We start from the raw sequence: 57,671 nt of genomic DNA on the forward strand, positions 1-57,671 counted from the left end.
AAATAATGCAGTTTGCATTCAACGCCGCCGATCACGCCAAGTGTCTCGCCAAAGTCCACCTGGGCATGGCCCGGCGCATGTGACAGCGGCACAAACACCTCTCGGGTCCGACGCTTCTTCTCCCGCACATAATCCGTGACAATGGTGATCCCGCCCGTGAAACCATGTTCATCCCGCAGGCGCTCATGGATACGCTTCGCCGTGTGACGCTGCTTCTTGATCCGGCTCATATCGTCCGCGAGGATCTGGTCGATGATTGCGATGAACGGATCAAGCTTGGGGCGAACTGGCGGCCCTTCACGCCGGTAACCCGGCGGAACCGAGTGCTTCAGAATCTTCGCAACGGTCTTGCGATCAATGCCAAATAGCCGCGCAGCAGCGCTATTACTCATCCCGTCAACATGGCACGCACGCCGCACCCGGTTATAAAGTTCCACTGAATACATCTCCTCACCCTCAGCTCGTTCGCCTCAGGTGTCAGACTGCGGAATTTTGCTCCGCGACGGTCAGATCATCCAACCGATTCAGTGGCCATTTTGTCTCCGGGATTCACACAAAGCCGGGATCTTGGCTACCTTCGCCGTAGACGGATAGGCGCCGGATCCTATGAGCTTCCACAAAAAGGCCGCCGATCCGATATACGCAGGCAGAATAACCACACCTGTAATGGATAGCATCAGATTCCAGGCGTTGTCAGAGAAATACACCAGGATGATTGCAGCCTGCATGATTGCGGTGGAAATAATCAGCGAAATCGACGCAATCCCAGCCGCGTTGGTCTTAGCGAACATCTTTGGAAACGTTCCGTCCTTGGCGCACGCCCAAGGCAGTTCTGCCACCAGCAAAGTCCAGACCAGCCAGGAACTGAGCAATGCGATGATGACACCGATGTTTATCAACACCTCTCCCCACAAACCCACAAGAGACCCAAGGATCGCTGACGTCGATGGGGGCGCGAGGGTCGACAATTCACCTTGCGACATAACCCCAAATGGCAGAACCGAAACCATTACAAACAGCACTGTCACAACAAAGTAGCCCAGCAGGGTTGCGCGGCTCACCGTTCTGGCATCCGAACGATTGGACATGACGACCGCGCTTTCGATTCCGATATACATCCACAGCGTGACCAGCATTGTCCCTTTGATCTGTTCAACCACACCTCCTAGTGGCTTGTCCTGCCGCGCCTGATCAGTGACGTTGCCCCAGAAATCCGAGGTGAAAAGATCCCTGCTGAACGAGAAATAGAGCACCACCAGCAGGAACAGGGTCACAGGAACGAACTTGGCCACCGTGCCGATGTTGTTCAACACCGAGGCCCCCTTGACGCCGCGCATCACGAGAAAGCACAGCCCCCAGATAATCGCCGAGGACCCCAGTGTCGCTTGCCAGGTATTGCCCCCCGCGAAATAGGGCGGAAAGAAATAGTTCAGCGCATCCATCATCAGCACGGCATAGCCCACATTGCCGAACGCCACTGACAACCAGTACCCCCAGGCGATCAGAAACCCTGCCAGTTTTCCAAACCCAGCGCGTGCGTACATGTAGATGCCGGACGTCATTTCGGGGCGAATATCGGCAAGGACCTGAAAACTGCGCGCAAGAAAGAATATACCCAGGCCCGAAATCACCCACGCAATCAAAATTGCCCCAAGTGCCGCCGACTGGGCCATATTCTGAGGGATGTTGAATACCCCGCCGCCGAACATGGCGCTGACCACCAGCAGCGTCATCGCAAAAAGCCCAAGTTTCTTGGGGTTTGCGTCCGCTGCACTGTCGCCCGCAGAGGGTGGAGGGCTGGATGGCGTCTCAGCTGGCATCAACTTATCCTAAAGGTTCTGAGGTGAGGGCGATTGGACTGGCCCATGTACTTTCAGGCATCATCAGGGTCTTCATCCTTATCGTAAGGATTTCGGGCTGTTGTGGAAAGCAATCTTCGCGCGGGCCGCAATCAGCGTAATCAGAAGTGATTCAGGTTAAGTCGTAAATTGTAGGAATCCGTTGGTGCCTGGCATCATCGAAATACCGTACCTGCGCCGGCAATGAGCGGCAATTTCTATGGAGTGAAACGGACTAACCCAATTGCGGGGTGCTAGCCAGTTCAATGCCCACGTCAAAAGATGCAACCGAACAAAAGCGCTGCTTTCGTTAGAAATTTCATAGGCATTGCTAAGATGGCAACGCCGTTCACCGTTGCATCAAATTTTTCGCAAATATGCCCAGGAAACATACCCCTTGAGCCCTCGCGCTCGCTCCAAAGATACGCGGCACCACCGGGTGCCACCGGTCTGCTCGCAACTATGCACGCGTAAGGCGGTTCCATTGGGAAGGCCAACGATCACAATGTACCCTGTTCCAGGCCCGCCACGCATTTTCAGCATGTCACCGTCATCGACGCCAAAAACCTCATATCGTCCGAGTGAGGCCGCTGCCGCAGGTTCAGCGCCCATGACGGTTCCCAGAAGTAATGCCACTAGGGGTAAGAAGATTGTACTGCGCATCGCTGTGTCCTGTTTTTTGCCTCAATTACAATCGTAGCGTTTCAGATCACCAAATGAAACAATGCCAAAACAGATATGCACGAGGTCGCCATTCTCTTGTTGCAACGCGGCGCGATCAAACAAGCTCCTGTTTGACGGGTTGCATCGACGCATTGCGACTGCCGAGTGGATGGCACAATCGGGCCGTGTTCATTTCCAATCGAAGGCCATGCTGAGTGCCGAAGACCTCAACACCGCTGTGCGCACGCTGTTTCTGCCACTTCCTCTTTCCGCGCCATCAACACTGTCATAGCTGGTCCGTGATGACCCAGTTCAAAGCATGGATGACATTCGCATTGCTCAGTATGCGGCTCTCCTTAGGATGTTGATCTGGCAAAAGGAACGACAGATAATTATTGCCCTTCACGAGATACCACTGTTTGATCACTTGGCTCTTAAACTTAGCCCTGCCTCTGAACACGATAGCTTGATTGTTGCTGAGCTTGCCCGAGGTACCACAGGTCAAACCATTTATTGCACCAACCTAGTGACTTGGGATCCAAAGCGACTTTTTCGAACCACCGGTCGCAACTAGGTTTGTCTGGCTCGGACTGGGTCTGCCGCGTCTGGAAGGTTTAGCCAGTAGCGCGTGTAACGGCGCTCTCCGGTGCGGACCACAGCGCCCATCTCAACTAGGTCCTGCAGATCTCGGGTCGCCGTCGCCCGCGACGTCCCGGTGATCGAAAGGTAGTTTTCCGCGCTAAGACCACCTGCGAACCCATCGGGTCCCTCCCTAAACATGCGTTCAACCAACTTGGCCTGGCGATCGTTCAGCCGCGCGCGATGCCGGTCATAGAAACGCGCCTTTGCGATGAAGAATGCAACCCGGCCCAAGGTGACCTGCTGTGCTGTCAGGACGGTCTCTGCGAACCATTCAAGCCAATTCGTCACGTCCAACGTTTTCTGATGTCGTTCAAGCTGACCATAATAGGCTTTCCGCTCCCGCTCGATCGAAAAGGCCAACGCGATCAGGCTCGGTTGGCCGCTGTTTTGCCCCAGCGATTTCTCGGCGAGGGCCCGACCCAATCGACCGTTGCCGTCTTCGAATGGGTGGATACTCTCGAAGTAGAGATGACAGAGGCCAGCCCGCGTCAGGGCAGACATCGGCTTTTCGGCATCTGGAGCCGTGCTGTTAAACCACGCAAGATACCGCTCCATCTCTCCCATCACCTGATCCGACGGCGGCGCCTCGAAATGCACTGTCGGCCGATCCAGGCGACCCGATACAATCTGCATCGCATCCTCGTGTTGACGATAGGCACCGATCGTCTCCAACCGCCGATCATGGGACATCAGCATGCTATGCCATCGGAACAACGTCTTGTGGGTCAACGGCTCAGCATAGGTCGAATAAACATCGACCATCATCTCGGCTACGCCCTGCTCTCGCGGCTTGGCCGGATAACTGCCTGGGGACAATCCAAACTGACGGCGCAAAGAAGATTGCACGCTCTGTCGATCCAGCATCTCGCCTTCGATGGCGCTGGTTTTCATGGCCTCATCGCTCAGCAGGTCGATGCGCAGTTGATCCCGCTCGGGCGGGCTGACATGGTAGAACGCCCCCAGTATTTCGCCGGACGACAACAAGAAGCGCTGCTCATAGGGAGCAATTGCTGCCGCATCGTACCGAAAATCCGGCCAATTCTTTATCTGCCAATTCCACGGCATGAGTTATAGAATCCTCATCTATACCTCAGATATGAGGTATTTTTGAGTTATAGAAGTCAACCCTATAACTCACCTCAAATGCCCGAGATGAGTATGAGACCTTCACCGCTCGTTGATGAGCTTGTTCACCATTTGCTCAACAGACCACCTATGGCCTGCTTTTGGGAGCCGATCATTTACCCTTTTGGCAAGACCCGTACCTTCTAGCACCTCCCGAACCGGCAGATCCGCGAGCGGCCGGTCGAAGGCATACTCGCGTCCCGATACCCCTTCCCTTTCGCGGGTTCCCTCTTAACCTCAAGAATAATCAGGCCTCTCCCGACTGGCCGGTACCGTCTCAACGGAACCGCTGCTACCGCACCTAGCGTCAAGACAGAGCTAGGAATGCCTATTACGGGACTCTTTGTGAAACCCTCCTTTAAGTTACCACAATCTCTCAATAAGCATTATTTGCATGTTTTGCGCATAACTATGAAATCCACTAATCCATGCCATCCGTTCGGGCTCAGGCAGCGTGTCAAACCTTTAGCCCAACGGATATCAATGCACCTCGGGCAGCCCGTCAACCGCTGCAGGTTTCGCGACGAAACTAAGCCAGATAGTCCGAGATTATCGCCGTCAGTTGCTCTGCGTCTTTGATGTCCAGTTCTCGGCCTTTAATACGAATCCGCATTTCGCCAGATGAAACCTCCGCGAATATTTCTCCTCCACCAGGTAAGGTTTGCGGAGACAATCGATGGATTTCCTGCGGGCGCCCACCGCGAGCTTTGGTTTCGGATGGTTCCGGCACATCTTTCAAAGCCGCTTCCAACAAGGACCACTCTGCCTTCGGATCAGATGCGTCTGCCGATGCAAGCGCCTGGCGCAACTTGGACTGAGCTCCATCTCGGAGAGCTGATGCAAGCTTGAGGCCAGCCTTTTCTGTCAAAGCAATCGGATGCTGCAAAAGGTCCCCCAACGCTTCATGGACAACCGCAAAACTACGCACCTTGGATCGTTTGGCTTTGGACGCGGCAGCAAACAAAACATCCACCGCAGCCTCAGTCGTCTCAAAGACTCCCTGCCCTGCGGCAAGAACTGCGATGCGACCGCGTTCATAAGGACTAAGATTTGATCGAAGCTCATTCTCTTCGACCATCGAGACATAGGCCCCCTGCCCTGTCCCAGCCTGTCGAACAAAAGCCGGTATCTGAGAAAATCTTGGATCTGTTTCTGCCAGCCGTCGGAATGCATCCAATCGCCTATAACCAGAAATAAGACCAAACCCGTCTCCGTTGGGCGTGACTTCGATGGGCGTTCGCAAACCATGAACACGCAGGGATTCAAGAAGTTCGGCCATCGCCTCTTCGTCTTCGACCATGCGATCGCGCCGGATGAAGTCGGCATCAATTTGGTCCAACGTCAGGTTCTGGGCGACAAGACCTGCGCTTTCGGCGTCGCGCCAACGGGCGGCATCCCCTTGATCCTGGGCCAAAGCCACCCGATCTGTGACTGCCGCCATCCCGTTCAGCGACGCGGCTTCGGCAGCGACTTGCGCAATGGGCGGCGCTGCGGTCTTGGCATCAAACGGGCTGATCGATGGTTTCGCTGCGAAACCCGCCTCGAGCTCTTCCAACTCCGCCGTATCCGGGGCGGTTAGTCTTCTGCGTTTAGCCATCTGCTTCTCCTCCCATCTGAGCGTCGCGCCACCAACATCCGATCAACACTTCTTTGAACTCGGCATAGGTTCGGTCAAATGTTTCTCGGCCCCGTACATAAGTTTCCCGGTTGAAATCGCGATAGTCGGCCTCGTAGATACCGTTCACTTGCTCACCCGCCTGCCCGACCAATGCCGTATAGTCTTGTCGGTAAGCGTTCATGAAATCGCCAAAATACGCTTGAATGACATTGGCCATATCTGTTTGTTGGCTGGCGTCGAACCGCGTGATGATGGCCCGTACTACATCCCACTCGAACTTGAGTTCCGGTAAACCTGCCGCACGTTGCGCCGAATTCTCACCATCTTCGATACTGGCGAACGTGGTGTAGAGCATGTCAAAGAAGCGACCGGTCGAGTCAAATTCCAAGAACGAAGCACCCAAGGGAACCAGTAAAATGTCCGCTGCAGCAAGCGCATTGATCGTTAGGTACCCAAGTGCAGGAGGCGTATCGAGGAACACGATGTCGTAATCGTTGAGAATACCTTCGTCCTGAAGAAAGTTTGTCAGCCCATCCCATAGCAGCCAGCTGCGTAATCCCATGCGCCAAACTGGAATTTGAAACTCGGCCCAGTACAGATTCAGTTGCGCACCGATCAGATCGATATTGGGCCAGTGGGTTTTTTGAATGACGTCGCGGGGCAGGGTGGTCAATGCCTCTTGCAGGGTTTCATCCAGCTGGATTTCCGGTTGGCCCGCGGCAGCACGCACCCGATTTTCTTCCTGAACGGCCTTGGCATAATCCTTCGCGACCAGCGGGAACACCGTCTGCCATTCGTCGGCGACCTGTCCACCCATAATCGATGTCATCGATCCCTGGCTATCCAGATCGATGACCAAAACCTTGTAGCCATCCAACGCTGCGGACATCGCCAAATGGGCTGCTGTGGATGTCTTTCCCACACCGCCTTTGAAGTTTGCTACCGCTACGACTTTTGCCGGTAAGCCTTCCGGTCGATAAGGCAGATACTCCTTCGTACTGACACCTTCAGCCGCAAAGTGTTGGCGTAGGGTTAGCACCTCTTCCAACGTGAACCATTTGGAGCCTGCCTCTCCCTCCCCTTGCGGAAGATCGGGGTTCCCCTTGAGGACGCGGCGAAGGTGAGCAGGTGCGACCGGGATGAGGTACTTGGTGATCTCCCATATTGAAAATCGACGAAGCCGCTTTTCACCGTCCGGAGCGTACCCCCTTCGCGCCAGGTCTTCTCGGCCTTTTGCGCAAAAGGTAGCTGCTTTTGCGAATCGTGAAGTGCCTATAGGATCGGGTAACTTCGTTGCCGCAGTCTTTGGATCCAAATTCAGATAGGGCGGTAACGGAGGTTGGTTGGATTTGTTCACTGTCGATGCCTCAGATAATGTTCGCCTTGTCGGCGTATATTGCGGAATGTAGCGAACATTTGTTCTGTCGGCTATCCTTGTTCTCAAGTTTTTCCACAGAATGTAGAGGGCTGAGCGGGTTTCGCCGCGAAACTCCTCTAATACGAAGGAATAGACGCAACAAATAGTTTATTTATTTTAGATAGTTTAGATTCTTTAGGTGAATATTATCTATTATTATCAAGGGATGACAGCAAGTATGGGACCTGTTTGCAGGCGATTAGGTGCCCACCCTCAGGACAAAAGGTGCCCGTTTACAGGAGTGCAGATGCCTGAATCCGGGAAGAAGGGCCCCGATTCTCAGGTCATTGAAAATCAGTTCAAAACAGACCCTAATCTTGTCCGTTTCCTGCGCTGCCGTCATTCTTGAGACGCCTTCTGTGAGTGCTCGGGAGCTGTTGCCTGGGGATAAGTCGTGGACCTTTCACCTAAGGTACCTGTCTACAGGATTCCAGTGATCCTGTATTTGGGCACCCAAATAAGATTGATCAACGGGTACCTTTCGTGGCAGAAATATAAAAACGAGCAGCCAGGCAGAATCATGCCGGATATACAAATAGACATGGATCAGCTTTCTGGCGCATTGCGTCGGGAAACAGTCAAGAAGAACGTCGCCGCAATTCACATTAGCGGTAAGCTGACGCTTTTGCAGCGCAAGCTGTCCAATGTTCTTTTGTTAAATGCTTATGACGCCCTGACGTCGGCGCAGACTCATACTATTGATGCCCGGACTTTGGCGATGATGGTCGGATATAATTCCAACGATTTTGATACATTGCGGGCCAGTCTCCGAGCCCTTGCTGAAACCGTTGCAGAATGGGATATGCTGGACGAACAGGGGCGCCAGGAATGGGGTGTCTCGTCGCTGCTTAGTTTTGCAAAGCTCAAGGCCGGTATATGTGAATACGCGTATTCTCCGGCGCTGGCGCAAAAACTGTATGATCCCAAGATCTACGCGCTGATCAATGTACAGATACAGCGCAACTTTAGCTCCGGGCACGGGTTGGCGTTGTATGAAAACTGTTATCGTTTCGTGCGTACGGGGTCGACAGGATGGTGGGCGCTGGATGTTTTTCGCAAGCTGATGGGTGTTGATGGCAGCGACTATTACGGCAGCTTCAAACATCTCAACGCCAAGATCATCAAGCCCGCAGTCGCTGAGGTGAACAAGAGTTCGGACATTTTGATTGAACCGGAGTTCAAGAAAAAGGGACGCACTGTCACGGACATTCGGTTTCTGATCAAAGGCAATCCGCAAAAGGCGATGTTTGAAATTGACGATGGTGATGGTGTTCGGAGCTTGAAGATATACAAGACCCTGCGCGAGCAGGGGGTCTCGGACAGGCTGGCACGGCAGTGGATCGCTGAGCATGGCGAAGACTACGTTCAGCAAAAGCTCGACTATGTCAGCGGGCAAGGGGGCATTAAATCAACACTCGGATATCTTTCGGCCGCTTTGCGCGATGACTATAAAGCGCCGGAGAAGGAAGCCGCACCCGAGCCGAGCCCCGAGGCTGTTGAAGCCGCACGAGAGCGGGAGGCTGAAAAGGCTCAGGAAGATCAGGCCTACGCGGCGCGAGCATCAGAGCGCGCAGAGCGTTCGCGAAAACTGGCGATCGTCGAAGATCTGGTTTCGCGGCGAAACCCCACACAGCGCGATGCAGACAAGCGGCTGTTCCTTGCCGGATTGAACAACGATCTGGACCGAGAACATTTCCGAACGCATGGCTGGCGGTCGGGCTTGAATGCTGCGGCCATCTTCGCCTTTTGGCTGGATATGGAGCCTGACTCTTTCGATTGATCCACTTGGGGCCTGAAATTCTCTGCTTGGCTGCAGCCCATGTCGTTGGCGTCAAGTAGACAGAATTCCGGGCCTTTGGCGGTTGTGTGCATTTTGTGTTATTTATGCGCATTGTGGGTTGCGTTGCTTTGATCCAAAGTGATCCGCAGCATCACGTCAGCGCGCCACCGCGATCCGGATGTTTGCGACTTTGAAGCGCCCATCCGATCCAATCCGCACCCATTTGTCTGAACCGACACGGCGACGTCCGTTCCATGTTCCGTTGGAAGATCCCATATCCCGGATGTAGAGGTCACCAGATTTCTCCACCCGCAACACACAGTGCCGACCCGAGGTCTTGTCACTGTGGCCAAGCACCAGATCGGCCCAGCCTTTTTCCCGCCCAATCTTTATCTGCTGTGAAGATTTGAGGCCCACAACATTCCGGAACTCGACCGACTTTCCGCGGTCAGGGCCATCCAGCACCACCAGCCGCCAAAGCCCGATGGAGCGGGGCGCCATCGGACTGAACCATGTTACCCCCGCTGCGGTATCGTACCAAGTCGCGGTATTGGGGTTCAGTCCGGTCAAGCCAAGGGACATGATCTTCTTCATTGCGCGCGTGGATCGCCGTATCCGGGAGACGGGGTTGCCCCTCTTGTCTCGCATATTCAGCCGCAGCGCATACCGTCCAAGACTATGTCCACCGAGAAGACCTTCGCAGATCAGCCAGTAGATAAGGATCAGGGCAAAATACAAAACAAGTGGCAAAAGCAGGTTAGGAGCTCTTAAGCCGAGCTCTTGCCGGAGAACCGGTTCCAAAGTAGCAAACACGAATCCCAGAAACATGAAATCGACAAGGGCAGCGGCACTTAGCAATCTTGCCGCGTTTTTGCTGTCCAATGGTCCACCAAGCTTCATGGTCTTGACCCCAACAATGTCAGCACCATGACCAAGGCGGATCCGATTGTGAAAAAGAGCAATGCGTCGCATCGAATGCGCATCGCGCGTTTTCCTCCCTGGCTTGTGCTGCGAAAATGAAAACCTGAGATCCACAATGCCAGACCGGTCCCCGTAACGGTGAACAACATGGTTTCCGAAAGAACCTGTTGTCTTGGGGCAATGGCCAGCCATTCCGCCGCACCCACCATCATGCCGCCCCACAAAAGCGCGATGACGTATGCTGCAATGCTCAGGGACTCGTTTCTGGACTGGCTTAATCTGGTAACAAGGGCCCCCATTCCCCAACCCAGCGCAGCGGCGATCATAACCAATAGCGTCAGGCGAACCGGAAGAGACAGTGAGGCGACTTCAACATTGAAGACGACACTGGAGGTACTGTTTGCCAAATTGGATGTAATACCAAAAAACGCCAGCAACGCGCCGAGTCCGGCGCCGATATGTCCGACGAAGGCCAATATATCGTTGGCGAAAGAGAGTTTGGATCTGAAATCAAAGGGTAGTTTCATGTAAATACACAACCTGAAATTGAAATCAGTTAAAGATGGTTCTTCTTTTAATCTATAGAACTCATCCAGAAATCGTGGTTTTCGTGCGAATCGTTGATTGAAAATAGAAAATATGTGAATCCATAATCAATTGCGAAGATCATAATTTATTGTGGAGTAACTAGATGCGTTCGGTGACGATTTCCATTTTTGCAGCATTTTCGTTGTTTTTGTCAGCCTGTGTAGATGAGACAATTCAGTCTGCTTCCTCTTCAACAGTGGCGGGAAAAACCCAGCAGGAAAAGCAGCTTGAAAAGCAGGCTCGCAGCCTGGATCAGGTGTCTAAAGACATTATCGTAAACAACACAATTCAGGGGGCACTGGCCGGTGCGGTTGTCGGATGTGGTCTTGGTTTGCTTCTGGGTGGTGACGGTGGTGACTGCGCTGCCGGTGCGGCTGCAGGTGGCTTGATCGGCGGGGTCGGAGGAAACCAGGTTGGCCGAAAAGCGGCCGCCAAAAATGTCGAGATCGTAAACAGTAAGGTTGTTTTGGCAAATTTGTCGAACGTCAGCAAACAATTGAACTCGGTAGAAGCAAACTTACGGTCAGTCCTTGCCTCGCAAAACGCCGAGCTCAAATCGTTGCGCCGTCAGTTGGACGGCGGTCAGCTATCGCAATCCGCCTATAACAAGCGGGTCAACGCGATAAAGTCCAACCGCCAGGTTGTTTCAACTGAATTGAAGCGCAGCGAAAAGAACATGGACGGAACAATTTCTGAATTGAAAACGGCGTCAAGCAAGGGGCAGCCCGGATTACGCGGCGCGACAAACGCTGCGGTCAGCAACAAAAACAGGCTGGCCCGGACAAGGGCATCTATTAATCTGTTGTGATTTTTCTTTGACCCGCGCCTGACGTTCAGGTGCGGGTTTTCTAATAGTAAGTGGGTAAAAATGACTTCTGATATTATTCGTTTCTCAAAACCAATGGTACTTACGTCTTTGCTTTTCGTAGCGGGTTGCACCGGTTCCACTGATCCAACAACGGCTACAGTCTTCGACAATATTGCCAACCTGAACTCTGGCGAATACGACCGCCAGATTGCTCAGAACAAGTCTCAGGCAGATGCAATAATTGCGCAGAACAAAGCGGCAGAACAGCGTAACGCGCAATTGGCGGCGCAACGCAATGCCAACCAAAGCGAGATCAATTCGTTGCGTCAACAGATTGCGGACGTCAAGGCGCAGGGCGCAAAGGCCCGTGCAGCCTCGGCTTCGGACCCGGTAAAGCTGCAACAGGTTCAAGCATTGGATCGTCAGTTGGTCGCGGTTGAACGCGATGTATCAAGCGGTGCCAGCCCGTCGGTTGTACGACCCGAGCTGAGCCGGATCAAAGCGGCCTATCGCGCGCTGTCGATCTAATTCTAACAACGTCAGCTCGGCGCTGTTAGACGTATGCGGCGGCCGGGACGTCTTGCCTGAGGGGGGAACTTGGGATTGTGACCTACGGAATTTCACGCACACTTTTGGCGGTCGCGGCCGCTTTGGCCCTATCGGCCACCGCCCATGCACAAGAAGGTAAGACACGGGCCCCGGCAACCGGGTTGGCCATCCTGGACTGTGCGCCATCAGCGCCGGCGCCTGATGATAGCTGTCTGGTGCGTGTGCCGTCGGGTAATGAACGCGGCGGGATGAGCTTTCGATCGCTTGGCGATGAACAGGCCGATTTCGAGTTTGTCAAATCGGTAGCTGAGCTGCCCGGTAACCTGACTCTGTCGGCGACTATGGTTCTGATTGACTTATCCGTCGGCGAAGGCAGCGGACGGGTTCGCAGCTGGAGCAGGGAACGCGATCTTATCGAGCGGGTGGTGTCCAACCTGCCGCCAGATGAAAAGGTCGCGATCTACGGGTTCGGCAATGACATCGTCGAATTGTCGCCCTTTTCCACCAGCCGGTTCCGGGCCGAGGACGTGGTCAAGTCGCTTGAAATCAAGGAACAGAACACACGGCTTGTTGCCAACGCGACCCGTGCCGTCGAATTGCTGAGCCAACAGGACGACGTCCTGCTGAAGAACCTGATCCTGATAACCGACGGGGATGAAGAGGGTCTTGCCACAGTCGCAGAAATTTCGGAAGCGGCCGAAAACGCTGGTGTTTCAGTATCCGCCCTTGGGATGTTCTGGCGCGCGCAAGGCAATGCGCGTACGACGCGCGGGATTGACGTTCTCAAAAGACTGACCGATCCACAGAAAGGACTGATGGAAGAGGCTTTCCTGCAGAACCCATCAGACGCAGGATCGGTTGTATCAAGTTTCATTCGATCCTATGGCAACGCGGTCAAAGGGTCCGGCCTGATTGTTCCGGTCGGTGATCCTGCCCCGGCACGCATTACGATTGATATGATCGAGCCGGTCGTGGGTCAGCCCGGCCAAACCCAGACACAAAGCTACGCGGCAGAGTTTCAGCCGGTCACTGTGGCAGCCGAACAACCAGAAGAGCCGACCGAACCTGAGCCCGAAGAACGACTGATCTTTGGTCTGCCCGAACTCTACGTCTATATCGGCGCGGGCGTGTTGGCGGTTCTCGCACTGTTGATTGCGGTCCTGTTGATGCGGGGCGGTGGCAACAGTGATACCGATGAGCTTGATGGGGATGAGTTTGACGATGAACTTGGTCAAACCGAAATGCCGCCAGACCAGGACGGGTCGCCAACGGTTGCCCATGCGGTGCCTCCTGTTGCGTTCTTGGTGCGCGTAGACAACGGACATCGCTTTCCGATCCCTGCGGGGCGTTCGACTTTGGGACGCAGCAGCACGAATGCAGTTGTCGTACCGGATGGCGGGGTATCGCGTGTTCACGCCGAACTTAGCGGTTCGATGGATGGTCGGTTCACGCTGAGTGATCTGGACAGCTTGAACGGTACGCTCATCAACGATCGCAAGATCAAAGGGGCGCAGCGCCTCAATGTGGGTGACACAGTGGGCCTTGGGTCCGTACGCCTGAAACTGGTCCGGGCGTAAACGCCAGTGACCAACCAAAACGGGAAAGGTGAAGACATGGGCAACGAAAACAAGACAAGCTGGCTTTTTGACAAGGACGACGAAGATCCAAATGAAGATCTGGATTTCGCAGCGGATGAGGGTTTCACCGAAAGCATTTCGCCATCGGACAATGAGCCAACACATGCCGTCGGCGGATCGTCGTTCAGCGAAGCACCAACTGAATATGTCGAGTCCGACAAAACTCAGATCTACCACGGCGGCATGTCCAAAGATTTTGCGAACAAGGCCGAGTTTGATCCAATGGTCGATCCAATCACCGGTTGGCTGGTTGTGGTCAAGGGACCGGGTCTGGGCCAGTCGGTCAACTTGGGATCGGGTATGAACACGTTGGGTCGCGATGGCGATGAGCGTGTTTCAATGGACTTTGGCGACAAGTTGATTTCCGGCAAAGACCACTTGCGCATCATCTTCGATGACGCAAATCGGGTTTTCTTTACGGCCCCTGGTACCGGACGCAATATCAGCCGCGTTAATGGCCAGATCGTGGCGGCCACGATGCCGCTTGAAAATTATGCTCTGATTGAGCTGTCGAAACAGACTCATGTGCGCTTTGTCGCCTTCTGCAACGAAGATTTTGATTGGTCTGAGCTGGCCGAAAGCACTGACGACTGATCCAGATGACAATCATCAGTGGCAAACAGAGCCTGGGCCAGCGCGAGAACCAGGAAGACGCGTTCGAGATCGTCTACCAGAATGAACGCGATCCGAAATCGGATATCTTGATGCTGGTCGCCGACGGGATGGGCGGCCATGCGGGCGGTGAAGTCGCCTCGAACCTGGCGCTTACCGCGTTCAAGACCCATTTTGTTGAGGGCTCGGTCGCCCCGCGCCCACGGGATCGCTTGCAAGACGCGCTGACGACGGCGAATGATGCTTTGCGCCAACGGATTGCGACGCAATCTGATCTCAAGGGCATGGGATGCACCCTGGTAGCGGCGCTAAAGCTTGGTGACAGGCTGGTTTGGGTGTCGGTAGGTGACAGCAGCCTGTTTCTTTTGCGCGATGGGCGTTTGAAAAGGTTGAACGCCGACCATTCGCTTTATGGCGAACTTCTTCAAATGGTGGCGGCGGGCCAGATTACCCAGGAAGAAGCAGACGGCAACCCGCGCCGGAACGCGCTGCGTTCAGCCTTGATGGGGGACCAAATCTCATTGACCGACGTCAATGCCATCGGTCTGAAGCCGGGGGATGTTGTGCTGGCCTGTTCCGACGGTTTGGACACGCTGACGCAATCGGAAATCACTGCGATTCTGCAACGCGGTAAAACCCGCGATATGCGCGGAGTGGCCTCGGATCTTCTGAACGCCGTTGAAGCCAAAGGAAAGCCGAAACAGGATAACACAACGGTTGTTGTTTATGCCCATGTTCAGGACGGCATGAGCAGTATGTTGCGCGGCAGTCAATGGGCTTTTCACCATGGGGATGGCAACCGTAAGACGCTGAAATATATGGCAATCGGGTTGGGTGCCTTGGCTATCGGCGCCACGGTTGGCGCACTGTCGTGGACGAGAACGGATACTCCTGAAACAACGGTTGAACAGGAGCCAGAGCGTTCGGGGACGGTGCCACAGGAAGAGCGCAGTATCGGCGATCGGTCATTGGCCGAAGAGCCAGATGAGACCAGGCCAGATCCGACGGATGGACAGGTTACCGAACCTGAAATTCAGGAAGAGCAGGCGCAGCCTACTGAACCTGAAGCGCCAGCGGAAGAGACGCCGCCTTCTCAAGAGTCAGAGCAACAAGGTCCTGAACTGCCTGAACCTGTGACCAATGAAACCGAAGAACCACCCGAAGCCCCCCTCGAAGAGGAAAGGTAACGCCAATCGTGTCCGCGCATTTGCCAAAGGGAGAAACCTTTGCCGGTTACGTTTTGGGTGACGTGCTGGGGCAGGGGGGGTTTGGCATAACTTACCAGTCGCGCAACCGCGAGACTGGTGAAAAATTTGCGATCAAAGAGTATTTCCCAGCAGACTACGCGGATCGTGGACCGAACAACGCGGTACGGCCGACCTCCGAAGGGCAACACCTGTTTCACATGGGTCTTGAGGCCTTTTTGCAAGAAGCCAATTTGCTGCGCGATCTACCACAGCAGCGCGGTTTGATGCGTGTCCGGGCGGCATTTCAAAAACACGGCACTGCCTATTGCGTTATGGAATACATTCAGGGCGACCCGCTCGACCGTATGATGTCACGTATGATCGACGCCCGCGGATCCGTTCCACAAGATCTGGTCACAACATTTCTTCAATCCATGTTGGGCGCCCTGGATGCCGTTCACAAGGTGGGTGTCGTCCATCGCGATATGAAGCCTGCAAATGTGATGATCCGCAAAGATGGCCAACCGATTCTGATCGATTTCGGAGCCGCCCGTCTGATGGGGAAATCCAGTGGCTTGGCCTCAATGTTCACTCGGAAATATGCGGCTATCGAACAGTTCCCACCCGAGAAGACCGGCCTGGCCGGAGGTGTCCACGAGGGCCCTTGGAGCGACCTTTTTGCCTTGTCTGTCATCCTGTACGAAATGGTATCGCAAAGCCTGCCGCCCAACGCTGAAGAACGTTGGAAGGAAAAACGCGCCAGAGGTCGGGACCCCTATGTTCCTGTGCGACAGAATCTGGCTCGAAACCGTGTTCAGGCCGGGTATGAAGACGTGCTGCTTAACGCCATTGATATGGGGTGCAAGCTGTTGCCAAAGGACCGGATCCGCACTGCTCGGGACTATGCCCGAATAGCAGGTATCGATTTGAATGCCTCCGAAGACGCGCAGGATACGTCCGGCCAACGCCCCGCCCGCAAATCTCCTCAATCTGGCAGATCCGGTAAGTCGTCTCGCAAGCGGGGGGGACCCAAAGCCTGGGTTTTTGTGTTGTTGTTCATCCTGGTCATCGCCCTGGCCGTAATTGCGTATGGAACTTTGATGTGAGTGTCGTGACTGCAATCTTGAAAATGGTGTTTTCGGTCTTTGTCCTTTTGGCCGTCGGAACGTCCGTGGCGCGTGCCCAGATACAATCCGAGGTCGTCTCTTTGGCGGATGGTGCGGTGGGCAGAGTCGTGGTCGAATACGACGAGGGGTGGGGCACCGGATCGGGTTTTGTTCTTGCACCGAATCCACGCGGAGACGGGTATTACTTTCTGACCAATCACCATGTGATTGACGGCGGTGTCAGTGCGTTTGTCGGGTTCAAGTCCAATGACCAGATCTTCAAATATGACGCCAAGGTCGCCTATGCATCTTACGAAAAAGACATGGCGATACTCGAGATCGTGCCGCAGGAATCCTTTGGGCACACCCCACGTGTTTTGTCTGTCCGAGTTGGCACCATCAACAAGGGCGAACAGGTCGCGGCCGTTGGATTTCCCGGCACGTCGGACATATCCAATGACAGTGGCAATGAGCTGGCATTTTTTGAAACAACCCTGACGCAAGGCGCGGTCAGCAAAGTGTCACCCGGAAAGACACAAAGAAACCGTGGCACACAAGAGATCGTGCAACATACAGCCTCGATCAACCCCGGCAACTCGGGCGGACCGATGATTGACTTCTGCGGTACGGTTCTTGGGATAAACACGGCTGGTGTCGTGTTGAATTCGGATGGTGAGACGCCGGCGAACGGAACATTTTTTGCACCCTCGTCAAACTCGATTGCCGGGTTTCTGCGCGACAGCAACGTGCCGTTTACGTCACACAAGGCTGGCTGTGATTCCGACAATCCCAGCGTCGTCAGCGGTGATGGCCCGGACAACAATCTTCTTATCATTCTGGCAGTTTTGTGCGGCGGTGGGGCCGCTGTGATCGGCGGCATTTACTACGCGTCTACACGGGGCAAGGAAGGTGCTGCTATTGGCTCGGACCGCAAAGTAGCGGTCGCCAAACCAAGTGGACAATCCATTCTGGCGGTGTCCATGGCGGGGCAATCTGCGCAGTTCAGCTCGACGCAGCTGCAATCCGGTGTCACCATCGGACGCGCCAGTGAAAACACTTTGACTGTCACCGACCGGAACCTCAGCCGTCGTCACGCCAGCCTTTCGCTGCAGGGGCGGAAGATGATGTTGACGGATTTAGGCTCTTCAAACGGGACCAAAATCGATGGCCGTCGTGTGAAACCGAATGAGCCGGTGCAGATCAACACAAGGTCCAGGGTAGAATTGGGAGGGATCGCGCTTGTCCTCAAACGTCCCTGATACCGTTCTGTCGATCCGGAACATCGGTATTGAACGTGCTCCTGGGTTCTTCGTCGTAATCGAAGAACTGGATCTGCGCGCCGGAGAGACGATTGTTCTGGATGCGGTTAGCGGGGCCGGTAAAAGCACCGCGCTTGGTTTGATCGCCGGGGCCCTGCCGATGGCGGAATTGCCTGACACCCGCCATTTGATTGATGGTGTTCCCGTCACGCCGGAAACACCGCGTTCTGAATTTGCGGGGCCGGATAAGCTGGGCTTTGTTCTGCAGACCAACACATTGGTTTCATATCTCACTTTATTGGAAAACATCGAATTGCCGGTCCGTGTCGCCGGTCAACAACCGGATCTGGAATGGCAGGAGCACCTGATCCGTGCCATGGGACTGCGTGATCTGACAGCGCGCAAACCGAGTCAATTGTCGGTTGGTCAGCGCCAGCGTGCATCGGTCGCGCGGGCGCTGCTTGGACAACCGGCATTGTTGTTGCTTGACGAGCCGGTTTCGGCGCTTGATCCGGCCAACGTCGCCGAAGTCGAAGGGTTGATCGTGCATCTGGCGGCAGAAGCGGGATCTGCGGTGGTTCTGGCCAGTCATCAGGCCCAAACAGGTGAGTTTGCAAAAACACCTCGGGCAGATCATCGGATTCTGGATCATCAGGGTCTGTCCTATTCCATCTTCTCAACAGCAGGCCGCTCTGCGGCAAAGGTGGCGTGATGATGAAGATACCCGTCAATCTGGCCCTGCGGGAATTGCGGCATGACTGGCAATCTGCCTTGTGCTTCGTCGCCGCGCTGGCCGGGGTTCTGGGGCCGCTTTTGATCATCCTTGCGCTCAAGAACGGGGTCATCGGAACCATGGTGGGTCGGCTGATTGACGACCCCTCAAACCGTGAGATTTTAGCCATCGGCGCGGGTCAGCACGATGCGGCCTTCTTTGCGGGGTTGAATGCCCGGCAGGATGTAGGATTTGTTGTGCCGGCAACAAGGTCGATCAACACTTCTGCCAATGCTGTTCGACATGAAGCACAGCGCAAGCTGGAGCGGGCAGTGCCGTTAATCCCATCAGCTGCTGGCGATCCGCTGGTCGAAGGTGAGGCTGTGATGCCGGGTCGTATCTGGATTTCTGACGCGTTGGCACAGGATCTGTCCGCCGGGGCAGGCGATACAGTGGACATGATCATTGGGCGCGAAGTGGACGGCCAGCGCGAGAACGCGCGGCGCGACCTGCATGTCATCGGGGTTCTTCCTCCGGAGATCTGGCCACGCCCTGCCATTTTCCTATCGGTTCCGGACCTTTTGGCAGCTGAACGCTTTCGGGACGATCTGTCCGCGACACCAGCCAACTGGACAGACCCGGTTGCAGAGCCAGACAGCTACGCAAGCTTCCGGCTTTATGCACGATCTCTGGATGACATTGGCGTGTTGTCCAGCCATCTTACAGAACTGAGATTGCAGTCACGGCCGCGGGCGGAAAATGCAGCGCTATTGCTGTCTTTCCGTCGAAACCTGAATATCCTTTTTACTGCGATCGCGGCGCTGGCAATGTTTGGGTTCTGGGCTGCGATGTCAGCCAATCTGCGCGGTATGGTCGAGAGGCAGCGCGTGACATTCAGCCTGTTTTCCATGCTGACTATGCCGGATCGGCAGCGCTGCATCATACCTGTTGCTCAAAGCCTTGCCTTGGTGCTGAGTGGTGTCGTTGCAACGCTGATCATCATCCTTCCGCTTTTGCTGGCAATCAATGCCGCGTTCGAAACCGCGCCCGGAGAATCTGTCGCGCGGCTGTATCCCGGGGACATTATGGCGACGATGGCTCTTGGAGCATTGACCGCCGTCACAGCAGCGGTTTGGGCAGTGATTGCCGTGCGCAATGTTGAACCTCAGGAGGTGTTGACCCATGCTTAGATCGATCCGTTTTGCGCTGGTTCCACTTCTTGGCTTGCTGACGCTCTCTGCCACGGCGCAAGCACAGGATATCACCTGGCGCGAGAAATACTACAATCCGCAACCCGCCGATGGTGATCTGACACTTCCGATGCCTTGCGGTGGTGCCATGACCTTTCGCAAGGTCGCTACGCCGAATACCGACGGAGTTATCGGGGATGTTTCGGTTGTTTTGGGACAAGAGGGGAGTGCTCAGCCGTATCTGAATGGTTTGAGGCGTGCGTTTGTTTCGGGCGCTTTCGCCGATGAACAAGGTGCCGCCAAGGGCTATTTCTATATGGCCAAATATGAACTGGCGCAGGCGCAATGGGATGTGGTCATGTCGGAGGTCTGTCCAGAAAAAGAGCCACGCCGTCGTGCCTTTGTTCCCGCTGTCAGTCAGACACGGCTGGACTATCAGCGCTTTGCCGAAATCTACACGCTTTGGCTGATGCAGAATGCCCCCGATACGTTGCCCCGGGTTGATGACACGCGCGCTTATCTGCGCCTGCCGACTGAAGAAGAGTGGGAGTATTCAACGCGGGGTGGTTTGGCGGTGGATCAGGCCTTGTTCCGCGCGCCCTTACCGCCGGTGCCCGAGGGAACGCCACAGGATGAGTTCATTGCCCACGGGGGTACGGCCTCGGCTGGCGGTAAGCTTCAGGTCATTGGTTCGCTCCGACCCAACCTGCTTGGTCTTCACGACATGTTGGGCAATGCGGCCGAGATCGTGGGCGATCCGTTTTCGCTTGTTCGTCATGGCCGCCTTCATGGGCAAGCTGGTGGATTCATCAAACGCGGTGGCGATGCGCGCACGCCTTTATCGGACATAACCTCATCTACCCGGTTCGAGGTACCGCCTTTTGATGTCCTGTCCAACTCTGCCTCGGCGGACCGCTTTACCGGCACGCGGCTGGTGTTGCAGGGGCTGGCCATCACATCGGCCGATCAGGATCAGGCCCTGAAGGACGGATTGGATCAACTGGCGCGCCCGGACGAAGGACTTGCGGTGGCAGCCAGCGAGCAAGAGGCGATGGACCTTTTGGATGAAATTTCCGCCGAGACGCTTTCCGACCGGACCAAAACCCAACTGGCTGTGATTAAGGATACGCTGAACCGGGGTCGGGTTGAACGCAACGCACGGCGTGATCAGTCAATCCGGCTGATCCTGACCTCGGGCGTGTTGGTCTGCGGGCAAGGCATCCGACGCTATCTGAATGCCCTGATTTCGGCGCTCACGATTCAACCTGAGCTGGACGCGCTTGAGGAGGAAGCCCGTCAAAGCGGGGATCAGGATTTTCTGGATCAGGTGCTGGCCGCCAAAGACGATGCGGCCGTTAAGCTGGCCGAGCTTGAAGCCAAGGCAAAGGCAGACATTGTTGAATACGCCAATCTGATCGAGGGGCTGGTGGATCAATACTCTCCGGTCCTGCTGCGCAAGCAAATCGACTTTATCTACCCGACCGAGGCGGATCGCGGCCGTGAACGCGCGACCTGTTTGGCGATGGTGCAGGATCACATCGGTGCGCGCAGCGTCGCGGGGTATTCGGATTTGGATCAAATTGCAGATGATTTTCAGGCCACAGCCCTGTCGTTCGTCGAAGAGTGAATTGGAAAGGTTGAGCAATGCGGGATGTATTGAACAAATCGCTAGAGGTTCTGGTCTGGATTACGACCGGGCTGTCGATTGTGTTCTTCTGTTTTACGGCCATTACGATGTTGCGATTGTCGCCGTTGGGGCCAGATACCACGACAATAATAGCAGCCTTTCTGACCGTGATCTTCGGGATCACTTCGTCCTTGGTGTTTGCCGGGATCTGTTTCCAGATCATGGATATTCGCACCTTTAGCAAACACACCGCGATCAGCCTGAAAAACCGGAGGTGACAGGAGCTATGGAACACTCGGTACTGGGGCTGCGGCCCGGCAGCGTCCTGCAAGACACTTACGAAATCAAGACTCTTTTGGGTGAAGGCGGCATGGGGGCCACCTTTCTCGGCCTGAATCGGGCCAGTGGCCACGATGTGGCGATCAAGGTCATGACGCCCAGCTTTGCCAAGAACCAAAAGGCCGTAGAACTGTTCCGGCGTGAAGCAAACCTGTTGCGGACCGTGCGCAGCGAGGCTGTGGTCCGGTTCGAAACCTCGATGTTGGACAAAGACGGGCGGCTGTTTCTGGTGATGGAGTTCGTCCCGGGCCATCCGCTGGCGCACTATCTGAAAAAAGGCGCGCGCCTGTCTTCGGATGATGTTCTGAAGCTGGGTCTGCGCCTTGCCCAAGGGCTTGAAGCGATTCACAAGCTGGGCATTGTTCATCGCGATGTTGCCCCGGACAATGTGATGATCTCGCATGAGGACATCAATCAGGCAAAGTTCATCGACTTCGGCCTGGCCTCGGACAGTGTCGGCACGGACAAATCGATCATTGGCGACAGTTTCGCAGGCAAGTTGCGATATTGCGCACCGGAGCAATTGGGGCTGTTCGGAAACGAAGTGTCCGCCGCGACAGATGCCTATGCGTTGGGGCTGGTGCTGATGCGCACTGCAGGTCTGGAATTGCCGGGCGAGGGCAAAGGATTTGCCGCTGTTGAAGACCGCAAGGCAGATGTCAAAATTACTGACCCAAAGGTCGAACCACGGTTGAAATGGGCGCTGGAACAGTTGTTGAAGGCCAATCCAAAAGATCGACCAAGCAATTTGCCAGACCTGTTTCGCGAGGCAATGAAACGCGCCGAAAAGAAATCTCCCTCATCCGGGGCAACCCCTGCCAAAAAGGCTGAAGCGTCGGGGTCCGGCAAGATGCCTATGATCGCGGCGGGCATCGCCGTCCTGGCCATTGTTGCAGGTGGTGCGTGGTATTTTCTGTCTGGGCCAGGGGGGTCATCTGCCAAAGTGAACGAATCCGTAGGGATCGCACAAGGCGCAGTTGCCGCAGATAATCCTCTGTCGGCGGCGCAGGCGCTGCTGACCGCAGGTGGCGCGCAGAATTTGGATGCGGCGCTGGGGGCCTTGATTGCGATCAGCAATGATCAGGACCTGTCACAACAGGACAGGGCCGAAGCCAACGTTCTAATTGCCGAAATGTACGACCCCAAAACCCACAGCACGATAACGTCGCCATTTCCACGCCCGGATCCATCGGCTGCGCGGCGTTACTATGAGCGGGCCGCCGATCTGGGGTCGGATCCGGCGCGTGACGCCCTGAATCGATTGGGCGAGTAAGGAGACGGATATGATGTTGAGACGCATACTTCTTCTGATCGTCGGCTTGGCGGTTTTGGCTGTACCAGCATTGGCGCAATCCAAATCCCCCTTGCCGATTGAAGGCAAAACCAGCTTGTTCCAACGCGTGCTGATCCGTGAACGGATTGAAGCGCGCGCCGAGCCTGAAAGTGAAACGCCCGGGCAAGCGCTGTCCCCGCTTCAGGTTTTTTTCGTCTATGACCGGAACGGTGAGTGGATGCAGATCGGCGCTGACGATCAGGGCGAAGATCTGTTGTGGATCCCTGAGACCGCCGCAGTAGCATGGAACCAGAACATAGTGGCCACATTGGAAGGCAGCGACAACGTCGGGCGCGTATTGTTCTTCAACGATATTGATCCGATTTACGACATTATCGAAAGCGAAAACCCCGCCAGCCTTGCCAAAGATGCACGGGACGAGGCGCTGGCAGCCGAGCAGGGTGGAGAACCATCCGAGACCGTGATCGCGCTTGGCCCGCGAGAAACAATTGATCAGCGGCAAAATCTGTATGTGATGCCGATTCTGTCGACGGAAGAGGCCGTGTTTGACATTGGGCCCTTTGTGAATTTGCTGCACGTGGCAGTGGCCAGTGCCAACGCACCCAATTTGCCAGCTCCGTCTGTCTCACAGGCCCCGGGTGATTTGAAAACCGCCGTTGTGTTCGTGGTCGATACGACCATTTCGATGGAGCCCTATATCCGAGCCACGCGGGACGCGTTGCAAGAGGTTTACCGCGAGATTGACGGATCGGACGCGACCGGGGCCGTTAGTTTTGGGCTGGTTGGATATCGCGACAACCTGCAGGCGGCACCAGAACTCGGCTATGATGTTCAAACATTTGTTGATCTGAATAAGGGGTTGGACGTTCAGAACTTCCTTGGTGGAATCGACGCAATGGAAGAGGCGGAGTCCAGCAGCAAAAACTTCCGGGAGGACAGCTACCGCGGCATCGAACACGCCTTGGAGGACATGGATTGGAGCGAATTTGGTGGCCGTTTCATCGTGCTGGTTACCGATGCCGGTCCGCGGGAATTCGATGACGAGTATTCTTCTACGGGATTGAGTGCGGAAAGCCTGAACCGGATCGTTCGTGAGCGCATCGGTGGTGCCATGGCCGTTATGCATCTGCGCACCCAGCGTGGCGCCAAGGATCATCCGTCGGCTGAAGCTGCGTATAAACAGCTTACGGCCTTTCCGAATTCTGCGCCGCTGTATTTCCCGATCCAGAATGGCGATCCGGGTGTTTATACCGAGACGGCCCGAAAGCTTGGACAGATTGTTGCCCAGCAAACTTCGGCGTACCGCCGCAGTGGCGGGGATGATGTGCTGAATGAAGACGCCATCGTTGAAGAAGGCGATGGGCAGTTCGCGGGTTTGAACACGGCCAGCCGAACCATGCAGCTGGCTTATCTTGGCAGAACCGAAGGTGCCCGCGCCCCTGATCTGTTCGAAGCATATGTGGCCGATCGTGACTACGATCGTACGGGCCTGAAACCTCTGTCGATCCGCCTGTTGATTTCGAAGGCTGATCTTAGCAACCTCGAAGAGGCGCTGCGCATCATTGTGGATCAGGCGGAACGCAATGTGGTGAATCCTGATCAGTTTTTTGCCCAGGTTCTGGGTGTGGCGGCTGACATGAGCCGGAGGCCGGATCAGGTCTCGCGCCAATCCGACCCAAGCTTGGCCGAAGCTGTTGCGCTGGACGAATACTTGTCAGACTTGCCCTACAAGTCCCAGATCATGGCGATCACCGAGGATGACTGGGTGCGATTGCCGATTTCGGAACAGCAGACCATCGTCAACGGGCTTTATGACAAGATCGAGCGATATCGCCGCTACAATGAATCCACGGATCAATGGGTGGATTATCTGGGGGCGGGTCCGCAAGCTGGGAACTTGCTGTATCCAATGTTGTTGGACGACTTGCCATAGGTTTTTGGCTTCCTTTCATACCTCGCTGTGAAAGGAAGCTGATGTCATCAGGCCCTGAATTGGTGCCGTGTACCGGATGGCGCGTTGAAAATGCGTCCCCTGTGGCGAACTCATTCGGCGACTTCTGACTTGGTTTCGTGCTTCTTGAACTGTTGATCGAACAGATTGCGGAAGCTGCCGTTCTTCTCCATCAACTCGTCCAGGTTACCCTGTTCAATGACCGCGCCGTCCTGCACGACCATGATGTTGTCTGCCTCCAGGATCGTTGACAGACGGTGCGCAATCACGATCACCGTTACATCCTGAGTCAGCGCATCCAGGGCTTCTTTGACAAGGGTTTCCGATTCAGCATCCAGCGCACTGGTTGCTTCGTCCAGCAGCAGAATCTCGGCTTTGCGCAGAATGGCGCGGGCAATTGCGACCCTCTGTTTTTGACCGCCGGACAGGAACGTCCCGTTCTCGCCAACTTGAGTGTCATACCCTTCAGTCAACTCGGTAATGAAGTCATGTGCATGGGCCGCCTTGGCTGCCGCCACAACCTCTTCATCTGTTGCATCCGGAGCCGAGCAGCGCAGGTTCTCCATCACCGAGGTTGAGAACAAAAAAGTGTCCTGACCCACGTATGAGATCTTCCGGCGCAATGAAGAGAAACTGACATCTCGCAAGTCCTGACCGTCAATTTCGACGCTGCCTGCGTCAGGATCGTAAAACCGCATCAACAATCCGAAAACGGTCGACTTGCCACCACCAGACTGACCGACCAGAGCAGTGGTTTTCCGTGCCTGAAAGGTCAAATTCATGTTTTCGATCACCGGAATGGCACCATGATAGCCAAAGGTGACATCGCGCAATTTGATCTCACCCGGCCCATTCAAAAGCTCGTGCGCATCGGGCTTCTCGAGCATTGTATCTTCCTGATCCAGCAACCCGAACAACATGCCCACGCCGACCATGCAGGTTTCTATCTGGACACGCATCTTGGACAGGCGCTTGGCGGGTTCGTACGCCATCAACAATGCGGTGATGAAAGACATCAGCTGACCCGCAGATGGCGGTTCGCTTCCCGCAAGACCCAAGGTACTGACGACCAGAACACCCGCGACGGCCAATCCGGCCAGAAACTCCATGAGCGGGCTGGCGATCGACTGCAACTTGGCGATGTCGTTCGAACGCTCTTCAACCTTGCGAATGGCGGTGTCCATGCGTGTGATCATCCGGTCTTCAAGTGAAAACACCTTGATTACTTTGATACCGCTGGACGTTTCCTGAAGCACCCGGATGATTTCGGCCAGGGATTTGAACTCGGCCTGCATGATCGTGCGCACGCTTTTCAGCAGATACCGCACACCCAACAGGGCTATAGGTCCGACTACGAAAAACATTACCGAAAGAACTGGCTGTTGATACACCATGACAACGATCAGACCCACAAGTGTCAGTGCGTCGCGGACAAAGCCGGTCACCAGAACATCGATCAGTTGTCGTGCTGCTTGTGCCCCGTGAGTGGTCCTCATCAGCAGATCAGAGGATTCGTTCGTTGCAAAGAAGGAGACGCCGTGCCGAAGCAGCTTGCGGTAGACCCGGTCCTGCTGTGCGGCGACAATACGATTGCCGGCCCTCGCGAGATACATGGCCTGAATATAAGAAGCGATTGCTTTGGCCAGAAACAGGCCAATCACACCCAGTGCAATCATATGCGCCCAGCCGCGCATATCGGGACTGGTCATGGCGTCGACAATGTACTCCATCATATAGGCTGAGCCTGCAGTCGTCACCGCGACGACAATCATCGCTACGATCGCAACGCCATAGAGACGACCTTGTGCGTAGAAGCTCTCGCCGATGAGACGGCCCATATAGCCTGATCGCCAGTTTTTCCAGGCGCGCTTTATCATTGCGTTCTCCAGATCATGAAACCATGCGCTCGCTCAGATAACCTATATTCTTTCCGGTCTAAAGGGCAGATGGTGGTGGGCGACAAGCTTGTCCGACCCCGCCTGTCGGCGATTGAATGTGCTAGATAGTAATCGGATCAACAAAGAGCAAGCGCGCTGACCTGATACAACACTCTGTATTGCCGCCCGGGAGAGTGCAGTGATGCCGCGTTTGCGCTATTAATGTGCCCTGTTTGCCCTCAGGGTCGGGCCCTTATGAGACACGCCAAATGCCGAGATTTTCTCTGTGACAACGCAAAAAAGCGCTTAGAACGTGGGTAGTGAGCCATGCCTGCAGACAACGCACCCTGCGTGAATTGATTCCATAAACTCACTGTGGTATTTTCGGATAAGCTCTTTGCAATGTTCCGTTTTTTAGGATGGCAGGTGCAAGAATACTCGACTATGGCGCAAGCGGAATCTTGCTGATGAGCCCTGCATGCAAGGAATAAAGCTTAAGGACCTGTTTTATCAGTTGTATTTTTAGATCTTGGTCCATAGTTACGCCGCGAAGTTTTTATTGGTGATGCAAGTGTCGATCAAGGCCGTCATTCTCAGTCTACCAAAAGATATCGAGCGGCGACGTTCTTGCGAACGCGAACTTGATCGCTTTGGTCTTGCGCATGAGTTTTCGGATGCGATTTCCGGTGATCAACTGGAAGAATTGCACCTACTGCAAAACTATGATGCCGACGTGAACCGCAGCAAGTTCAAGCGACCACTCAGCCGGAATGAAGTCGCCTGCACCTTGGGCCATCGTCAGATCTGGCAGAAGATTGCCAATTCAGAAGATCATATATGCCTGGTGTTGGAAGACGATGCCACCTTTGTTCAGAACCCTACGCCGTTTCTCGATGCGGTATCTCGGTTTCCTGAGAGCTTCGAAGATGTGATGGTCAAGCTGGACGGTCCGCCGGGCAAGAATGCGCAGGTTGTCAGATCTGTAGCGGATCAGAGCCTTGTGCTGTCTGATCGCCTTCCACCCAGAACCACAGGGTACATAATTGGGCGACGGGCTGCGACGCGATTGGCCGAATTGGATGCGCCAATTGCCAGGCCAATTGACATCGACCTAAAGTTTTACTGGGAACACAAGGTGCCTATTCTGACGCTTCAGAAACAGATGATCGCAGAGCGCGCGGCAACTGACAGCAACATTGAATCCACGCGGGAAGAGACCAAACCCGGCTCATCATTCAGCAGGTTTGTTCGCAATATTCTGTATCAGACAAACTACACTTACGGGCGGCTAAGCCATCCTTTGAACCCGCAAAAGATTGAAGGCTTGGGCCCGTTGTTGCGGACCGAAAACCGAGTTCGGACCTGCGCATGAAAAAGAACCTTGTGGTTGTCCGCGCAGGCGGCAAATCCTTGCACCATCGTTGGCAGGAAATTGCATATGAGGATCGGAACTATGATCTTCTGATCAGCTATTTCTCAGATGTTGCATTTTCAGAGTTTGTGGCGGAACCCGGCGTTCAGGCTGTTTTGATCAAAGGCGGCAAATGGGATGGGCTGTACGAGACACTCCAGAACCGGGATCTCGCCCAGTATGACTATTTCTGGCTTCCCGATGATGATCTCGACATAAGCGCGACGGATGTGAATTATCTGTTCGACGCCATGCGGTTGTACGGGCTGAAGATTGCACAACCATCGCTGACACCAGACAGTTATTTTTCGCATTTCGTGTTCAGCCAATGCCCGGGCTTTGCGCTGCGATATACAAACTACATCGAGATTATGGCGCCATGCCTGCATCGCGATATTCTGGTGAAGGCCCTGCCTTTGTTCCAGGGAACGATGAGCGGATATGGCCTGGATTACATCTGGTGTCGTTGGGCAGAAGCGGGGGCTTTTCGCGCCGCAATCCTAGATGAAATTGCAATGCATCATACCAGGCCAGTTGGAAAGAACCTGAAAGCCGTCATGGCCGAAACCGGCAACCTCAGTTCAGAGGATGAAGAGGCTGTGCTGAAAGAGATGTTTGATCTGTCTCGCCGAACTGTACCAATGGTTTTTGCGGCGATCTTGCAGGGGGGGCAGCCGATCTCGGGCCGGATATCAGTCGGGTGGCGCATGTGCCGCAGTTGGATGTCGATGCTGTCCAGCTTTCGCAGTGCTGGCGAGGCGCGAGCCGGGATATTCAAGATCGCCCGGCGGCAGCTGAGCAAACCGCTGGATATGACAACAATTTCGATGAACTCCGCAAAGGTCTTTGAATGAACAAAGGTCGCTTCTTAATGGTTGGTGCCGGGCTATCCGGTGCAGTGATCGGTCGTGAACTTGCCGAGCAGGGGCACGAAATCACCATCGTGGACAGCCGCGATCATATCGGGGGCAATTGCCACACTGAACGCGATGCCGATACTGATGTTATGGTGCATGTCTACGGGCCGCATATCTTCCATACGGATGACGAGGAAGTTTGGCAGTACGTCAACCGCTACGCCAATTTCCTTCCCTATAAAAACCGGGTCAAAACCACCTCTAAGGGGCAGGTGTTCTCGCTGCCGGTGAATTTGCACACCATCAATCAGTTTTTCGGCAAGACCATGCGCCCCGACGAAGCGCATGAGTTTATCACGCAAGAACAAGCCGATACGTCAATCAGTGATCCGCAGAGTTTTGAAGAGCAGGCGATGCGTTTCGTCGGTCGCGATTTGTATGAGGCTTTTTTCAAAGGTTACACTATCAAGCAATGGGGATGTCATCCTTCTGAACTGCCGGCATCGATCCTAAAGCGGCTGCCTGTGCGGTTTAACTACGACGACAACTATTTCTTTCACAAGTTTCAGGGCATGCCTGAAAACGGCTATACCGATATGATCGCCGGTATCCTGGATCATCCTTTGATTACCGTGAAACTGAACAGCACATTCGAGCGGGGGATGAGCGATGATTTCGACCATGTTTTCTACTCTGGCCCGCTGGATGGCTACTTTGACTACGAACTTGGTCGTCTTGGTTATCGCACCCTGGATTTTGAGCGTTTCACCTATGACGGAGACTATCAGGGTTGCGCAGTGATGAATTACGGCGAAGAAAGCGTGCCATACACCCGTATCACGGAACATAAACACTTTGCGCCTTGGGAAACGCATGACGGTTCGGTGTGTTACCGTGAGTTTTCCCGAGCGGCTGATCCAGACGATATTCCTTATTATCCCATCCGTCAGGTGAAGGAAAAAACGCTGCTTGGTGAATATGTTGAGCTGGCCAACAAAACGCAAAAAGTGACCTTTGTCGGCCGCCTTGGTACTTACCGCTACCTGGATATGGACGTCACGATCCGAGAATCTTTTGAGACTGCCAATTCTGCGCTAATGGCAATATCCCAGGGAGAACGGCTACAGCCATTTTACGTGTCTGTTCTTTGAACAGTTTGGGTTGGTTGCCATGTGGTCATGTCAAACAAAGGAATTGACAACGGCCGCCGCACTCGCGGACTCTGGGTGGAAACGTAACCAGCCGAACAAGTAAGTTCTTTCACGGTTGCGGGCTGCGAAGGACGGCCCGGTCAGGCCTTTACAAACAACTTACGCTCGACGTTGCAAACAGGTTCTGCTGGCCCGTCTTCAGTGATCAATATGGTTTCCGTTGTTTCCAAACCCCAGTCGTCCATCCAAAGCGCAGGCATGAAGTGGAACGTCATGCCCGGTTGTAAAACGGTTTCATCTTCGCTGCGAATTGAAGCCGTTCGCTCACCCCAATCCGGCGGGTAGCTCAGGCCAATGGGGTATCCCATACGCCCCGACCGCTCGATCCCATGGTTTGCCAGAACCTGCATGAATGTATTGGCGATGTCGCAGGTGCGATTACCAGCGCGCGCAACCTCCAAACCTGCGGCGATCCCTTCCAATTGTGCTTCTTCGGCCCGCAGCACGTCGTCAGAGGGCGTTCCGAGGAACACGGTCCGGCACAGCGGGGCGTGGTAGCGGCGATAGCACCCGGACAGTTCAAAGAATGTGGCTTCGTTCGGACGCATTGGGGATCCATCCCAAGTTAAATGCGCAGCGGTCGCGTCCAGCCCAGACGGGGTTAGCGGCAGAATTGCGGGGTAGTCGCCCCAATCGTCCCCAACCCCGGTTATGCCCGCGTGCAAGATATCCGCGACAAGGTCGTTTTTTCGCACTCCGGGTGCGGCGCGTTCAATAGCGGTCTGCATGACTTTTTCTGAGATGCGCGCCGCCTTGCGGATAAAGGCGATCTCGTCGCGTGATTTGATCAACCGCTGCCAGTTTACCAAAGCCGTTGCATCAGACAGCGCAGCGTCTGGCAATTCGTTGCGCAAAACCTCGTGCGCCTTGGCAGAGTAATAGTAGTTTTCCATCTCAACGCCAATGCGCCCTCGGTCCAACCCGTGCGCCCGCAGCTGTTCCGCCAAATGCTCCATCGGATGACAAACGGTCGATTGTACGTAGTGATCGCCATAGCCAATAATATTGTCATGGTGCATCCAACAGGTACGGCGCCCACCCAACATATCCATGTGGCGGCCCCACCAGATCGGCTCGCCTTCTTTGGGAACAATCACGCCTTGATGGACATAAAACGACCAACCATCATAACCGGTCAGCCACGCCTGATTTGACGGGTCAGTCACGAAAAGCGCGTCAAGACCAGCTGCATCCATCGCAGCACGGGTTTTGGACAGGCGTCGTTCGTATTCTGGAATGCTGAAGGGCGCTTTTGTTGGTTGCATCACGTCTTTCCTTTCCATGTCTCAGTCCAAAACGGCCTTAATTGCACCCACAGTCGCTGCGACCACTTGATCGGCTTCGTTCCGGCTCAGACAAAACGGAGGGGCAAAGCCCAGAATATCTCCCTGGGGCATTGCGCGCGCGATCACACTGTCTTGGTCCAAAAGCTTTCCAGAAATCTGAGGTCCGATTTTGTCGGCGGCATCAAAGAAGCGGCGCGTGTCTTTGCCCTTAACAAACTCCACTGCACACAGCATGCCTTCGCCACGTACCTCTCCGACATTGGGATGGTCTGCCAGCGCGTCGCGCATCGCTGTGTTAAGATAAGCCCCGATATTGCCTGCGTTCTCGACCAGCCCAAGCGCGTCGATCAGCTGTAGATTGGCAACGCCCGCCGCAGCGCCAACGGGATGCGCGGAGTAGGTCCAACCGTGGCCTATTGGGCCATTTTCGTCGGTACCCTGTTCCAGCACGGCCCAGATTTTGTCCGAGACGATGGACCCCGATAGCGGGGCATAGGCAGACGTTAACCCTTTGGCGATGGTGATTAAATCTGGACGCATCCCATAGTGATCCGAGCCAAACATCGTACCAAATCGACCGAACCCTGTCACAACTTCATCCGCGATCAAAAGAATATCGTGCTTGTCCAAAACCGCCTGAATCGCGGGCCAATACCCGTTGGGTGGCGGCACAATGCCGCCAGTGCCAAGCGCAGGCTCTCCGATGAAGGCCGCAATAGTGTCCGCCCCTTCTTGCGCAATCAATTCTTCAAGTTTGGTAACGCAATGGGCAACAAATTCGCCTTCACTCTGATCCGTATCATCCCGCCGGAAGTAATAGGGCGCTTCGGTGTGAAGAACCTGGGCTAACGGCAAATCGAATTTTTTATGAAACAGTTCCAAGCCGGTCAGTGAACCGGTCATCAACCCGGATCCATGATATCCGCGCCATCGAGAGATGATCTTTTTCTTTTCCGGGCGCCCAAGGATGTTGTTGTAGTACCAGATCAGTTTGATGTTGGTTTCATTGGCATCAGAACCGGATAGCCCAAAATAAACCTTGGACATATGATCTGGTGCGCGATCCAACACCATCTTAGCCAGCGTGACCGAAGCCTCGGTGCCGTGCCCGACATAGGAGTGATAATAGGCCAGCTCCTTGGCCTGATCCGCAATCGCTTCGGCAATTTCTGTACGCCCGTAACCGACGTTGACACAGTAAAGCCCTGCAAATGCGTCCAACAGACGATTCCCGTCGCGATCCTGAATGTGGCAACCGGAACCGCCAGCGATCAAGCGTTGCGGAAGATTGCCCCGTGCGAAGTCGGCAAGATGGGTCGAAGGGTGGAAGAAGTTATCCCGGTCCCATTGCTCAAGTTGGTCATTGTGAAGCATAGCACTTCCTACTGGCTACGACGGCGCGCCGTCAGGTCAAAATGAAAGGAGCCGATTGCACGCCAATGGCAGTCGGTTGCCATCGTTTTGAGCAGAAAGGCTCCGCTCACCCAAGCAGCAGCGCGCAATGCCTTTATTGCCAAGGTCGTAATGTGAATGAACCATGATTGGCCTGCGTCAATCAATTGAAATCACAATTGCTCCGCCATTTAGTCGATCCGTCGTTGGGGGTGCAGCCGTCAGTTGCGTCTCGGAGTTTGGCGATCATGGTATTCAGAGTTGACGTGACCAAAGTTAGCAAAGCACCATTCGGACTACCTTCGCACCGGCTTTTCCTGATAGTAAAATATTCATGCTGAGAGAAAAAAGAACAGAGATTGGATTTCTACTCTTTGACGGGTTCCCGATGGCCTGTCTGACCTCGGTGATCGAGCCGCTGCGTGCCGCGAACGAGATCGTAGGGGAGGCAGTGTTTTACTGGTCGTTGGTTACCGAGCATGCACAGAAAGTCAGGTCCAGCGCCAATGTCCGGTTCGAGGCTGAGTGCGATCTGACCACCTGCCAATCGATCGACATTTTGTTTCTCCTCAGCAGTCCAACCTCGGGGTTTTCTGATCCGAGCCAAGGCAACGGGGCGCTGCGCGCGCTGGCGCGTCACGGCACCATTTTGGGCGGCATCAGTGGAGGTGTGTTTCCACTGGTGCGGTCCGGTATCATGACCGGCCATCCAGTTTCGGTACATTGGTGTTACGAAGCCGCGTTCGAGGCCGAGTTTCCGGAAATGGACGCCCGGCGGGACGTGATTGTATCAGATGCCACGCGCTATACTGCCGCTGGTGCCGCTGCTGCTTTTGATCTGGCGCTGCACCTGATCGAAGACCGTCTGGGCAGCGAAGTCGCCCATGAGGTTGCCTGCTGGTTTCAGCACCCTTTGATGCGCGGTGAAGGCGTGCGGCAACAGGTGCCTAGCACCAGCAAGCCGGACACCGGAGAAAAGCTGCCGCAGCTTGTGGCACACTGCGTCGAGTTGTTTGCAGCACATATCAGCGCTCCGATTTCGATTGCCGAGGCCGCAAGTCTTACGGGCGTCACACCTCGGCAGATCGAACGGGCGTTTAAACAGGCCACTGGACAAAGCCCCAGTCACTATTTCCGCGCAATGCGTATGAAGGCTGCGCGTCAGATGGTGGTCTATACCAAAGATCCGATTGCCGACATTGCTGCTGCCATCGGCTATAGCTCGGTCGCGCCATTGGTGACACATTACCGTTCTGCGTTCGGGCTAAGCCCCAGCGAGGACCGGCGGCGGATCAACCGGTTCCGTGTTGAAGACAACGCCCCGCTGCCCTCAAGCTGATCTGCCTTTAAAGGGTAGATTTCATGGCTGTTACAATGGCGTGATGCAGTGATCCGGCAGAAGATCTTGGTCCATACACGCTGAACGAACCAGGCGAACGGCAGAGGACAAAACACCCGAGGTGATGGATCGCTGCACGGGCAGCGTCACCTTCAGCCATCTTGCGAACGTCAAGAGGGCAGAGCAACTCCAGCACTGCCAGAACACGCCCACCGTTCAGATCAAACCGGGTCCAGGCATCTGTTTGCTCCGTCACCGATGCCGCATCTCCGATAGCATCCTTGACCTGTTGAGCCAGGCCTTCATGGCTGTCGAACGGGGCTTCGACCATCCATTGGTCAGGCCCGGTCCAGAAGGCCGAAACCGGATCGCCTGCAAACCGTCCGATGTCCGGGGTTTTAACACCGATCAGCTTGGCCAGCGCCTTCTGAGCTTTGGCTTCTTGTCCTGATCGCGCTGCGACCGAGGCGAGCGCGACGCCCGGAACTTCTGCGCAGGTGACGTCTGCTACAGTGTCGACACGAGGCTCTGATCCGCCCAGGGCGGTTATTGCCGCAAGATCATGCACGAAGACGTTCTCCCTCGGGGTCTACAAAATGGGCCGAGACGATTTCGACCTCAACATTCACATCAGTCAGTGGCGAGACAAGGCGCATCCGTTCCCCTTGACGCGCACCGCCGTTCTTCAAAAAGGCCAGACCAATGTGGCAATCCAATGAGGGCGAGAACGCAGCCGATGTAACATAGCCCTGATCATGTTTGGCATCGACAGGGCCACTGGCATCCATCAAATGCGCGCCGGCTGTGATTTTGTCATCCGCATTCACAGGTTTGATCCCAACCATCATCAACGCGTCCGGTTCGTTCAGCCCTTCGCGCTCGGACAGTGTAGAACCGATGCTGTCCTTTTTCTTGGACACCATCCGGCCCATTCCAAGGTTCAGCGCTGATGTGGTTCCGTTCAGCTCGTTACCCGCCGCATGACCTTTTTCGATCCGCATCACCCCAAGCGCCTCGGTGCCATAGGGGACAACATCGAACTCTTCCCCGTCCTGCATCAGTCGCCGCATCAGCGCATCGCCATAGCGGGACGGGACGGCGATTTCAAAGGCCAGCTCGCCCGAGAAGGAAATCCGGAACAACCGCGCCCTTAATCCACCGCAAACGGTGATACTGCCGCACCCCATGAACGGGAAGGCATCGTTTGAGATGTCGAACTCCGGGTCCACGATCTTTTGCAACAACTTGCGGGAATTCGGACCGGCAACCGCATATTGTGCCCAGGCTTCGGTGGTCGAGATCAGCTGCACATCCATGTCCGGGAACAGACATTGGCGCACGAATTCCATGTGACGATAGACATTGACGGCGTTGGCTGTTGTGGTTGTGACCACAAAGTGATCCTCGGCCAACCGAGCCGCCGTACCGTCATCCATGGCCATGCCGTCTTCGCGTAGCATCAGGCCATAGCGGGTTTTGCCGATTGCGAGTTTGGCGAAGCCGTTGCAGTACACTTTGTTCAGGAAAGCTGCGGCATCTGTCCCCTGAACATCGATCTTGCCCAGGGTGGTGCAATCGCAGACGCCGACCGAAGCCCGGGTCTGGCGCACCTCGCGGTCGACGGACTCACGCCAATGGGTTTCGCCGGGCAACGGGAACCATTGTGCTCGTAGCCAGTTGCCCACTTCCACAAACACCGCGCCGCGCTCTTTCGCCCAATAGTGCGAGGGCGTCAGGCGGGTCGGGTGGAAGTCCTGACCCTTCATCCGCCCAGCGAAAGTGCCGATCGGAACAGGGGTATAGGGCGGACGGAAAATTGTGGTTCCAGTTTCCGGGATCGACTTGCCCGCCAGTTCGGCCATGATGGCCAACCCAGCCATGTTCGAAGTCTTGCCCTGATCGGTCGCCATACCCAGCGTTGTGTACCGTTTCAGGTGCTCGACCGAGCGGAAGCCCTCCTGATGGCTGAGCTTCACGTCCTTGACAGTCACGTCGTTCTGTTGATCCAGCCAGGCCCGCGCGCAGCCCTTCAAATACCAGAACGGCGTCTGATTGATCGGGGCATCTTCGGCCTTGGGCAAGTCGGGTAGGGCGCCTTTCAAATCCAATGCAATTGCCGCACTTTCGGCCCCTGACTGCAGGGCGCCATGGGTGGACAGGGTTCCGTTTGCGGCACCGGCCACTGTCATGCCGGGTGGCAGGTCGTCACCGGGGGCAAATGCCGCCAGGTCGTCATTCCAAACGGGACGCCCGCGGTGATGACAAGTCAGATGCACATTCGGGTTCCAACCCCCCGAGACACCCAATGCCCCGCATTCCAGTATCCGTCGCGACCCATCTGCCAGCGCGACCTCAACAAAAGTCAGGCCAAGGCGGCCTTTGGTATCAACGACCTGCGCCCCTTTCAGAACTTCGAATTCGTAGTTGATTGGTGCATCGTCGCGTACGTCTATCACGGCGGCAATCTTCACGCCCTTTGCGCGCAAATCCGAGGCTGTGCGGTGACCGTCATCATTGTTGGTAAAGATCGCAACCCGCTGCGCGGCTGTGGTGGCAAACCGATTGGCATAGGTGCGCATCGCGCTGGCCAACATGATGCCGGGTCGATCGTTGTTTTCAAAAGCAATCGGGCGCTCGGTCGCGCCAGCACACAGCAAAGCGCGTTTGGTATAGGTCCGCCATAGGATCTGACGCGGTTTGCCAACGGGCAGGGTGGCCACATGGTCCCCGGTCCGTTCAACCGCGCCGTAGATGCCATGATCAAATGCGCCAATCACAGTCGTGCGCGGCATAAGGCGAACATTGGGTAGCGCCGACAGTTCGGCGACGGTGGCTGCGGCCCAGTCGCTTGCGCTGTCATCACCCAGCGAGAAACTCTCGCTGTTCAGCCGTCCGCCAAGGGCAAAATCTTCATCCGCCAGAATGACGTCTGACCCAGTGCGCCCGGCCGTGAGCGCGGCCATCAGGCCCGCTGGTCCGGCGCCGATGATCAGCAGGTCGCAGTGGAGAAAGCCCTTGTCATATTCGTCGGGGTCGTCCTCCATCGACAAAGACCCCAAACCAGCGGCTTTGCGAATGATGGGTTCGTACAGCTTTTCCCAGAAGACCGCTGGCCACATGAACGTCTTGTAATAGAACCCGGCCGTCAGAAAGTTCGAGAACCGGTCGTTGATCGCCAAGGCGTCAAACTTCAGGCTGGGCCAGCGGTTTTGGGACTGCGCGTCCAAACCTTCGTAAACCTCTGCCGTTGTGGCGCGTGTATTGGGCTCTTTCCGGTTGCCCGCGCGCAATTCGACGATACCATTGGGCTCTTCCGATCCGGCGGTCAGCACTCCGCGCGGGCGATGGTATTTGAACGATCGTCCGATCAATCGCACATCGTTCGCCAACAGGGCCGAGGCCAGCGTATCGCCGGGATGTGCCGTATAGTTACGATTGTCAAAGCGGAAGTTCAGGGTCGAATTGCGGTCGATCAAACCACCGCTCAGCCGGTTTACTTGAGTCATTTGGATCGCCCCTGCGCCCGAGCCACATCACGGGCCAGTTCCACCTTTGAAATCTCATGGGTCATGGTGTTGCGTGTCACCACCAGCCAGGATCTGTCACCCCCTTCATGATACCAAAGCTCCCGGTGTTCCCCGGCTGGATTGTCGCGTAGATATGCGTATTCATGAAACGCCTCCGCCGCATCTTCAGCTTGCCAATCGGGCCGGTCGATCAGCGACGCGTCCCCCAGATAGACAAATTCCGAACTGTCGCGTGGTCCCAGAAGGGGATGTGGAATGATCATGGTTCTGCTCCCCTCAATGCAGGTTGGGCTGGTTGCCCACGCCTTTTTCGTCAATCATCCGGCCCGTGCGGAACCGGTCGAGACGATAGGCGGTTGCGGTTGGGTGCGGCTCATCCTGCGCCAGCAGGTGGGCAAAGCAATAGCCCGATGCCGGGGTCGCCTTGAACCCGCCATAACACCAGCCGCCATTGAAATAGAGCCCCTCGACAGGGGTCCGGTCGATAATGGGCGAGCCGTCCATCGACATGTCCATCACACCGCCCCACATCCGCAGCAAGCGGGCGCGTCCGATCATCGGCATCAGCGCCATACCGCCTTCGCACACATCTTCGACCACGGGCAGGTTTCCGCGTTGTGCATAGGTATTGTACCCGTCGAGATCGCCGCCAAATACAAGACCGCCCTTGTCCGATTGACTGACATAGAAATGCCCGGCACCAAAGGTGATGACGCCCGGAAGAACCGGCTTAAGCCCCTCGGAAACAAAAGCTTGCAGAACATGGCTTTCGATGGGCAGTCGCATGCCCGCCATGCCCACCACACGTCCCGAGTTTCCGGCAACCGCACAGCCGATTTTGCCCGCGCCGATGAACCCTTTCGAGGTTTCCACGCCCAGGCATTTGCCGTCTTCGATGCGGAATCCCGTGACTTCGCAATTCTGGATGATGTCGACACCGTAGCCATCGGCCGAGCGCGCATAGCCCCACGCCACTGCGTCGTGGCGCACAGTGCCGCCGCGCCGCTGGGCCAGGCCGCCCTTGATCGGGAACCGCGCGTTGTCGAAGTTCAGATAAGGGTGCTCTTTGCGAACTTGGTCGGCATCCAGCAATTCGGCATCGGCGCCATTCAGGATCATTGCGTTGCCGCGCCGTGTATAGGCATCGCGCTGCCCGTCCGAATGAAACAGGTTGAGAATTCCGCGTTGGCTGACCATCGCATTATAGTTCAGATCCTGCTCCAGGCCTTCCCACAGTTTCAGAGAGAATTCGTAAAACGGCTCGTTTCCGTCCAACAGATAGTTTGAGCGGACGATAGTCGTGTTCCGCCCCACATTGCCGCCGCCGATCCAGCCTTTTTCAATCACTGCAACTTTGCGATGGCCATACACTTTGGCTAGGTAATGCGCTGTTGCCAGGCCATGACCGCCGCCGCCTATGATCACAATGTCATAATGTGCCTTGGGTTCAGGATCACGCCAGGCCGGGGTCCACCCCTTGTGCCCGGTTAACGCCTGTTTGATGACCTGAAAGCCGGAATATCGCATGAATCGGACCTTTTTTGCCAGAATCAACAAAAAACTGCCGTATGCATACTCTCAAATCCGACATTGAGGGCTTAAAATCGGACGCATTTGGGCGGGTCGGACGGCTGCACGAGTTTTCGAGACACCTCTCGAAACGTCACGACCGGTAGGTTGCGGCATTTGTGCGAATATTTTGGGCGCAGCCTTCCCGTTTGCAATCAGGATGCTGCGCCCTTTCTTTGTGTTTGCCCCACAAACAGCGTCTTGGGTTCCGCAACAACGAGAAGTTGACGCATGTGGGGGAAAATGTGATCAGGCGGCGGCGATTTGCCGGGCTTTTTCCACCATCACTTCGGCCTGACGGATTGAGGCATAATCGATCAACCGACCATCAAGCGACACTGCGCCCTTGCCGTCCGCTTCGGCCTCGGCCATCGCCTCAAGGATACGCTGAGCTTTGGTCACCTCTGCATCGCCAGGCGACATGACCTCGTTTGCCAGCGTGATCTGGCTGGGGTGAATTGCCCATTTGCCCTCACAGCCCAGAACAGCAGCCCGTTTGGCGGCGGCCTTATAGCCTTCAGGGTCCTGAAAATCTCCGAACGGGCCGTCAATTGGGCGCAACCCATTGGCCCGCGCCGCAACCACCATACGGGCCAGCGCATAATGCCACATGTCGCCCCAATGAGTGGCGCGATTGGCGCTGGCATCCGGGTCGGTCAACACCGAATAGTCCGGGTTCACGCCGCCGATAATGGTCGTGCGCGCACGGGTCGAGGCAGCATAATCCGCAACACCAAAATGAAGGCTTTCATTGCGCTTCGAGGCCGCGGCAATCTCGCTGACATTCTGCATGCCAAGCGCGGTTTCGATGATGTGTTCGAACCCGATCCGCTTTTTGTACCCTTTGGCATCTTCGATCTGCGTGACCATCATATCGACCGCATAAACATCTGCCGCAGTGCCGACTTTTGGAATCATGATCAGATCCAGCCGGTCGCCCGCCTGCTCGACCACATCGACAACGTCGCGATACATGTAGTGCGTATCCAACCCGTTAATGCGCACCGACATGGTTTTGTCGCCCCAGTCGATATCATTCAGGGCCTGAATGATGTTCTTGCGCGCCTGTTCTTTTTCGTCAGGTGCAACCGCATCTTCCAGATCAAGGAAGATCACGTCCACATCTGACTGCGCGGCCTTTTCGAACATGCCGGGCTGGCTGCCCGGGACGGCCAGTTCGCTGCGGTTCAGGCGGGCAGGGGCCTGTTCAATGGAATGAAAGCTCATGGGTTTGGGTCCTTCGTCTTACAAGTTAGGATAGAGCGGGAATTTGGCGCAGAGGTCTGCGACTTCGGCTTTGACCTTGGCTTCGACTTCGGCGTTGCCGTCCTCGCCATTGGCGGCCAGGCCGTCGACGACTTCGATGATCCAGTCGGCGATCTGGCGGAACTCAGCCTCGCCAAAGCCACGCGTGGTGCCAGCGGGGGAGCCCAGACGGATGCCGCTGGTCACGGTTGGTTTTTCGGGGTCAAACGGCACGCCGTTCTTGTTGCAGGTGATATGCGCTCGGCCCAAAGCCTTGTCGACGATGTTGCCGGTCACGCCTTTGGGCCGCAGGTCGACCAGGACCACATGGGTGTCGGTGCCATGGGTTACCGTGTCCAGACCACCCTTGATCAACTGATCCGACAGCGCCTGCGCGTTGGTCACGACCTGTTTGATGTAATCCTTGAACTCGGGCCGCAGTGCCTCGCCAAAGGCAACGGCCTTGGCGGCGATCACATGCATCAGCGGGCCGCCCTGAATGCCGGGGAAGATCGCCGAATTCACTTTCTTAGCGATATCTTCATCATTGGTGAGGATCATACCCCCACGCGGACCGCGCAGGGTCTTGTGCGTGGTGGTTGTCGCCACATGCGCATGGGGGAAGGGGCTGGGGTGCTCACCTGCTGCCACCAGACCGGCGAAATGCGCCATGTCGACATGGAGGTATGCGCCAACCATGTCGGCGATCTGGCGCATGCGGGCAAAGTCGATCTGGCGCGGGATGGCCGAGCCTCCGGCGATGATCAGTTTGGGCTGGTGCTCTTTCGCCAGTGCCTCGACCTGATCATAGTCCAGCATGTTGTCTTCTTTGCGCACGCCGTATTGCACGGCGTTAAACCACTTGCCCGACTGGTTCGGGCGGGCGCCATGGGTCAGATGGCCACCGGCATCCAGGCTCATGCCCAGAATGGTGTCACCGGGTTTGATCAGCGCCTGGAACACACCCTGATTGGCCTGAGAGCCCGAGTTCGGCTGGACGTTGGCGAAGCCACAGCCAAACAGCTGCCTGGCGCGGTCGATGGCCAGGTTTTCGGCGACGTCAACGAACTGGCAACCGCCATAATAGCGCCGTCCGGGATAGCCTTCGGCGTATTTGTTGGTCATCACCGAGCCCTGCGCCTCCATCACGGCGGCGCTGACGATGTTCTCGGATGCGATCAGTTCGATCTCATCACGCTGGCGACCCAGCTCGGACGTGATCGAGCCGTAAAGCTCGGGGTCACGGTCAGACAGGGACTGGGTGAAAAAACCGGTATCACGAAGGGTGGCGTTCACGTCGAATCTCCTTGATATAGGTCAACCGGTCCAGCCGAGACCGGCTGAAATGGCGTTCATGGATTGCAGCAATGGAACCGGAACCGTTCCAGCCTGAGGGTCATCACGGGCTTGGCGCAGCAAATCGACTTGCAGTGTATGAATACCGGCCAGCTCAGCTCGCTTGCGATCGAACCGTTCGCACAGACGTGGAAAGCGATGACCTATGGTCTGACCGCCAGTCAGAAACTGCACGGCGGTACAGGCATTGGCGTATTCTGTTGCAATGGCCCCGAAAATCCGGGCGCGAATATCAGCATTCTGCACCAGACCCGAATACTGTTCAGCAAGGTCAAGGTCGGTTTGATACAGCGACTTTTCCATTTCATCGACGGCAAGGCGGAACAGGCGCGAGTGCTGAAACAGATCTTGCAACACCTCGTCTCCGCGCGTGCCGCGGAATTTGCGAAAGCTGGCCATAGCAGCCCCGAACCCATACCAGCCGGTGATCAGGTGCCGGTTCTGCGACCAGGCAAAAACCCAGGGAATAGCGCGCAGGTCATCCAGACTGGCCGCCCCGAACCGGCGGGTCGGTCGCGATCCGATTTTCAGGCGGGCCAACTCCTCGACCGGGCTGGCCTGCTGGAAGTAATCCAGAAACCCTGGCATCTGCAGCAGTGAGGCATAAGCCGTCTGCGACAGTTCGGACAACGCGTCCAGCGCGTCATCGAATTCCGGCCGAAGCGGGGGCTCGTTCTGGTCGGCTGTGTGGCGCAGCGTGCTGGATAGCAACAATTCCAGATGTGCTGCGGCTGTTCCGCGGTTGGCATATTTGGTCGAAACAACTTCGCCTTGTTCGGTGACCCGCAAACGTCCCGCAATGGTTCCGCTGGGTTGTGCGGCAATGGCGCGTCCGGTTGGTGCGCCGCCCCGGCTGACCGAACCACCACGTCCGTGAAAAAACGCGGCCCGAAAGCCCTGCGACGCGAGCGCGGCGACAATCCGGCGCTGCGCGCGCTCCAGCTCCCATGTTGAGCAAAAATAACCGCCATCTTTGCCGCTGTCGGAATAGCCCAGCATCACCTCGATTACGTTGCCACCGGTTTTGAGGCTGCGGCGGGCAAGGGGTACATTCAGAACGTCCAGCAGGATCGACGGGGCGTTGCGCAGGTCGGCGATTGTTTCAAAAAGAGGAACCACAGTAATATCAAGCGTTTCCGACCCAAACCCCGCATAGCGGGCCAGCAGGTAGATCCCCAAAATATCGTCGGCAGAGCGGGTCATCGACAGGATGAAGGGCCCGACCGCGTTGGGATCCGGTCCTGTCCGAACTGAATGCACGAGGGCCAGCAGGGCAAGTAATTCCTGTGCCTGATCGCTCAATCCGCCGCGTTTGTGGTACTGTAGATTTTGGTCCGCCAGTTCGGCGCGCAGGCGGATGGACCAGTCGACCGTCCCATACTCAGGCGCCGGCCTGGACAAGGCCCAGATCTCAGCCAAAACATCAGTGGTGACCGTTGAGTTCTGACGAATGTCCAGCGTCGCGGTACGGAACCCGAAAACCGATGCCGCCCGGCAGAGTGGTCTGATATGTCTGCGCGCCAGAATACCCGCGTTGACGGAACAGAGCGCGGCATCAAGCGCATTGAGATCGCTGACGAAGTGCGAAATGTGATCGTAGGCCCCGTCGGCCAGTTTCTTGTGAATGGCACCGAGGGCCTGTCTGAACGGTTCGTTCGGATTGCGATCTGTGTTTGGAAAACTGTCTATGATTGTCTGCAACCGCGCAGCGTGGGGCTGAGGTAAAGGCAGGATCAGGGCGCTGATGCTGAGCCTGCTCGCCGCCTGTTCAAGGGCCTGACAATAAAGATCCACTGCAGTCTCGCGCCCGCGTTGCAGGGCCAATGCGGTCATTTCAGTGGTGACATTGGGGTTGCCATCCCTGTCTCCACCAATCCAGCTGTGAAAACGAATTCTGGGCGTTGCATTCACGGTGTGGCCCAGAACGTGACGACAGGCCTGATCGAACCGGTCCATGACCTGTGGCACCGCATCAAAAATTGCGTCGCGGAAGAATTGCAGGCCCCACTCAATCTCATCCCGCAGGCTGGGGCGGGACAGGCGCAATTCGCCAGTCAGCCATAACAGGTCGATCTCACTTTCCAGACCGTTCAGCAGTTCGGCCCGTTCCGTCGGCGTCCAGCGCTGCGTTTCAAGGTTGACGAGGGTGCGATAGATGCGGCGGTGAATTTCCAGAACGGTGACACGCTTTGCCTCGGTCGGGTGCGCCGTCAGTGTGGGGCCAGCCAAAAGCTGGCTTGCCAGCTTTTCGGTTTCCTCGACAGTCGGGGAAACATCCGACAATGCCTGGGCAAACCCGCCTTCTACCGCCTCGGGACCGCTGCTGGTTTCCGTCAGACGGCGGTTTCGCACATCTGCGTTTTCGTCAATGATCCGCAGAAGCTGAAACCAGATCGACAAGGCCTGCAAATACGGTGTTGCCGCCGGGCCGGTAGGGATGGGTGCCAGCGTTGTGGCCTCGGCCCAGGTGACCACATGGGGGGCTCGTTTCAGCAGGATGTTCCGCCACAATACCCGCAATTCGATCCGTAGCCCTTCGGCATATGTCGAAGGGTCATGTGAAGGTCGTGTCTCCTGCGCCAGAGCTTGCATCAGATCACCCGATCACGTGGCGGGCGGCCCTGGAAGAAATCATCCAGATTATCGAGAACACGGAAGCCCATCGCTTCTCGGGCTTCGCGGGTTGCGGAGCCGAGATGCGGTAGCATCACCAGGTTGTCGCATTGCAACAGGTCCGGGCTGATCCGTGGCTCGCCATCAAAGACATCCAGTGCGGCACCGCCGATCACATCGAACATCAGCGCCTGGATCAAAGCAAACTCGTCCACCACCTCGCCGCGAGCGGTGTTGATCAGGTAGGCGTCCGGTTTCATCAGGTCCAACCGGCGCGAATTGATCAGGTGCCGGTTTGTTGCCCCACCCGGGCAGTGCAACGAGACGGAATCGCATTGCGGCAACAGCTCATCCACGGTGTCGACCTGCGTAGCGTTACAGTGCCGCAAGACCTCTGGCGATACACGGCTGCGGTTCTGCACAAGGATCTTCATGCCAAACCCGTGATGGGCACGCCGTGCCATTTCCTGACCGATGCGGCCAAACCCGATGATGCCAAGCGTCTTGCCCGACACTTTGGTGCCAACAAGGTGCGTTGGTCGCCAGCCGGACCATCCCCCTGCGCGCAGTTCGCGCTCGCCTTCGCCGGCGCGGCGCGCCACCATCAATAGCAGGGTCATCGCCAGATCGGCTGTGCATTCCGACAATACGTCGGGCGTGTTGGTGACGGTCATGCCCAGGTCCCGCGCTGACGGTTCGCAGATATGGCTGTAACCGACGCCATAATTGGCCAGGATCTTGGTCTGCGCAGCGGGCACATCCAAAGCTTCCGCATTCAGCGTATCAGTGACGGTCGGCAGAACCGCATCATAGCGTTTCAGCGCTTCGCGGATCTCGGCCTGGGACATGGGTTTGTCCCCGGTGTTCAAGACCGCATCATAGTTTTCGGCCAATTGCGCCTCGACGGCGGCGGGCCAACGACGGGTGACAAGAACCGAAGGTTTGACCATTATGCTGCCTTTCTCATGACACGGGCGATGGTTTCGCCGATGACAGCCGGGTTTTCAGCCACCGTGACACCGGCAGCCGAGAGGATTTCGACCTTTTCCGAGGCGCTTTCTCCAAAGGCCGAGATGATCGCCCCGGCATGGCCCATGGTCCGGCCCTTCGGTGCGGTCAGACCTGCGACATAGGCGACGACCGGTTTTGAGACATGATCGCGAATGTATTCTGCCGCCTCGGCCTCTTGTGGACCTCCGATCTCGCCGATCATGGCGATGACTTCAGTTTCGGCATCCCATTCAAACCGTTCGAGAATATCGCGGAACGAGGACCCGTTGATCGGATCGCCGCCGATCCCGACACTGGTCGAGACACCGATGCTGCGCTCTTTAAGCTGCGCCGCAGCCTCATAGCCCAGCGTACCGGATCGGCCGATGATGCCGACATTACCCGGCAGGTAGATGTGACCCGGCATGATACCCAGCAGGGCCTTGCCTGGGCTGATCGTTCCGGCACAGTTCGGGCCGGTCAGAACCATCCGCTTGTCCTTGGGATAGCGATACATGTAGCGCTTGACCCGGATCATGTCCTGCGCCGGGATGCCGTCGGTGATGCAGACGCAATAGCGGATGCCCGCATCTGCGGCTTCCATAATGGAATCCGCAGCAAACGGGGGCGGAACAAACACAAGGCTCGCCTCTGCGCCGGTGGCTTCAACGGCCTGTTTGACGGTGTCGAACACGGGCACGCCTTCGACGGTTTCACCACCTTTGCCGGGAACAACGCCGCCAACAACATTGGTGCCGTAGCCCAGCATATCCTTGGTGTGGAATCGCGCCATGCGTCCGGTGATGCCCTGAACGATTACGCGCGTATCGCGGTCGAGGAGAATGCTCATTACACGGCCCTCATCTTGGTGTTTTGGGTCAGATCGCTTTTCCACGCACCAACGGCGCGCTCGGCGGCTTCCATCAGAGTGGTGGCGCGGATGATCGGCAGGCCGGACTGGGCCAGAATTTTCTGACCTTCCTCCACATTCGTGCCTGCCAGGCGCACGACCACGGGCAGATCTAATTGCAGCTCGCGCAACGCCTGAACAACCCCTTCGGCAACCCAGTCGCAGCGGTTGATACCGGCAAAGATATTGACCAGAACCGCCTGAACATTGTCGTCCGACAACACCAGACGGAAGGCCTTGGCCACACGTTCGGGCGAGGCGCCGCCACCGATATCCAGGAAGTTGGCGGGTTCACCCCCGGCCAGTTTGATTGTGTCCATCGTGGCCATCGCCAGACCGGCTCCGTTCACGATGCAGCCGATGTTGCCATCCAGCCCGACATAAGACAGGCCACGATCCGCCGCACGGCTTTCGCGCGGGTCTTCCTGGCTTTTGTCGCGCAGCTCTGAAATCTGGGGGTGCCTGAACAACGCGTTGTCGTCAAAGCTCATCTTGGCGTCCAGAGCTAGTACGCGGTCGTCTCCCGTCACGACCAGCGGGTTGATTTCCACCATGGTCGCGTCCAGCTCGCTGAAAGCCGCATAGCAGCCCTGTAGGGTACGAACCATTTGCTGAACCAGACGAGGCTCGAGCCCTAGGTTGAACGCAATCTCGCGTGCCTGGAATTCCTGCAAACCCACTGCGGGTTCCACGATGGACCGCACGATACTATCGGGGCGCTCGGCCGAGATATCTTCGATCTCCATCCCGCCCTCCGAGGACGCGACGATCATCACCCGCTGGCTGGAGCGATCCAGAACAAACCCAAGATAGATCTCTCGGTCGATCGGCACGGCGGATTCGACATAGACACGGTAGATGCCTTTGCCTTCTGGGCCGGTCTGGTGCGTCACCAGCTTGCGGCCGAACATCTCGTCACAGGCTTCGTGTATCTCATTTTCGCTGTTACACAGCTTGACGCCACCGGCTTTGCCGCGCCCGCCCGCATGGACCTGAGCCTTCACGATCCACTTGTCGCCACCCAGCTCACGCGCACGGTACGCCGCCTGTTCCGGGCTGTAGGCCAGCGCACCGGATGGGACGGCGACGCCGAAATTCGAAAGCACTTCTTTTGCCTGATACTCATGAATGTCCATCTGCATTCCTCCCGTTTATGCAGTGTGATTACGCGGCGATCGACGTGCCGTAGCGGCTTTGAAGCAGCGCATCGATGTCGTCGAAATCAACCTGACCCCCCAGCTCATGTATGGCTTCGGCAAACAGGCGCACGATCTGGCTGATGGCTTGGCGATTCAGTTGATTGAGGATGCCAATCCGAACCTGTACCGGCGCGCTGAGCGTCGGCCAGATGCCAAAGCCACGGGCGCGGCAGTTCTGGACAAGCTCCATCTCGCGCCCGGCCAGTTCGGCGGGCAGGTTCAGCACGACCAGGCTTGGCATGTCCGACGTCACCTCGCATCCCAGCGCGGTTACCGCATCGCGCAGAACCTTTTCATGTGTCCGGTACAAGGCTGACCGCTTTGCCAACCCGTCTTGCAGCGTCAAGCGCAGTGATTCATGAAAGGCCGCGACGGCATAGCCCGAGTGGGTGCGGTGATAGGCACCCTTTTCGACGTCCTGACCGTCGACGATGCCCCAATGGCGCGCTTCGAAAATCGGGTTGTGGACATAGGTGTAGGCGCCGGTTGACTTCAGGCTGTCGATATACGCGTCGGTAAAACTGACCGGTGCATACGTCAGTGGCAGACAGCACAAACCTTTCTGAGGGCAGGATGCCCAACCAACAATTCCCGGATAGTCATCGATCCGGAAGTCTTCGACGCCAAGTGAGGAGACTGCATCGATCAGACCCATCGCTCCATGACGCTCACATGCATCCGAAAAGCCGCGCAGATCGTTGATGCGGCCCGACCCGGTTTCCCAATGCGCCATGAAGGCCCATTTTGGTTTGTACTCGTCCAATGCGGCTTCGACCTTTTCACCTGTGACGGTCTGACCATGCGGAATCTCGATCACAGTCACGCTTGCCGCTTGCGGGTCCAGCGGGTTGGCCGCGTGCTCCTGCGGTGTCGCGGCCTTGATCCTGAGGGTCAGCGCATCGATGCCTGAGAACGTACCGTTTGAGAAGGCAACAACCTTGTCGCCGGGCATGACCGCCGAGAACATGGTGTCCAGCCCGCTCCAGCCAGTGCCGGCAACCGCAAAGGTATATGTGTTGGAGGTGCCCCAGATCTGCCGCAGCATGTGCTTGCATTCGATCATGCCGCGCAAAACGTCCCCTTGCATGTGATCAGCCACCCCTGCGCTTGAAAAAGCCTGCAGCACACGCGCATCGGTATTGCCCGGTCCGGGCCCTGCTGCCAGGGTCTCGGGGATTTCGAGCGGGGAAAAAATCTGGACAGTCATTGATGATCCTCCTCAGTCGTCTGGGTGGCAGTCCACGCCCAAACATCGCGTTGAGGATCAGAAAAGCGATGCTTGCGTCTTTGTGCAACGTAACTTACTACTGCTTTAGGGTATCTAAATGGGTAGGTATAAAACTATCCATTTAGGCGAGAATACCGATGTATACCGTAGATTTACCTATCCTTTTGGGTAGTTTATCTAAATTTTGGGCGTAAAAACAATGGCCGAGTCTTCGCAGCATCCGATCGACGTCATGTTGGCCGACAACAACCCTTTGGTCCTGTCGGCCATGTCGGAAATCTTCGAACGTGATCCACGATTCTCTCTGATTGCCACATCGGCAACGGCCGAAGGGTTCTTGGGGGCGGTGATGCGGGTTCCGGTTCAGGTCTGTGTGATTGCCTGGACCCTGCCGGTACTGGGGGCCGCCAAATTGATCGAAGTTCTGCGTGAACAGGAAAACGCGCCGCGATTTGTCGTTTACGGTGACGCCGCTGGGGACGTCCCCAGATTGGCGATGCAGGCCGGGGCTGCCGGGTTTGCACCGCGTTCAGGTGAGGTCGAAGGCCTGCTGGAAACATGTGCAGATGTGGCCGCTGGAAAAATGGTCTTTCCGTTCATCGATGTGCGCAAGATGCAACAGGACCCAATTCACAACCTGTCACGAAAAGAACGTGAAATTCTCGAGGCCTTGGCCAAGGGCTTATCGAACAGGGACCTGTCGAAAGACCTGCAGATTTCAACCAACACGGTGAAGTTCCACTTGTCCAACATCTACGAAAAGCTCTCGGTCAAGAACCGGGCTCAGGCGATCGCATATTTTTATTCGTCCGGGGCGGCTTCGGAGTAGCTGAGATAGACCCTTAAGTTCCAAATGAATGTTGCGGTCTGTTGGGCCGCATCACCTATTCCGCCCCTGATGCTCCCAAGTTTGCGCAAAAAGAAATGACCCGCCAATGAAGGCGAGCCATTTGTTCGTGACACCTGATCTTAGTCGTAAAGAACAGCTGCGATCTTGGGGTCGTCGATATTCGACGCATCGTAGTAGTAAAAACCCGTGTCGATCAGCGCCGGTACGTCTTCACCGTTGACAGCCGCAATCGCCGCTTTGACGGTTTCGTACCCGATGCCAACCGGGTTCTGCGTGATGGCGCCTGCCATCAGGCCGCTTTTGATCGCGTCTTTCTGGGCCTTGCCACTGTCATAGCCAATGATCACCAGACCCTCGGTGCCCAGTTCCTGCACGCCGTTCACAACACCGATGGCCGAGCCTTCGTTGGTGCCGAAGATGCCATTCAGGTCGGGGTTGGCCGTCAGGATCGCTTTTGTCACCTCGGTGGATTTCAGATGATCGCCTTGCCCGTACTGAACCGTCACAACCTCGATATCGGGGTATTTCTCTGCAATGCGATTGACGAAACCATCCCGGCGGTCGATGCCTGTGCGACTGGTCTGGTCGTGCGCAACCACGGCCACTTTGCCTTTGCCACCGATTTTCTCGGCCATCTTATCCGCTGCCAATCCAGCGGCTGCCAGGTTGTCGGTGGTTGCTGTCGACACCGGGATGTCGCTGTCGACGCCGCTGTCAAAGGCGATGATCGGAATGCCCGCGTCGTTGGCTTGCTTCAGCAGCGGGATCGCGGCCTGACTGTCCAGGGCTGCAAAGCCTATCGCTTTCGGGTTGTTGGCCAGCGCAGCGGCCAGCATGTCGATCTGGCGGTCCACCATGGTTTCGTTGTCGGGGCCTTCAAAAGTGATCCTGACACCGTATTCATCTGCGGCCTGCTGAGCGCCGGATTTCACCGCCTGCCAGAACTGGTGCTGGAACCCTTTGGACACCAGCGGGATATATACTTCGTCCGCAGCCGAGGCCATCGAAGCCCGGGCTGCAAGCGTGGCAGCGCTAAGCGCCCCCAATATGAAACGACGTGAAAACATGTTTTTCCTCCTCTGAAATCGTCATGTTTGACTTTGGTTGGTTCGGTCAGCCGGCTTTCTTGCGGCGTGCCATGTCGGCATAAACAGCCAGGATGATGATTGCGCCCGTCACGACCGTTTGCCATTCCTGTGCTACGGACAGGACGCGCAGACCGTTGGTCAGAACCGCCATGATCAAGGCGCCAATCAATGTGCCCAGAATAGTGCCGCGGCCACCGGACAGGGATGTCCCTCCGATGACAACCGCAGCGATGGCTTCAAGCTCGTATCCCAGACCAAGGGCGGGCTGGGCAGAATTCAGGCGCGAGGCGATCAGAATGCCGCCAATCCCGCAGATACCACCCGCAAGGGCGTAGATGCGCATTTTCCAGATGTCGGTGTTGACACCTGACAGCCGCACCGCCTCTTCGTTTGACCCCAGCGCAAAAGTATAGCGCCCCAGAACTGTACGCCCCAAGATATAGGACGCGGCCATGGCCACCAGAAACAGGATCAGGACGCCGTTGGGGATAGGCAGGGCCGGAAAAACCTCTCCGATCAGCGACCCGCGCGAGATTTGGTCAAAACCCGGCGTGTCATTGAAATAGATCGGTCGGGTGCCCGAGATCACAAGTGACAGCCCTTTGAGGATTAGCATCATGCCCAGCGTCGCAATGAAGGGCGGAATTTTCATCTTGGCCACAAACGTGCCCGAGCACAGGCCGCACAGTGCACCCGCCGCGATGGCGGCGGCCACACCCAACAACAGCGGCATCCCCAGATAGGTCAGCGCAACACCAGCGATGACGGCGCAAAAGGTCATCAGCGTACCAACCGACAGGTCGATCCCGCCAGTGATGATCACCAGTGTCGCCGCCACGGCCAGCACGCCATTGACCGAGGTTGCTTGCAGAATGGCGATCATGTTCGAGGTCTGCATGAAATTCGGTGAGACAACCGAGAACCCAATCAGCAAAGCGATCAGACTGGCAAAGGCCAGCAGCTTTTGATAGGCGCCGCTGTCGGCCAAACCGGCAAGTGGCCTTTTCTTTTCGATATCCGTCGCTGTCGTCATTGGGCTGTCCCTGTAACCTGCATCGCCGCCGCCCGTTGCGTGGCCAGATGCATGATGTCTTCCTGCGTGGTGTCTTTGCCGCCGGGCAGAATCCCGGTCAGCCGGCCTTCGCACATCACCGCTATGCGGTGGCTTAGACGCATGATCTCGGGCAATTCAGACGAGATCACGATGATCGTCTTGCCCTGTTCCGCCAGATCTTCGAGCAGCTTGTAGATTTCGGACTTTGCACCCACGTCTATGCCGCGTGTGGGTTCATCAAAGATCAGAATATCGCAGTCGCGCAGCAGCCATTTGGCAATGACCACCTTTTGCTGATTGCCCCCGGACAGCAGTCGCACCTCTTGCGTGTCCGACGGCGTACGAATGCCAAGCTGCTGGATGTATTTCTGCGCGATCGAGGCCATCTCGCCATCGCTCAGAACTCCGCCTTTGTTGGCAAACAGATCCATCGAGGCCAGCGCGATATTGTCCCGCACATTCATTCCCGTGGCGAGACCGAAGTGTTTTCGATCTTCGGACAGATAGCCGATCCCGGCCTTAACGGCGTCTTTCGGGGATCTGATCGAAACCGTTTTGCCATGCACCCGGATCTCGCCGCCATCCTTGGGGTCAGCCCCGAAAATCGCCCGTGCGACTTCAGTCCGCCCAGCTCCCATTAGTCCGGCAAAACCAAGGATTTCGCCCTTTTGAACCGAGAAGCTAACATCGTGTATTTCTTTTTTTCGAGCCAATCCCGATACTTGTAAAGACACCTCGGCAGTTCCCAGATCAGGCACTTGCAGAGGTTCTTCTTTGACCTCACGGCCCACCATCATGGCGATGATCTTGCTGATCGGGGTATCCGCCGCGTTCACGGTGCCGACATATTCGCCATCGCGCATCACGGTCACTCGGTCTGCGATTTGCTTAAGCTCGTCCATCTTGTGGCTGATATAGACGATGCCTACGCCTTCGGCTTTGAGGCGGCGAATGATCACAAACAGCTCGGCAATTTCAGCGTCATTCAGGGCAGCAGTCGGCTCATCCATGATCAGAACTTTGGATCGATGAGATAGGGCCTTGGCGATTTCGACCATCTGCTGTTTCGCGATCGTCAGGCTGCCTGCAAGCGTCCTGGGGTTAAGGTTCAGGTTCATCGAGGCAAAGATTTCGGCGGTTTGCGCATTCAGCGCCGCCTCGTCCAGCCGACCAAATCGTTTTCGCGGTTCGCGGCCAATAAAAATGTTTTGCGCCACGGTCAGATCGTTCATCAGGCTTAGTTCCTGGTGAATGATCCCGATGCCCAGATTCTGCGCCTCGCGCGGGGTTGTGGGGCTGACCTCGTGCCCTTCGATTTTCAGGGTGCCGCCGTCACGTTGATAGATACCCGAGAGAATCTTCATCAACGTGCTTTTGCCCGCGCCATTCTCGCCCATCAGCGCGTGAACTTCGCCAGGAACAAGATCGAACTGCACGGCCTTAAGCGCATGCACGCCGGGGAAGTATTTTTCGATCCCCGTCATTTCGACCAGTTTAGACATATTCCCTCCCATTTGCCCCTGAACCCCTGGGCGTTTGTGGACTACATGACCGCGCCGATTTGCCAGGGGACGAATTCGACGCCCCCAAAGCCCAACTCTTCGCTTTTGGTTTTTTCGCCAGAAGCGACGCGGATCAGAATTTCGAACAGTTCCTCGCCCTTGGCTTCGATGCTGACGCCATCCGTAACGATGTCTCCGCAGTTCAGATCCATATCGTCGGCCATGCGCGCGTACATTTCCGAATTCGTCGACAGTTTGATGCAAGGTGTTGGTTGATAGCCAGAAACCGAACCGCGCCCGGTGGTGAACACGATCAGGTTTGCGCCTGATGCCACTTGGCCGGTGACCGAACACGGATCAAACCCGGGGCTGTCCATGAAAACAAATCCGTTTTTGTCGATGCGTTCACCGAATTTGTAGACGTCACGCAGTGGTGCTGTGCCCCCCTTGGCGACGGCGCCCAGCGATTTTTCCAGAATGGTCGTCAATCCGCCGCGCTTGTTGCCGGGGCTTGGATTGTTGTCCATCTCACCGCCGTTGCGTTCCGTGTAATCTTCCCACCAACGAATGTGATCGATCAGCTTTTTGCCAACGTCTACGGTTTCGGCCCGCCGGGTCAGAAGGTGTTCAGCGCCATAAATCTCGGATGTTTCCGACAGGATGGTCGTGCCGCCATGGCGGACCAACAGGTCCGAGGCGTATCCCAGCGCGGGGTTCGCCGTGATCCCGGAATACCCGTCCGACCCACCGCACTGCATCCCAATGGTGATCTGGCTGATGGGCGTTGGTTGCCGCGTGGCCTGATTGGCCAGTTCGGCAATGCCGCGCAGCTCATCCAGACCACGCTCGATCGTGCGACGTGTGCCGCCCTCATTCTGGATGGTCATGTAACGCAGCGCGCCATCGGATCGGATCGGGCGTCCGCCGACCAGATCGGCCACCTGCATCACCTCGCATCCCAGCCCGATCAGCAGGATGCCTGCAAAGTTGGGATGCTGTGCGTATCCGGCCAATGTGCGGAATAGGGTCGCATAACCCTCGTCCTTGCCAGACATGCCGCAGCCGGTGCCATGGACGATGGGCACGATCCCATCCACATTGGGAAACTCATCCAGAAGGCCGGATTTTGTCGCGGCCTCGGCAACAAAGCGGGCCACAGAGCCCGAGCAGTTCACAGTGGTCAGAATGCCAATGTAGTTGCGCGTCCCAACGTTACCGTCCGCACGGTGGTAGCCTTGAAATGTCCGACTCTCATCAATCTCGACCAACGGCGTATTGGCGCTGGCATGAGCGTAGTCTTGTTGGTGATCTCCCATGCCAAGATTGTGCACATGGATATGCTCGCCCGGCGCGATGTTCATCTTGGCCTGACCGATGATCTGCCCATATCGAATCACGTTTTCGCCCGCTGGAATTGGTGCGATGGCAATCTTGTGGCCGCGAGAGACTGAGCCGGGCAGGGGGGTCGGGACACCGGCGGGCTGATCCCCGTTGGACAAGTCCCGCAACGCAATAACGACGTTGTCAGCCGGGTTCAGTCTGACCACATCGCGCGTTGCTGGCATTAAGCCCTTGAAATCGTCGTGTGCTTGCATTGTTTTTCCGCTTGCTTGGCGAAACTGCTAAGCTGAAAACACTTACTTGTCAACTAACATGTTAGTATGCTAGATCGGAACCCATGACCAGACCCCAGGATATTGACGCCACCCTTTTGCAAGACATCTCAACGATAGAGGGGTCGCTGGCGCAGCGCGTCTATCTTGCAATCAAACAGGCCATTTTGGGTCTGGATTTCCCCCCTGGTGCGATCCTTAGAAAAGCATCCATCTGTGACCGCCTTGGAGTCTCGCGCGCGCCTGTGTCCGAGGCGATTGCCCGGCTTGCTGCCGAAGGGCTTGTCGATGTGGTGCCGCAATCCGGTACGCGGGTTTCCTATTTCTCGATGATCGAAATCCGTGAAGGCGCTTTTCTGCGTGAAGCGCTGGAATTGGCCGCCGTCGCCAAGGTCGCGCGTGACCTGACGGATGAGCAACGCAAGAAACTCAGCCGAAATATGCGTTTGCAGGAACTGTTGATCGAAGATGAGGATGTTCCCGGCTTTTATCAGGCCGACGAAGAATTCCACGCCTTGCTGATGGAATTTACGGGTATCTCAAAGTTGACTGATGTGGCCCAGACCGTCTCACTCCAAGTGAACCGCGCGCGGATGCTGCTTTTGCCAACACCGGGGCGCATTGCCGAAACTATTGCCGAGCATCGCACGATCTTCGATGCGGTCAGCAGGCAAAACGTGCCGAATGCGCAAGAGGCGATGCGTCTTCATCTTGGGCAATTGATGCCACGCATCGAAATGCTTCAGCAGGAAAAACCAGAACTGTTTAATCTCAGTTCCCAGCCCACCCGAGAGGCAGGATGAGCGTTTCACAAACTGAACTTTTGAACAGTCGAACCTCTAGGCCGGTTCCCCTGACACGCATGGGGTTTGGCGGGGCGCCGTTGGGAAACCTTTATCGCAAGGTGTCGGACAAGGATGCGCAGGCCGCACTGCAAACCGCCTTTGATGCCGGTATCCGTTTCTTTGACACCGCTCCGCAATACGGTTTGGGTCGGTCGGAACACAGGGTCGGCGAGGCTGTCAAACGCTTTGGACGCAACGATATCCAGCTCTCAACCAAGATCGGGCGCCTGTTGCTGGATTGCGCACCGCATGAGGTCACACCCGAGGCGTTTGTTGACGTACCGCAGAAACGGATCGTGTTCGACTATACGTATGACGGCGTCATGCGATCTTACGAAGCCAGTCGGGAGCGGATCGGTGTGGCAAATGCTGATATTCTTTTGGTTCATGATGTCTGCGCTTTCAGTCAGGGCGGTCAGGAAATGTCTGATGCCAAAGTGCGTGAGCTGTTCGATGGTGGCGGCTATCGCGCGTTGACCGAGTTGCGTGAAGCGGGTGAAATCGCGGCCATCGGCGCAGGCGTCAATGAGTGGCAGGTGTGTGAAAAGCTGCTGGGATTGGGTGATTTCGACGGGTTTCTGTTGGCGGGGCGGTATACGCTTTTGGAGCAGGAGGCGCTGAACAGCTTTCTGCCTTTGTGCGAAAAGCGTGACGTCGGCATCATTCTGGGTGGTCCCTATAATTCGGGGATTCTGGCCACAGGTGCAGTTCCCGGCGCAAAATACAATTATGCCGATGCGCCCGCCGAAATCCTTGACCGGGTCGACAAGATCGAAGCGGTTTGCGCGGCCCATGACACACCTCTGATCGCGGCAGCACTGCAATTTGTTCTGGGTCATCCCTGCGTCAAAACCGTGGTTCCGGGTGCCGTCAGCGCAAACGAAGTGAAATCCAATGTGGCGCTGATGGAACTGGCAATTCCGGCGGCTCTTTGGTCCGATCTGCGCGGTGAAGGCTTGATCCGCCCAGACGCGCCCTTGCCTGAGGAGGCTGCCAATGCTGCGTAACATCGACCCGATCTTGTCGCCTGACCTGTTGTATGCGCTGCGCGCCATGGGGCATGGGGATGACATCGTGATTGCAGACGCAAATTTCCCGGGAACGAGCATTGGACCTGATTGCATTCGGGCCGACGGCTCCACTGCCAGCGAGGTGTTGCGCGCGATATTATCGTTGATGCCGCTGGACAGTTTCGTGCCCGACCCGGCGTTGACGATGCAGGTTGTGGGTGACCCGAACACCGTGCCTGACGCTGTGGCGGATTTCCAAATCATCATAGATGAGGTGGCGGACAACCCGGTGCCAGTGCAGGCGCTGGAACGGTTTGCATTTTACGAACGCGCGGCCTCGGCCTACGTGATTGTTCAGACCGGAGAACGTAGGCTGTATGGCAATATCATGCTGAAAAAAGGCGTGATCAGTTGAGGCTGGATGCCCATCAGCACTTCTGGTCGGTTGCACGGGGCGACTATGGCTGGCTAACGCCGGATCTGGCCGCGATTTATCGCGATTTTCTGCCGAATGACCTACGGCCGCTGCTGCAGCGGGCCGGTATCGAAGGAACGGTTCTGGTGCAGGCTGCCCCAACCTTGGCCGAGACCGAGTTTATGTTGTCGCTTACGGATGAGACACCGTTCGTTAAAGGCGTTGTTGGATGGGTAGATTTCGAAGCAGCGGATGCCGACGCTCAAATTGCGGCCTTGGCCGAACATCCTGCATTGGTCGGGTTGCGCCCGATGATTCAGAACATTGCTGATCCGAATTGGATGTTGGGCTCGGCGTTGAACCCCGCCTTTGAAGCTTTGCAACGGCAGGGTCTGACTTTTGATGCGCTGATCGTGCCGGA

Annotated in this window: 48 protein-coding genes and 1 pseudogene (1 of these 49 running past the window's edge); 23 read left to right on the plus strand and 26 right to left on the minus strand. The window is 56.3% G+C overall.

Features of this window, described 5'->3' with window-relative positions:
- The 6 genes and pseudogenes from D9K61_RS19485 to D9K61_RS19515 form a co-directional block, all read right to left on the minus strand.
- A pseudogene (locus tag D9K61_RS19485) lies at positions 1-392 on the minus strand (IS21 family transposase); the annotation flags it as partial.
- Positions 393-524: 132 nt separating this feature from the next.
- On the minus strand, positions 525-1,820 hold the full coding sequence (locus tag D9K61_RS19490; RefSeq protein WP_120634879.1) for a basic amino acid/polyamine antiporter: 1,296 nt from the start codon (positions 1,818-1,820) through the stop codon (positions 525-527).
- 378 nt (positions 1,821-2,198) lie between these two features.
- Positions 2,199-2,501: an SH3 domain-containing protein gene (locus tag D9K61_RS19495; protein WP_120634880.1), complete on the minus strand. Its 303-nt coding sequence runs from the start codon at positions 2,499-2,501 to the stop codon at positions 2,199-2,201.
- A gap of 570 nt (positions 2,502-3,071) precedes the next feature.
- Positions 3,072-4,208, minus strand: a complete 1,137-nt coding sequence (locus D9K61_RS19505) for a Fic family protein (protein ID WP_120634882.1) — start codon at positions 4,206-4,208, stop codon at positions 3,072-3,074.
- A gap of 589 nt (positions 4,209-4,797) precedes the next feature.
- Positions 4,798-5,865, minus strand: a complete 1,068-nt coding sequence (locus tag D9K61_RS19510) for a ParB/RepB/Spo0J family partition protein (RefSeq protein WP_120634883.1) — start codon at positions 5,863-5,865, stop codon at positions 4,798-4,800.
- Entirely contained in the window at positions 5,858-7,243 is a 1,386-nt protein-coding gene (locus D9K61_RS19515; protein WP_120634884.1) for an AAA family ATPase, read from the minus strand. The genes D9K61_RS19510 and D9K61_RS19515 overlap by 8 nt, the downstream gene beginning before the upstream one ends.
- A 580-nt stretch (positions 7,244-7,823) precedes the next feature.
- Between D9K61_RS19515 and D9K61_RS19520 the strand changes: the two genes are divergently transcribed.
- Positions 7,824-9,083: a replication initiation protein gene (locus D9K61_RS19520; protein WP_120635038.1), complete on the plus strand. Its 1,260-nt coding sequence runs from the start codon at positions 7,824-7,826 to the stop codon at positions 9,081-9,083.
- Positions 9,084-9,239: 156 nt separating this feature from the next.
- Here D9K61_RS19520 and D9K61_RS19525 read toward each other — a convergent pair whose 3' ends face one another.
- Positions 9,240-9,983 (minus strand): FHA domain-containing protein, encoded by a 744-nt coding sequence (locus D9K61_RS19525; protein WP_162946969.1) that lies wholly within the window; start codon positions 9,981-9,983, stop codon positions 9,240-9,242.
- A complete protein-coding gene (locus D9K61_RS27045) occupies positions 9,980-10,531 on the minus strand; it encodes a hypothetical protein (RefSeq protein ID WP_162946970.1) in 552 nt (183 codons plus the stop codon). The genes D9K61_RS19525 and D9K61_RS27045 overlap by 4 nt, the downstream gene beginning before the upstream one ends.
- Positions 10,532-10,788: 257 nt before the next feature.
- Here D9K61_RS27045 and D9K61_RS19535 point away from each other — a divergent pair, with 257 nt between their 5' ends.
- From D9K61_RS19535 to D9K61_RS19595, 13 genes are all read left to right on the plus strand, one after another.
- A complete protein-coding gene (locus D9K61_RS19535; protein WP_162946971.1) occupies positions 10,789-11,400 on the plus strand; it encodes a hypothetical protein in 612 nt (203 codons plus the stop codon).
- 93 nt (positions 11,401-11,493) lie between these two features.
- Positions 11,494-11,928 (plus strand): hypothetical protein, encoded by a 435-nt coding sequence (locus D9K61_RS19540; protein ID WP_162946972.1) that lies wholly within the window; start codon positions 11,494-11,496, stop codon positions 11,926-11,928.
- A 77-nt stretch (positions 11,929-12,005) separates the two neighbouring features.
- Entirely contained in the window at positions 12,006-13,526 is a 1,521-nt protein-coding gene (locus D9K61_RS19545; RefSeq protein ID WP_120634889.1) for an FHA domain-containing protein, read from the plus strand.
- A gap of 36 nt (positions 13,527-13,562) precedes the next feature.
- Complete coding sequence (locus D9K61_RS19550) at positions 13,563-14,180, plus strand: FHA domain-containing protein (RefSeq protein WP_216825835.1); 618 nt, start codon at positions 13,563-13,565, stop codon at positions 14,178-14,180.
- Positions 14,181-14,185: 5 nt separating this feature from the next.
- Positions 14,186-15,385 carry a PP2C family serine/threonine-protein phosphatase gene (locus D9K61_RS19555; protein ID WP_120634891.1) on the plus strand — a complete coding sequence of 400 codons (1,200 nt, stop codon included), beginning with the start codon at positions 14,186-14,188 and terminating at the stop codon, positions 15,383-15,385.
- Between the two features lie 8 nt (positions 15,386-15,393).
- Positions 15,394-16,491 carry a serine/threonine-protein kinase gene (locus tag D9K61_RS19560; protein ID WP_162946973.1) on the plus strand — a complete coding sequence of 366 codons (1,098 nt, stop codon included), beginning with the start codon at positions 15,394-15,396 and terminating at the stop codon, positions 16,489-16,491.
- A gap of 5 nt (positions 16,492-16,496) precedes the next feature.
- On the plus strand, positions 16,497-17,750 hold the full coding sequence (locus tag D9K61_RS19565; protein WP_162946974.1) for a trypsin-like peptidase domain-containing protein: 1,254 nt from the start codon (positions 16,497-16,499) through the stop codon (positions 17,748-17,750).
- Positions 17,731-18,462, plus strand: coding sequence for an ATP-binding cassette domain-containing protein (locus D9K61_RS19570; protein ID WP_120634894.1), 732 nt, complete (start codon positions 17,731-17,733; stop codon positions 18,460-18,462). The genes D9K61_RS19565 and D9K61_RS19570 overlap by 20 nt, the downstream gene beginning before the upstream one ends.
- A gap of 2 nt (positions 18,463-18,464) precedes the next feature.
- Positions 18,465-19,652: an ABC transporter gene (locus tag D9K61_RS19575; protein WP_120635039.1), complete on the plus strand. Its 1,188-nt coding sequence runs from the start codon at positions 18,465-18,467 to the stop codon at positions 19,650-19,652.
- The gene (locus D9K61_RS19580; RefSeq protein ID WP_120634895.1) at positions 19,645-21,279 is read left to right on the plus strand and encodes an SUMF1/EgtB/PvdO family nonheme iron enzyme; all 1,635 of its coding nucleotides are present in this window, start codon (positions 19,645-19,647) and stop codon (positions 21,277-21,279) included. Before D9K61_RS19575 ends, D9K61_RS19580 begins: the two co-directional genes overlap by 8 nt.
- A 17-nt stretch (positions 21,280-21,296) precedes the next feature.
- Positions 21,297-21,557: a hypothetical protein gene (locus tag D9K61_RS19585; RefSeq protein WP_120634896.1), complete on the plus strand. Its 261-nt coding sequence runs from the start codon at positions 21,297-21,299 to the stop codon at positions 21,555-21,557.
- Positions 21,558-21,565: 8 nt separating this feature from the next.
- Positions 21,566-22,891 carry a serine/threonine-protein kinase gene (locus D9K61_RS19590; RefSeq protein WP_120634897.1) on the plus strand — a complete coding sequence of 442 codons (1,326 nt, stop codon included), beginning with the start codon at positions 21,566-21,568 and terminating at the stop codon, positions 22,889-22,891.
- A gap of 10 nt (positions 22,892-22,901) precedes the next feature.
- Positions 22,902-24,845: a vWA domain-containing protein gene (locus D9K61_RS19595; RefSeq protein WP_120634898.1), complete on the plus strand. Its 1,944-nt coding sequence runs from the start codon at positions 22,902-22,904 to the stop codon at positions 24,843-24,845.
- 110 nt (positions 24,846-24,955) lie between these two features.
- Here the strand turns inward: D9K61_RS19595 and D9K61_RS19600 are convergent, their stop codons facing one another.
- The gene (locus D9K61_RS19600; protein WP_120634899.1) at positions 24,956-26,740 is read right to left on the minus strand and encodes an ABC transporter ATP-binding protein; all 1,785 of its coding nucleotides are present in this window, start codon (positions 26,738-26,740) and stop codon (positions 24,956-24,958) included.
- A gap of 565 nt (positions 26,741-27,305) precedes the next feature.
- On the opposite strand from D9K61_RS19600, the gene D9K61_RS19605 reads away from it, so the two are divergent.
- Genes D9K61_RS19605 through glf form a run of 3 tightly spaced genes read left to right on the plus strand, consistent with a single transcriptional unit; the run spans position 27,306 to position 30,159 of the window.
- Entirely contained in the window at positions 27,306-28,112 is an 807-nt protein-coding gene (locus D9K61_RS19605) for a glycosyltransferase family 25 protein (RefSeq protein ID WP_120634900.1), read from the plus strand.
- Positions 28,109-29,005, plus strand: a complete 897-nt coding sequence (locus D9K61_RS19610; RefSeq protein WP_120634901.1) for a hypothetical protein — start codon at positions 28,109-28,111, stop codon at positions 29,003-29,005. The genes D9K61_RS19605 and D9K61_RS19610 overlap by 4 nt, the downstream gene beginning before the upstream one ends.
- Positions 29,002-30,159, plus strand: coding sequence for a UDP-galactopyranose mutase (gene glf / locus D9K61_RS19615; protein ID WP_216825836.1), 1,158 nt, complete (start codon positions 29,002-29,004; stop codon positions 30,157-30,159). Before D9K61_RS19610 ends, glf begins: the two co-directional genes overlap by 4 nt.
- Before the next feature lie 140 nt (positions 30,160-30,299).
- Here the strand turns inward: glf and D9K61_RS19620 are convergent, their stop codons facing one another.
- Positions 30,300-31,484, minus strand: coding sequence for a M24 family metallopeptidase (locus tag D9K61_RS19620; protein WP_120635041.1), 1,185 nt, complete (start codon positions 31,482-31,484; stop codon positions 30,300-30,302).
- Positions 31,485-31,505: 21 nt separating this feature from the next.
- Positions 31,506-32,879 (minus strand): aspartate aminotransferase family protein, encoded by a 1,374-nt coding sequence (locus tag D9K61_RS19625; protein WP_120634902.1) that lies wholly within the window; start codon positions 32,877-32,879, stop codon positions 31,506-31,508.
- Between the two features lie 352 nt (positions 32,880-33,231).
- Here D9K61_RS19625 and D9K61_RS19630 point away from each other — a divergent pair, with 352 nt between their 5' ends.
- Positions 33,232-34,236 carry a GlxA family transcriptional regulator gene (locus D9K61_RS19630; RefSeq protein WP_120634903.1) on the plus strand — a complete coding sequence of 335 codons (1,005 nt, stop codon included), beginning with the start codon at positions 33,232-33,234 and terminating at the stop codon, positions 34,234-34,236.
- A 7-nt stretch (positions 34,237-34,243) separates the two neighbouring features.
- Here D9K61_RS19630 and D9K61_RS19635 read toward each other — a convergent pair whose 3' ends face one another.
- The 11 genes from D9K61_RS19635 to D9K61_RS19685 all read right to left on the minus strand — a co-directional run bounded on the left by D9K61_RS19635 (position 34,244) and on the right by D9K61_RS19685 (position 48,852).
- On the minus strand, positions 34,244-34,804 hold the full coding sequence (locus D9K61_RS19635; RefSeq protein WP_120634904.1) for a sarcosine oxidase subunit gamma: 561 nt from the start codon (positions 34,802-34,804) through the stop codon (positions 34,244-34,246).
- The gene (locus tag D9K61_RS19640) at positions 34,797-37,742 is read right to left on the minus strand and encodes a sarcosine oxidase subunit alpha family protein (protein ID WP_120634905.1); all 2,946 of its coding nucleotides are present in this window, start codon (positions 37,740-37,742) and stop codon (positions 34,797-34,799) included. The genes D9K61_RS19635 and D9K61_RS19640 overlap by 8 nt, the downstream gene beginning before the upstream one ends.
- Positions 37,739-38,026, minus strand: coding sequence for a sarcosine oxidase subunit delta (locus D9K61_RS19645; RefSeq protein ID WP_120634906.1), 288 nt, complete (start codon positions 38,024-38,026; stop codon positions 37,739-37,741). The genes D9K61_RS19640 and D9K61_RS19645 overlap by 4 nt, the downstream gene beginning before the upstream one ends.
- Positions 38,027-38,039: 13 nt before the next feature.
- On the minus strand, positions 38,040-39,290 hold the full coding sequence (locus tag D9K61_RS19650) for a sarcosine oxidase subunit beta family protein (protein ID WP_120635042.1): 1,251 nt from the start codon (positions 39,288-39,290) through the stop codon (positions 38,040-38,042).
- A gap of 291 nt (positions 39,291-39,581) precedes the next feature.
- The gene (locus D9K61_RS19655; protein ID WP_120634907.1) at positions 39,582-40,559 is read right to left on the minus strand and encodes a CoA ester lyase; all 978 of its coding nucleotides are present in this window, start codon (positions 40,557-40,559) and stop codon (positions 39,582-39,584) included.
- An 18-nt stretch (positions 40,560-40,577) separates the two neighbouring features.
- On the minus strand, positions 40,578-41,873 hold the full coding sequence (gene glyA / locus D9K61_RS19660) for a serine hydroxymethyltransferase (RefSeq protein ID WP_120634908.1): 1,296 nt from the start codon (positions 41,871-41,873) through the stop codon (positions 40,578-40,580).
- Positions 41,874-41,894: 21 nt separating this feature from the next.
- Positions 41,895-44,525: a phosphoenolpyruvate carboxylase gene (locus tag D9K61_RS19665; protein ID WP_120634909.1), complete on the minus strand. Its 2,631-nt coding sequence runs from the start codon at positions 44,523-44,525 to the stop codon at positions 41,895-41,897.
- A complete protein-coding gene (locus D9K61_RS19670; RefSeq protein WP_120634910.1) occupies positions 44,525-45,496 on the minus strand; it encodes a D-glycerate dehydrogenase in 972 nt (323 codons plus the stop codon). The genes D9K61_RS19665 and D9K61_RS19670 overlap by 1 nt, the downstream gene beginning before the upstream one ends.
- Complete coding sequence (gene sucD, locus D9K61_RS19675; protein ID WP_120634911.1) at positions 45,496-46,386, minus strand: succinate--CoA ligase subunit alpha; 891 nt, start codon at positions 46,384-46,386, stop codon at positions 45,496-45,498. Before sucD ends, D9K61_RS19670 begins: the two co-directional genes overlap by 1 nt.
- The gene (locus D9K61_RS19680) at positions 46,386-47,582 is read right to left on the minus strand and encodes a malate--CoA ligase subunit beta (protein ID WP_120635043.1); all 1,197 of its coding nucleotides are present in this window, start codon (positions 47,580-47,582) and stop codon (positions 46,386-46,388) included. The genes sucD and D9K61_RS19680 overlap by 1 nt, the downstream gene beginning before the upstream one ends.
- Before the next feature lie 28 nt (positions 47,583-47,610).
- The gene (locus tag D9K61_RS19685) at positions 47,611-48,852 is read right to left on the minus strand and encodes an aminotransferase class V-fold PLP-dependent enzyme (protein WP_120634912.1); all 1,242 of its coding nucleotides are present in this window, start codon (positions 48,850-48,852) and stop codon (positions 47,611-47,613) included.
- 220 nt (positions 48,853-49,072) lie between these two features.
- Between D9K61_RS19685 and D9K61_RS19690 the strand changes: the two genes are divergently transcribed.
- Positions 49,073-49,702, plus strand: coding sequence for a response regulator transcription factor (locus tag D9K61_RS19690; RefSeq protein WP_254055827.1), 630 nt, complete (start codon positions 49,073-49,075; stop codon positions 49,700-49,702).
- 140 nt (positions 49,703-49,842) lie between these two features.
- Here the strand turns inward: D9K61_RS19690 and D9K61_RS19695 are convergent, their stop codons facing one another.
- From D9K61_RS19695 to D9K61_RS19710, 4 genes are read right to left on the minus strand one after another with little or no spacing between them, the layout of a single operon-like run.
- A complete protein-coding gene (locus D9K61_RS19695; protein ID WP_120634913.1) occupies positions 49,843-50,790 on the minus strand; it encodes an ABC transporter substrate-binding protein in 948 nt (315 codons plus the stop codon).
- A 46-nt stretch (positions 50,791-50,836) separates the two neighbouring features.
- The gene (locus D9K61_RS19700) at positions 50,837-51,844 is read right to left on the minus strand and encodes an ABC transporter permease (RefSeq protein WP_120634914.1); all 1,008 of its coding nucleotides are present in this window, start codon (positions 51,842-51,844) and stop codon (positions 50,837-50,839) included.
- The gene (locus D9K61_RS19705) at positions 51,841-53,367 is read right to left on the minus strand and encodes a sugar ABC transporter ATP-binding protein (RefSeq protein ID WP_120634915.1); all 1,527 of its coding nucleotides are present in this window, start codon (positions 53,365-53,367) and stop codon (positions 51,841-51,843) included. The genes D9K61_RS19700 and D9K61_RS19705 overlap by 4 nt, the downstream gene beginning before the upstream one ends.
- A 41-nt stretch (positions 53,368-53,408) precedes the next feature.
- Complete coding sequence (locus tag D9K61_RS19710; RefSeq protein ID WP_120634916.1) at positions 53,409-54,962, minus strand: UxaA family hydrolase; 1,554 nt, start codon at positions 54,960-54,962, stop codon at positions 53,409-53,411.
- Positions 54,963-55,045: 83 nt separating this feature from the next.
- On the opposite strand from D9K61_RS19710, the gene D9K61_RS19715 reads away from it, so the two are divergent.
- The 4 genes in view from D9K61_RS19715 to D9K61_RS19730 are tightly spaced (each overlapping or abutting the next) and all read left to right on the plus strand, a layout consistent with a single transcriptional unit that may run on beyond the window.
- Entirely contained in the window at positions 55,046-55,783 is a 738-nt protein-coding gene (locus D9K61_RS19715) for a GntR family transcriptional regulator (RefSeq protein ID WP_254055828.1), read from the plus strand.
- On the plus strand, positions 55,780-56,832 hold the full coding sequence (locus D9K61_RS19720) for an aldo/keto reductase (protein ID WP_120634917.1): 1,053 nt from the start codon (positions 55,780-55,782) through the stop codon (positions 56,830-56,832). Before D9K61_RS19715 ends, D9K61_RS19720 begins: the two co-directional genes overlap by 4 nt.
- Positions 56,822-57,250: an RbsD/FucU family protein gene (locus tag D9K61_RS19725; RefSeq protein ID WP_120634918.1), complete on the plus strand. Its 429-nt coding sequence runs from the start codon at positions 56,822-56,824 to the stop codon at positions 57,248-57,250. Before D9K61_RS19720 ends, D9K61_RS19725 begins: the two co-directional genes overlap by 11 nt.
- Positions 57,247-57,671, plus strand: the 5' portion of a protein-coding gene (locus D9K61_RS19730; RefSeq protein ID WP_120634919.1) for an amidohydrolase. 406 nt of this gene lie beyond the right edge of the window; 425 of the gene's 831 nt are visible here — the first part of the coding sequence; the start codon lies at positions 57,247-57,249; the stop codon falls past the right edge of the window. Before D9K61_RS19725 ends, D9K61_RS19730 begins: the two co-directional genes overlap by 4 nt.

This window comes from Ruegeria sp. EL01 (assembly GCF_900313035.1).
Classification (GTDB): domain Bacteria; phylum Pseudomonadota; class Alphaproteobacteria; order Rhodobacterales; family Rhodobacteraceae; genus Ruegeria.

What these genes read in the sequence shown, in the direction of transcription:
- D9K61_RS19600 (WP_120634899.1), bottom strand. Translation starts at nt 26,740, where the DNA reads ATGATAAAGCGCGCCTGGAAAAACTGGCGATCAGGCTATATGGGCCGT.
- D9K61_RS19555 (WP_120634891.1), top strand. Translation starts at nt 14,186, where the DNA reads ATGACAATCATCAGTGGCAAACAGAGCCTGGGCCAGCGCGAGAACCAG.
- D9K61_RS19620 (WP_120635041.1), bottom strand. Translation starts at nt 31,484, where the DNA reads ATGCAACCAACAAAAGCGCCCTTCAGCATTCCAGAATACGAACGACGC.
- D9K61_RS19590 (WP_120634897.1), top strand. Translation starts at nt 21,566, where the DNA reads ATGGAACACTCGGTACTGGGGCTGCGGCCCGGCAGCGTCCTGCAAGAC.
- D9K61_RS19665 (WP_120634909.1), bottom strand. Translation starts at nt 44,525, where the DNA reads ATGCAAGCTCTGGCGCAGGAGACACGACCTTCACATGACCCTTCGACA.
- D9K61_RS19495 (WP_120634880.1), bottom strand. Translation starts at nt 2,501, where the DNA reads ATGCGCAGTACAATCTTCTTACCCCTAGTGGCATTACTTCTGGGAACC.
- D9K61_RS19585 (WP_120634896.1), top strand. Translation starts at nt 21,297, where the DNA reads ATGCGGGATGTATTGAACAAATCGCTAGAGGTTCTGGTCTGGATTACG.
- D9K61_RS19525 (WP_162946969.1), bottom strand. Translation starts at nt 9,983, where the DNA reads ATGAAGCTTGGTGGACCATTGGACAGCAAAAACGCGGCAAGATTGCTA.
- D9K61_RS19540 (WP_162946972.1), top strand. Translation starts at nt 11,494, where the DNA reads ATGGTACTTACGTCTTTGCTTTTCGTAGCGGGTTGCACCGGTTCCACT.
- D9K61_RS19625 (WP_120634902.1), bottom strand. Translation starts at nt 32,879, where the DNA reads ATGCTTCACAATGACCAACTTGAGCAATGGGACCGGGATAACTTCTTC.
- D9K61_RS19680 (WP_120635043.1), bottom strand. Translation starts at nt 47,582, where the DNA reads ATGGACATTCATGAGTATCAGGCAAAAGAAGTGCTTTCGAATTTCGGC.
- D9K61_RS27045 (WP_162946970.1), bottom strand. Translation starts at nt 10,531, where the DNA reads ATGAAACTACCCTTTGATTTCAGATCCAAACTCTCTTTCGCCAACGAT.
- D9K61_RS19720 (WP_120634917.1), top strand. Translation starts at nt 55,780, where the DNA reads ATGAGCGTTTCACAAACTGAACTTTTGAACAGTCGAACCTCTAGGCCG.
- D9K61_RS19705 (WP_120634915.1), bottom strand. Translation starts at nt 53,367, where the DNA reads ATGTCTAAACTGGTCGAAATGACGGGGATCGAAAAATACTTCCCCGGC.
- D9K61_RS19490 (WP_120634879.1), bottom strand. Translation starts at nt 1,820, where the DNA reads ATGCCAGCTGAGACGCCATCCAGCCCTCCACCCTCTGCGGGCGACAGT.
- D9K61_RS19575 (WP_120635039.1), top strand. Translation starts at nt 18,465, where the DNA reads ATGAAGATACCCGTCAATCTGGCCCTGCGGGAATTGCGGCATGACTGG.
- D9K61_RS19715 (WP_254055828.1), top strand. Translation starts at nt 55,046, where the DNA reads ATGACCAGACCCCAGGATATTGACGCCACCCTTTTGCAAGACATCTCA.
- D9K61_RS19550 (WP_216825835.1), top strand. Translation starts at nt 13,563, where the DNA reads ATGGGCAACGAAAACAAGACAAGCTGGCTTTTTGACAAGGACGACGAA.
- D9K61_RS19510 (WP_120634883.1), bottom strand. Translation starts at nt 5,865, where the DNA reads ATGGCTAAACGCAGAAGACTAACCGCCCCGGATACGGCGGAGTTGGAA.
- D9K61_RS19710 (WP_120634916.1), bottom strand. Translation starts at nt 54,962, where the DNA reads ATGCAAGCACACGACGATTTCAAGGGCTTAATGCCAGCAACGCGCGAT.
- D9K61_RS19725 (WP_120634918.1), top strand. Translation starts at nt 56,822, where the DNA reads ATGCTGCGTAACATCGACCCGATCTTGTCGCCTGACCTGTTGTATGCG.
- glf (WP_216825836.1), top strand. Translation starts at nt 29,002, where the DNA reads ATGAACAAAGGTCGCTTCTTAATGGTTGGTGCCGGGCTATCCGGTGCA.
- D9K61_RS19520 (WP_120635038.1), top strand. Translation starts at nt 7,824, where the DNA reads ATGCCGGATATACAAATAGACATGGATCAGCTTTCTGGCGCATTGCGT.
- D9K61_RS19610 (WP_120634901.1), top strand. Translation starts at nt 28,109, where the DNA reads ATGAAAAAGAACCTTGTGGTTGTCCGCGCAGGCGGCAAATCCTTGCAC.
- D9K61_RS19640 (WP_120634905.1), bottom strand. Translation starts at nt 37,742, where the DNA reads ATGACTCAAGTAAACCGGCTGAGCGGTGGTTTGATCGACCGCAATTCG.
- D9K61_RS19595 (WP_120634898.1), top strand. Translation starts at nt 22,902, where the DNA reads ATGATGTTGAGACGCATACTTCTTCTGATCGTCGGCTTGGCGGTTTTG.
- D9K61_RS19670 (WP_120634910.1), bottom strand. Translation starts at nt 45,496, where the DNA reads ATGGTCAAACCTTCGGTTCTTGTCACCCGTCGTTGGCCCGCCGCCGTC.
- D9K61_RS19695 (WP_120634913.1), bottom strand. Translation starts at nt 50,790, where the DNA reads ATGTTTTCACGTCGTTTCATATTGGGGGCGCTTAGCGCTGCCACGCTT.
- D9K61_RS19505 (WP_120634882.1), bottom strand. Translation starts at nt 4,208, where the DNA reads ATGCCGTGGAATTGGCAGATAAAGAATTGGCCGGATTTTCGGTACGAT.
- D9K61_RS19650 (WP_120635042.1), bottom strand. Translation starts at nt 39,290, where the DNA reads ATGCGATATTCCGGCTTTCAGGTCATCAAACAGGCGTTAACCGGGCAC.
- D9K61_RS19655 (WP_120634907.1), bottom strand. Translation starts at nt 40,559, where the DNA reads ATGAGCTTTCATTCCATTGAACAGGCCCCTGCCCGCCTGAACCGCAGC.
- D9K61_RS19645 (WP_120634906.1), bottom strand. Translation starts at nt 38,026, where the DNA reads ATGATCATTCCACATCCCCTTCTGGGACCACGCGACAGTTCGGAATTT.
- D9K61_RS19685 (WP_120634912.1), bottom strand. Translation starts at nt 48,852, where the DNA reads ATGACTGTCCAGATTTTTTCCCCGCTCGAAATCCCCGAGACCCTGGCA.
- D9K61_RS19690 (WP_254055827.1), top strand. Translation starts at nt 49,073, where the DNA reads ATGGCCGAGTCTTCGCAGCATCCGATCGACGTCATGTTGGCCGACAAC.
- D9K61_RS19605 (WP_120634900.1), top strand. Translation starts at nt 27,306, where the DNA reads ATGCAAGTGTCGATCAAGGCCGTCATTCTCAGTCTACCAAAAGATATC.
- D9K61_RS19580 (WP_120634895.1), top strand. Translation starts at nt 19,645, where the DNA reads ATGCTTAGATCGATCCGTTTTGCGCTGGTTCCACTTCTTGGCTTGCTG.
- sucD (WP_120634911.1), bottom strand. Translation starts at nt 46,386, where the DNA reads ATGAGCATTCTCCTCGACCGCGATACGCGCGTAATCGTTCAGGGCATC.
- D9K61_RS19630 (WP_120634903.1), top strand. Translation starts at nt 33,232, where the DNA reads ATGCTGAGAGAAAAAAGAACAGAGATTGGATTTCTACTCTTTGACGGG.
- D9K61_RS19700 (WP_120634914.1), bottom strand. Translation starts at nt 51,844, where the DNA reads ATGACGACAGCGACGGATATCGAAAAGAAAAGGCCACTTGCCGGTTTG.